We start from the raw sequence: 57,671 nt of genomic DNA on the forward strand, positions 1-57,671 counted from the left end.
CAGAGAAGGGAAAATATAGTACACAGCGTATAAGATTTAACTCCAATTCTTCTGCTTAATTTTTTGTTACATACTTATAAATTTTTCCCACGGCTTACTTATCACTTGTTCAAAATCTACAATGTCTGAGCGACCTGAGACTTGCCAAAGACCTGTAATACCAGGTAAAACTTCATGTCGAATAAAATGATGTTCAGAAAACTTGTCTACATCTCTAGTAGGTAACGGACGGGGGCCTACTATACTCATTTCTCCAAAGATAACGTTAAAAAGTTGAGGTAATTCGTCTAAACTATAGCGCCGAAGAAATTTTCCAACGCGAGTAATACGAGGGTCATCTTTAATTTTAAAGATAATCCCATCTTTCGTTTCATTTAAAGCTTCTAATTCTTTCTGTAATTTTTCTGCATCAGACCTCATAGTTCTGAATTTCCATACTTTGAATTGTTGCCCATGTAGACCTATACGCGTTTGCCTGTAAAATACTGTTCCAGGAGAGTCCAGTTTTATAGCTACAGCTATAGCTACATAAATCGGAAATGATAACATTACAAGTAAAGTTGCAAAACAGAAATCACAAGTACGTTTTATCCAAAAATCCTTACCTGTAATTATCGGACAATCCAAACTCAGACAAGGCATTCCCCCTATTTTATTAAATTCTATGTTTTTATAGATTGGTTTTAATTCCATCGGCAAAATATGTACTTGAATACCAGATGCTTGAAATAACCAGCATAAAAACATTCTATTTTTTAGAGCATCCCAAGATATAAAAACCTCTGTTACACCTAATTCATTAAGTTGATTTAATGTTTTTTGACGCTGATATCTGTCTAATGAATTAGCATGAGCAGTTCCAGACACAATATAGTGCTTTTCTTTTTTAATAAAGCTAGCAATCTGCTCATGGTCTTGAGGATCACAAATAATGAAGACAGAAGAACGAACTATTTTTTTCTGCTTACGGAGATATTCCAAGGTAATATTTACACCGTATCTCCCAGTACAAATAAATAATATACTTAGAAGCCAAGATAACAATATTAATTTTGGGCGTGTAATATCAACAACTGGTTGATACAAAAAACAAGCAAATATTATTAGTCCATGAGCAAAAGTTAACGATTTAATAATGTTCAAATAGTCATAGCGTTTTTGACCTTCTCTATAAATACCTTCTATAGCTAGCGATCCTATTTGAATACCAATAGTTATTAAAATCGGTAAGTAATGACTAGGTAGATCCCAAGAAAAACTACCATAAAAAGATTTGTATCCAGCAAAAACCCAAGCTAAGGATAAAAGTGTATAGTCTACCAGAAACAATGTTATTAATCTCAACCACCATGAACCTTTGCGTACCCTTACAGATGAAGATGCACGTAAATCCAAAGGTGCTTCACTGAATTTATTTGTTGTAATGCTTTGATTACTCATACTGAGGAACACTTGGTATATTTAAAATTTGATTGAATTTGATCAAAACTTAATATTTAAGACAAGTGAGATATCCCACATTTTTATTTCAAAGAAACCCCTTCTTTGTAGCCTAAATATTATTAACTATTTTGTTCGGAGTAACTTGAATTTATCTATCAAAAGCATATTCCAGGATAGGTTTGAGAAAATTTACTACCCAGATATTTAGCTTTTGTTGCAGGTCAAGATTCAGTTGAGTCTGGATATTTTGAGCTTTGAGCGCAAGAAAATGATTTTTTGGTAAGTTAACTTCTTATAGTTTAATAAAATTCCTGACATGACATTAATAATTAAATAGGTCAGGTAAAAGTATTAGGCTTTTGAAAGGGCGTAACAGTTGAACTGAGTGATTACAGTTCTATTGCAGAGTTTTACTTCTATGAGACAATTATGTTCCTTCGGGAACTACTGTAGCATATTTAGCTAGATGAATTTAGCTTTCCTTAGAAGTTCTCTGTTTTTTACGCATAATTACTTAATTAATAAGACTTACACACATAACATATAACGAAACGCATCAAAAGTTTGAATAATGTTACAAAAATTTACAAAAATTATTTCGTGCTTGAACTTGTGTTAAGTCTCATGGTTATTTTGAGAGAATTTTGTAACAGACTAACAACAATAAATTCTAATAAATGAACAAAATCTATCTGTGAGTCTTGTTATATCTGCATTTATAGATAGTTTCACCTTCTAAGCCTTTTTTCCTACATTATCTTTATGCCAATGATATGTTTTTATGGAGGCCTGATTTAAGAATGGTAGCATCAAGTAAAAAATATTACGCCGCTTTGTATGAAGGAAATCGCCAAAATAGCTTAAAACACGTACTTTTAATCTCCTTATGTTCTTAGATTTCAACTCGGATTGCTATAGTCCTGAGTCGCCAGTTCCTCTCTCATGTGTTTTTAGTATATGCAACTCATGACCCCTACTTAATTATTTAAACAAATCATAATCATGGCTTCACACTATTTTTACATATAAATAAACACAATGAAGATTCGGTAATAATTATTTTTTACTCTAACAAATTCATATAAAAAAAGATAAAGTCTTATCAGTATTATTTCCCGTAAGTTTATATCTTGTAAAAAAAGTTTAATTTGTTAACTAAAATGAAAGTAAAAAGTGCTGAACTGTTGCTATACCTAAAAAAATGAATAATGATACTTTTACTTTAATTGGTATTTAAAAGTTACCGCTTTAAATTAAATATTTGTTAAAAATGGCGATTGTTATGTTAAATATAAATCGATTATCTACAGATTTAAATACAAATTATATTTGAAAATTTATATGATTTGCCTGTGTACGAGAACCTAGAAACTGTTCGCCCAGCGTCTCACATCTGAAGCCAAGCTAGGTTGTGTTTATACAACTTCGGGCTTCTATGCTGAGATACTTAATGTATAGCCTCGCATAGGATTTGATATAAACGCATATACAATAAAGAATAAATAAATTAAAATAATGGCATCTCCTTATGGAGTTGGTACATAGAAAATGCAGATAAATAGGCAAATTTCAGAATATAAGCAAAATATTCCCTTAAACAGCTTAACTAATATCCTCGATACTCAAGTTATACAGGAATGGAATGATACTGAACTAGATCATCATCAGGATTTGTGCATCCATCAAATGTTTGAGATGCAAGTTGAGCGATCGCCCCAGTCCATTGCTGTAATATTTGAAAATACGCAACTTACTTATTGGCAGCTAAATCAGCAGGCTAATCAACTAGCACATCACCTACGTGCTTTAGGCGTTGGTCCTGAAGTACTTGTAGGCATTTGCCTAGAGCGCTCCTTGGAGATGATAGTAGGACTACTGGGAATTCTCAAAGCTGGAGGTGCTTACGTGCCTTTAGATCCGGCATATCCCTCAGAGCGTTTAGCCTTCATATTGGAAGACACTCAGACACCAGTATTGTTAACCCAAGAAAAATTGCTCAAGAACTTGCCACCGCATCAAGCACAGGTAGTTTGTCTCGATTCAAATTGGCAAGGCAATATTCAAAACAGTCAAGAAAATCCTGTAAATGAAACGACAGATGATAATCTTATCTACGTAATTTACACATCTGGCTCTACAGGACAGCCCAAGGGTGTTATGATCCCTCATCGTGGTATCCGCAACCAACTCTACTGGCGGCAAACCACCTTTAGATTAACTCAGGCAGATAAGGTTTTACTGACTATTTCTTTTAGCTTCGATCCCTCAGTGTGGCAGATATTCTGGCCATTGTGCTTCGGGGGGCAATTGATCGTGGCTCGCCCTGGTGGACATCAAGACACTGCATACCTTGTGAAGGTTATTACTGAGCAGAAAATCACTGTTTTGGCCTTAGTACCTTCCATACTGCGTGTCTTACTAGAAGAAAAGGGAATTGAGAATTGCTCATTTCTGAGGCATATTACCTGTGGTGGTGAAGCTTTACCTGGCGAACTCATAGAACGCTTTTTTGCCAAACTGGATTTGGACAATGTTCTCCATAATTGCTATGGCCCGACAGAAGCCTCTATTGATACCACTTTCTGGACTTGTCAGCGCGGCACTAATTCTACCATTGCTCCTATAGGTCGCCCCGTGGCCAATGCAGAGATTCACATCCTTGATGAAAATTTGCAGCCTGTGCCTGTTGGTGAATCAGGTGAACTGCACATTGGTGGTATTGGTTTGGCGCGGGGCTATCTTAACCGTCCAGAATTGACCATAGATAAGTTTATTTTCAATCCTTTTAGCTCTGAACCTGGGGCACGTCTTTACAAAACTGGGGATTTGGCACGTTACTTAAGCGATGGAAATATCGAGTTTACTGGTCGCATTGACTACCAAGTAAAGATTCGTGGCTACCGAATTGAATTGGGAGAAATTGAAGCCATATTAGACCAACATCCTTCACTGACACAGACTCTAGTCATCGCTAGAGAGGATATTAATGGCGACAAACAACTCGTGGCTTATGTTGTTGCTAATGCAGAGCAAATTCCTAGTCGAGTTGAATTACGTCGCTTTTTGCAAAGTCAGCTACCTGAATATATGGTGCCTGCTTACTTTGTATTTTTGGACACCCTACCATTAAACCCTAATGGTAAAATAGACCGCCAAGCTTTACCTGCACCCGATTTATCAAGACAAGCATCGGAAGTTACCTTTGTTGCTCCTCGTAATGAAGTGGAGCGCGAGATAACACAGATTTGGGAACAGATTTTAGGTGTCCAACCTATTGGCGTAAAGGATAACTTCTTTGAGGTAGGAGGAAACTCCATCTTAGCAGTAAAACTATTTTGGCAAATTGAGAAGATATTTAGTAAAAATCTTCCTCTTGCTATTCTCTTTCAGTCTGGGACTGTAGAGGCTTTAGCCAAAATAATCTCTCAAGAAGAAGATTTAGCAATAAACTTGGCTTCAGTAAATACCTTAGACAAATCAAAATCTAGCTGGTCATCCCTGGTAGAAATCCAACCCAATGGTTCCAAGCCACCTTTTTTCTGTATTCACGGACTTGGCGGAGAAGTCTTGTGTTTCCGTGAATTAGTATTGCATTTGGGGTTAGACCAACCATTCTATGGACTACAGCCACAAGGACTAGATGGAAAACAGCCCTTGTATACGCGGGTAGAAGACATGGCAACTCATTACATTCAAGAAATCCAGACCATTCAACCCAATGGGCCTTATTTTCTGGGAGGTTATTCTTTTGGGGGTGTAGTTGCTTTTGAGATGGCTCGGCAACTCCAGCAGCAAGGTCAAGAAGTTGGTATTTTAGTTATGCTTGATAGTTGCCGTCCAGGTTATAGTTGGCGGGCACCATTTCTGAAGCGAGTTTTTTTGCATTTAAATAATATAGCTCAACAAGGGCCTGTCTACTTTTGGCAAAGACTTGTGAAATGGATTTATTGGGGTACGCAGCGTCTCCAAAAAACATATCAGCGTTACTTGCAAGGGATAATTGATTTCCCTGCAAATGACAAGCACTTAAAGATAATGGATGCTAACACTCAAGCCATCAGTGAATATATCTTTTCACCTTACCTTGGTCGAGCTGTTCTCTTGCGAGCAGACGATCAGAGTCGGGACGAAGCTATAGGGACACAATATGATCCTCAATTCGGCTGGGGCGACTTAGTTGCTGGAGGATTAGATATCCATTACATTTCTGGATCTCACCATAACCTATTTAATGAACCGCATGTACAGGTGTTAGCCGAAACATTGAGAAATTGCTTAATCCAAGCGCAGTCTCCAAATAATTAATTTGACAACCTACTACCCTTGCAAGAGAAGTCTAGTAATTTTGGATTTTGAATCGGGATCAAATAAAGCATTATAAAATCAAAGAAACAAGTGCCAAAATCGGCTTAACTCTTCGACTTATACAGCAAATTTCACGTTTGTGAGAGACCAAAATACTCCACTGCCGTGATTCGCTCACCTTCACGCCACTTGCTTCTTGGCAATTGAGAACCGCTATATCTAGATTGTGGGAGTCTCAACCCACTACTGCTGGGTAATTTTGTCATTTCTTAGTCTAAACACAAATTGGGAGAATAACGGAAAAATCACTTGCTAGTGGTAATTAGGATGAGATAATTATTCTGTGGAACGGGAATACTGGTCGCAGTCCAATAACCAAAAGACCTGACCAATTTAATATGCGATGAATCTTGCTAGTGCCACTGATTGAACAGAGGTATTTATTGTGGCACTGTAGGCTTGGATGACTGTCGTTTTTTATTTATGTTGGTAAACAATCCACAATCTACTGATGCTATATAGACGATTTGGACGCACAGAATTACAGATGCCAGTGTTTTCCTGCGGTGGCATGAGATATCAGTTTAAGTGGCAGGATGTACCCGATAATGAAATTCCTGCTGATAGCCAGGCGAATCTGGAAGCGACGATTAGAAGGGCAGTCGAGGTTGGGATTAATCATATTGAAACTGCTCGTGGTTATGGCACTTCCGAAATGCAATTGGGAAGAGTTCTACCCCAGCTTCCCCGTGAAAAGTTGATTGTTCAAACCAAAATCAGTCCAAAGGAAGATGCGAAAGAATTCCGCAATACATTTGAACAATCATTGAAAAATCTCCAGCTAGATTATGTCGATCTACTGGGATTGCACGGTATCAATCATACTGAGTCATTAGACTATAGCATCCGTCCCGGTGGTTGCTTGGAAGTAGCACAGCAGTTGCAAGCAGAAGGAAAAGTTAGATTTATTGGTTTTTCCACACACGGATCAACAGATACAATTGTGCAGACAATTAATACCAATCTATTTGATTACGTAAATCTGCACTGGTACTACATTAATCAATGGAATTGGGCGGCAATTGAAGCAGCTAAACGCCACGATATGGGGGTGTTTATCATTAGTCCATCTAATAAAGGAGGTTTGTTGTATGAACCTCCAGAAAAATTAGTAAATCTTTGCGCCCCCTTGAGTCCAATGGTGTTTAATGATTTGTTTTGTTTGAGTCATCAAGAGGTACATACTCTGAGTGTGGGAGCAGCAAAACCACAAGATTTTGATGAACACCTGAAGACTTTGGAATTAGTAGATCGGGCATCAGAAATTTTGCCGCCCATCTTAGCAAGATTGGAAAAAGAAGCGATCGCTACTTTGGGGGAAGATTGGGTAAAATCCTGGGAAACAAATCTACCAACTTACGATCAAACCCCTGGTGAGGTCAATATTCAGGTGATTTTGTGGCTGCGGAATTTAGCGATCGCCTACGACCTCGTAGATTATGGCAAAATGCGCTACAACCTACTTGGTGATGGCGGTCACTGGTTTCCTGGTAATAAAGCGGATCGGCTAGAGGAATTAAACTTGCAGCAATGTCTTGCCCGCAATCCCCATGCCGATAAAATCCCCCAATTTCTGGAGCAAGCGCATCAGATGTTGGCGGGTGAAGCGGTCAAACGTCTATCTAAGACTTGATAAATTGGGAATTGGGCGAGAAATAACTCCTAACTCCTGTACAGACGCGATTAATCGCGTCTCCTAACTCCTCAACGATCGCTGTCAGATTTTTTCGTATCTGCTGATTTAGTTGCCTTCGGTACTACTAGCACTTTGTCAACGCGGTTCCCATCCATATCCATCACTTCAATTCGCATACTTTGCCATTCAAAATGATCTGCTGCGGCAGGAATACGACCTAAATGGGTGATGACAAAACCGCCCAAGGTTTGATAACTGCCGCGTTCCTCGGATTCCCACTCTTCCATACCAAAAAGTTCTAAAAACTCCTCTACAGGTAACATCCCATCCAAAAGCCAGGAACCATCTTCGCGTTGCACAGCTTGGGGTTGATCCTGCCCATCTGTTGAAGGAACATCACCAACGATTTCGCTCATGATGTCGTTGAGAGTAACTAATCCTTGTATTACGCCGTATTCATCCACTACTAGTGCCATATGAGTAATAGTTTGCTTGAACAATTCTAAAACTTTCAATCCACGGGTACTTTCTGGCACAAATACGGGCTGCCGCAATCCCACTGTTAAATCTAGTGGTTCTCCTCGGAAACTCCTGGCTAATAAGTCGGTGACAGGGATAACACCCAGCACGTTGTCAAGTCCCGCCTGACAAACTGGATACCGAGAATAGGCACTATCAACCATTTTTTGGCGATTTTCTTCGGGAGTGTCTTCTAAATCTAACCAGACGATATCGGGGCGGGGTGTCATTAAGTAGCTGACGGGGCGATCGCCTAAACGAAAAACTCGCTCTACCATATCCTGTTCGGCTTCCTCAAAAGTTCCCGCCTCAGTGCCTTGCTCAATTAAGATTTTTATTTCTTCTTCGGTGACTTGCGGCTCGGTAGAAGCTGTTATTCCCAGCACTCGCAGGATTAAATCTGTAGAAGCACTTAATAGAAAAACTACTGGAGAAGCGATCGCAGCCAAGGCTTGCATCGGAATCGCTACAATCGAGGCAATCCTTTCTGGATTATTTAATGCCAGACGCTTTGGTACCAATTCGCCAACAATCAGCGACAAATAGGTAATGATCAAAACGACTATTCCAAAAGATATGGGTTCGCTATAAGGTGCTAACAAAGGCACAAGTTTTACATAGACTGCCAGTCGATTGGCAATTGTTGCTCCTCCAAAAGCACCAGTCAGGATACCGATTAGGGAAATACCTACTTGAACGGTTGACAGGAAATGATTTGGAGATTCAGCAAGTGTCAATGCTACCCTAGCCTTGGCATCTCCTTGATTGGCAAGCTGTTGTAGCCTGACTTTCCGGGCTGAGACAATCGCCATCTCAGACATAGAAAACACGCCATTGGCAATAATTAGCACCAAAATGATTAAAATTTCAAAAGTGATGGGGGACATGTTTAAAATTGCCGCTTATCAGAGCGAATGTAGCTCAATACCTAGTATCTAGTATTAAAGGTGCTTCTATAAATGCTTTTACTGTACACAAAGTAATAGTTATAGTTCTTAAGTCTATTAGTTGCTGTGCATTATTCTTCCACCGAAAGAATAAGAAGTCTGTCAACACTTTTAAAATAGTTGACATAAACTGCCTCAAGATTTTCTGACTCACAAAGACTCCCACCGCTAGTTGTACTTATGTCATTTTCTTCTATTGTGCGTGCCTTAGCGCGATCGCCGCTCACCACTGAATTTATTTCTAAGCTAAACCGACAACAAGAATTGCGGTTAAATGGCATTTCTCGATTGCCCAAGGGTTTGGTTGCTTCGGCATTGGCGCAGTCTCAGGGTAAGAATTTGTTCGTAGTTTGCGCCACTCTGGAAGAAGCTGGACGCGTTTATGCACAACTGGAGGCAATGGGATGGCAAACAGTACATTTTTATCCCACCTCCGAGGCTTCTCCCTACGAACCTTTTGACCCGGAAACTGAGATGAGTTGGGGACAAATGCAGGTATTGGCAGATTTGGTAATGGGGAATGGGGAATGGGGAATGGGGAATGGGGAAGAAAACCAGATCCCATCCAATTCTCAATTACCCAAGATGGCAATTGTGGCTACTCAAGGGGCGCTGCAACCACATTTGCCTCCACCAGAAGCTTTTGGGCAATTTTGTCTTACCTTGAAGCGGGGGATGGAATTAGACTTAAATGCCTTCAGTGAGAAAATCACGATTCTGGGGTATGAACGAGTACCTCTGGTGGAAACGGAAGGACAATGGAGCCGAAGGGGTGATATTGTTGATGTTTTCCCAGTTTCATCTGAGTTTCCAGTCAGGTTGGAATGGTTTGGTGATGAAATTGAGCAAATGCGGGAATTTGACCCAGCAACCCAACGTTCTGCACTCGATAAAGTTGACCAGTTAATTCTTACCCCCACTAGCTTTGCTCCCATCGTCATGGCGGCACTGAAGAGTGCTGAGTTACGAGTGCTGAGTCCTGAGTTAAATCCTGACTCAGAACTTAGCACTGAAAACTCATCATTGTTGGAGGGTAGTCGTCGCTTTTTGGGGTTGGCTTTTGAGCAACCAGCATCTCTGCTAAATTACCTATCAGAAAATACATTGATTGCTATTGATGAGCCAGAACAGTGCCATGCTCATAGCGATCGCTGGGTCGAAAATGCTGAGGAACAATGGAGGATGGGGAATGGGGAATGGGGAACTTGTACTGAGCGCAGTCGAAGTATGGGGAATGGGGAAGAGTCTAAGCAGGTACCGAGAATTCATCGGTCATTTGATGACTGTTTGGCTGATATTGCAAAATTTAAAACACTATATTTATCGGAACTGTCAGAGGAAAATAGTGGGATCAATCTTTCTAGTCGATCGCTTCCAGTTACGCCACACCAGTTTGCTAAACTAGCTGAAACCATCCGTCAAGAACGCGATCGCAATTTCTCAATCTGGCTACTTTCTGCTCAACCTTCGCGTTCTGTCTCGCTATTGCAAGAACATGATTGTCCAGCCCAGTTTATCCCCAATCCCCGCGACTACCAAGCGATAGATAAGCTGCAAATTAACCATACTCCCATAGCCTTAAAATATTCCGGTCTTGCGGAACTCGAAGGTTTTATTCTGCCGACATACCGAATAGTAATCGTTACAGACCGGGAATTTTTTGGACAGCATTCCTTAGCGACTCCCGGCTATATCCGCAAGCGCCACAAAGCTACTTCTAAACAAGTTGATCCCAATAAATTGCGTCCAGGTGATTATGTAGTTCACAGAAATCATGGTGTTGGCAAATTTGTCAAGCTGGAAAGTTTGACGATTAATAATGAAACCCGTGATTATTTAGTGGTGCAGTATGCTGACGGGTTATTAAGAGTTGCCGCCGATCAAGTGGGTGCTTTATCCCGGTTTCGCGCCGGAGGTGATAAAGCACCGGAACTCAACAGGATGACTGGTAAAGCTTGGGAAAATACCAAGAATAAAGTCCGCAAAGCCATCAGAAAATTGGCGGTGGACTTGTTGAAACTGTATGCTGCGCGATCGCAACAACAAGGTTTTAGCTTTCCCAGTGATATGCCTTGGCAGGAAGAATTGGAAGATTCTTTCCCCTACCAACCCACAACGGATCAACTCAAAGCTGTACAAGATGTGAAACGCGACATGGAAAGCGATCGCCCAATGGATCGCTTAGTTTGTGGCGATGTCGGTTTTGGGAAGACGGAAGTGGCGATTCGTGCTGTTTTTAAAGCAGTCACCGCCGGTAAACAAGTGGCACTCCTTGCGCCAACGACAATTTTAACACAGCAGCATTACCATACACTCAAAGAACGTTTTGCACCTTACCCGGTGAATGTCGGCTTGCTCAACCGTTTTCGGTCTGCTGAAGAACGCCGCGATATTCAAAAGCGATTGGCAACTGGTGAATTAGATGTAGTTGTTGGTACACAGCAACTTTTGGGTAAAGGCGTGATGTTCCGGGATTTAGGACTGTTGGTGGTGGATGAAGAACAGAGGTTTGGGGTAAACCAGAAAGAAAAAATTAAAAGCCTGAAAACTCAAGTGGACGTGCTTACACTCTCCGCCACACCCATTCCCCGTACTTTATATATGTCCTTGTCGGGAATTCGGGAAATGAGTTTAATTACTACACCACCCCCAACTAGACGAGCGATTAAAACCCATCTGTCACCGATAAATTCTGAAAGTATCCGCAGTGCAATTCGTCAAGAATTAGATAGAGGTGGACAGGTTTTTTATGTAGTTCCGCGAGTGGACGGGATTGAAGAAACCACAGCCAATTTACGAGAAGTGATACCGGGAGCTAGATTTGCGATCGCTCACGGTCAGATGGATGAAAGCGAGTTAGAATCAACCATGCTCACTTTCAGTAATGGCGACGCAGACATCCTTGTTTGTACAACAATTATTGAATCTGGCTTAGATATTCCGCGAGTCAACACCATTTTAATTGAAGATGCTCACCGCTTTGGATTGGCACAACTTTATCAATTACGTGGTCGTGTGGGACGTGCAGGTATCCAAGCTCATGCTTGGTTATTTTATCCCAAGCAACGGCAATTATCTGATGCAGCACGGCAAAGATTACGAGCAATTCAAGAATTTACTCAGTTAGGTTCTGGGTATCAGCTAGCGATGCGCGACATGGAAATCAGAGGTGTGGGTAACTTGCTAGGTGCTGAACAATCCGGTCAAATGGATGCCATCGGCTTTGATTTATACATGGAAATGCTGGAAGAAGCAATTCGGGAAATCCGAGGACAAGAAATTCCGAAAGTGGAGGATACCCAGATTGACCTTAACCTGACGGCATTTATCCCAGCAGATTATATTACCGATTTGGATCAAAAAATGAGTGCTTATCGGGCGGTGGCCACAGCTAAATCTAAATCAGAATTAAATCAGATTGCAGCCGAGTGGAGCGATCGCTATGGTAGTTTACCTGTCCCTGCAAATCAACTTTTGCGAGTCATGGAACTTAAACAGCTAGCGAAAAAACTCGGATTTAGCCGGATTAAACCAGAACAAAAGCAGCATGTTGTTTTAGAAACGCCGATGGAGGAACCAGCTTGGAATTTGTTGGCGGCGAATTTACCAGACAATCTCAAGACGCGCTTTGTGTATTCGCCTGGTAAAGTGACGGTGCGCGGTTTAGGAGTTTTTAAAGCAGATCAACAATTGCAGAATTTGATTGATGCTTTCGGGAGAATGCAAGGTGCGATTCCAGAGGCGGCTGTTGTTTGATTGCTAGTTTAACCTTATACCTATTGTAAAATTATTTACTGCTGTATGTATTACGTTCTTACTACAGTCGAAGGTTTACACCTAACGTGCGATTTTGTTGTTTACTCGGCTGCTTTATATGGCTGTCAGCCAGATTACACACCTAGCCCGACAGGACTACATGAAGTATATCGTCAGCCATATGAATATCTTGGCGTGATTCAATTCAAAGATTACGCTTTATTTGGCCCTATTTCAGCAATGGATAATTTGACTCTAGAGGCTATGGACAGTCTGGAAACTAAGAGACTTAAGGATTTCACTTACATTGCTTTTGAAGCAAATTTTAATGATCAAGATTTAGCTTCAATCGGAAGTCTAAACAACAACGAAAAATTTTTACAGCAATTACTGGAGCAGGGGGAAAGAATTATCGATGTAATTAGATTATTCCTCTTCAAACCTGGAAATAACACAAGTATCGGGCGTGTCGGGGCTGTTGGAAATGGAGTTTCTGGTGTGTGGATTGGTGATGATGGTCAACACGCAAAATTTATTGCTAGACAAGTTTCCCCTTATCAATTTGTTCAAAAACCAATGCGGGTAACGCTTACAGATGTGCGAAAAATATATAACGACCCTGTATTCAAAGAGCTTTGTTCTGCTGCCTGTAATACTCTTGACAACATTGATCCTCTGCTTAAACGAATTTTTCAAGGATTATTTGCATTTCGAGAAAGTCGAGAAATTCAAAATCAAGAGGCAAGATTTTTGAGGTTGGCTTCTCTGGCAGAGCATCTAGCAAAAAAAGATGCGACTGAGCATCTCCAGGGACTCGAATTACGAAATCGTATTGCTCAGATAGCACAATCAGGTTGGGACGAAAAAAGTGATGTATTGAATGTAGTGAAGGATTTGTGGAAGCACGTCAGAAATCCACTTACTCATTCAGTTGAGACCTTCACTTCGATTGCTCGTGATCCAAAACAAGACATACCAAACATGGAGAGGATTGTAATAGATATGCTGCAAGCAGTTGTTATTGCATGGCGTGATGAGCAATTTGGCACTGACGCATACACATCACTGCTATCAGAGTAAAGTATGCTTCGATAACAAGCTAAGTAAACTGAAGCAGAACAATGCATTGGCTGATAATTGCAGGTTGCATTGACACCAACAAGCTCAACACTTAGCTTTTATTCAAATCCTACCACTTCTGCTATTGTGAGCGATCGCAGAAGCGCCTGTTGTTTGAACCCTAGCAACATCAATTTGAGTAGCCACAGTTGAGACCAAACAGATATCGTTATTAGCATATTCTCACAAACTAGCTCAACAAGTAAGTTTATGAAAATCAGAGCAATCATTCATCCAGCAGAAGAAGGCGGCTATTGGGCAGAGGTTCCCGCGCTTCCCGGTTGTATTACCGAAGGAGACACCATAGAAGAGGTAATGGCTAATTTAAAAGATGCTATTGAAGGTTGGCTTGAAGTTGCCAACAGTCGTAATGCAATTGAGTCAACAGATCAAGTTGTCGAAATTGCTGTATGAAATCGATTTCTGGCAAGCAACTTTGTAAGATTGTGGAGCAAAAAGGTTGGGTTTTGCAAAGAATTACTGGCAGTCATCATATTTATGAAAACCTTGAAGTAGAAAAAATCCTGTCAATTCCTGTTCACCGCAATCAAGATTTGAAAGTTGGAACCTTGAAAGCCTTGATGAAAATAGCCCAGCTATCTGAAGAAGATTTACTTTAATTTCAAATTACTGCTCTGATTCATCTAGTAACTTGCTTGGTTCACCGGGGTAGAAATCATAGTCCACAATCTCTACCAAACTGTAAGGACATTCTACTGGAAAAGTCCGCTTGGGCAAATCTGTTTCTCCAACAGCCAATTCGACACCTTTAAGGTAGGCTTTGCGAAGCGCTTCTTCAAGATAGGGCTTTAGGCTAGGATTGTCTTCGAGTAGTTCAGCAATATCTAAGCGTTAAATACGAAGTGTTGCTAACCAACTACGACTACGGCGTTGGGGCTGGTACTGCCATTTTAGTAAATGTCCAATCAACACACTCAGACGGTTCCGTAATTCTTGACGTTGCTGTTTACCCAAAGATTGAATCTCCTCAATCAGATTTTGCAGATCAATCTGACTCCACTGCTCATTGCGAAGTAAAGTTGCTTGTTCCTGTGTCCAAGCGTAAAAATCAGTTTCGTATAAGCTTGGTGAAAGCATTGGTATCTTTGGGTTTGTTTCAGGTACACCCATTAGGTTAGTTCAACCTCAACGTCTTTAGCTTGTATTGTAGAACTGTCTCAAACTCTTTTAGTGCTATTGAGAGAGATTGTTTGCTCGTACTCAAACCCTACTACTTCGGCTATGGAGCGATCGCACCCTAACAACCCCAACAGAGTGCAAGCAGAGATAATTTATAGTATGACTTTTGTAACGATTAACAGCTATGACAGAGCTACTTGAACAAGCGATCGCCAAACTAAAAAATTTACCTGCTAATGAACAAGATGCGATCGCGGCGATGATTTTGGCAGAACTAGAAGATGAACGCCGTTGGGATGAAGCTTTTGCCCGTTCTCCAGATATGCTTGCCAAACTTGCAGCCGAGGCAATGGCTGAATACCGTGCAGGTAAAACCCAAGAGTTAGATCCAGATACATTGTGAAGTCACGTATAACCTCTCAGTTTCGTCAAGGGTTTGCTGATCTACCTGAGCAAGTTCAAGAGCAAACCCGTGAGGCATACCGCCTTTTCAAACAAGATCCGAGCCATCCAAGCTTGCGCTTCAAAAAAGTACATCCAGAACTACCAATTTATTCAGCACGGATTGGCAAAAATTATCGAGCGGTTGGACAGTTAGATGGAGATACTGTTATTTGGTTTTGGCTTGGTTCACACGCAGAGTATAACAAGTTGCTCTCTCAGTTGTAGCGACGCAGTGCGATCGCATACCCCATTTTGATTCAAAGATGAGCGCTTACTGTGCGGGAACGGTAGCGAAATCTGAAGCAGAATTAACCTAGATTGGAGTTAATTGGTGCGATCACCCTTTTTTTTAATACAACAAGCGATCGCTTTTTTATATCTCAAAATTTTGATACTATATATAGTATCATCTCTCAATAAGCAAATTAAGAAAATTAGTAGATCAGTTCCTAAAACGACCTCCAGAAGTGCGGTTTCAGGAAGTTTACTATCTATTGGAAGCTTTTGGCTTTGAAGAGAAAAGGTCTAAAGGTAGCCATCATAGCTTCCGAGACTCCCAAGGTAAAACCATCACTGTACCCAAAACAGGAGGACAAAAAGTTAAAGGAGTCTATGTACAGCAAATAGTTGAACTTTTAAATTTAGAAGAGTGGATTGATGAAGACACTGAACCAGAAGAACCAGCAGATTGAGAAGCCGTCCTTAGAATATTATTTAAATCTTCAGTACCCTGTAACACTTTACCCCGATCAAGAGGGGGGATATATAGCTCAAATAAAAGATTTACCTGGATGTCTTACCCAAGGTGAAACCCTTGAAGAGACAGTGGCAAATCTCAATGAAGCGCGAGAATTATGGATTGAAACAGCTTATGAAGCTGGCGATGATATTCCCTTACCAAGTAGTAATGATAGCTATAGCGGTAAACTACTACTGCGGATGCCGAAATCTTTACATCGACGTTTAGCTGAGACTTCTGAACGGGAAGGCGTTAGTCTCAACCAGTATATTGTGTCTTTGTTGAGTGCGATTTCCCGATGATTTATAAATATTCAAAAAATACTTCAGGTACTAATCGTAATTCACCAGATTCAAAGCGAGAGATATCTATCCATAACGCTCTATGTTTATGATGTTGTGATTCTGAAAAAATTAGACTTTCCAGTTGATAAAATTTTGAATCAACAAAGTCACATTGATAAAGCTGAATGATTTCATGACCTTGCCTACCATTAAATGTAAACAGGTTCTCTATACAACCTAGATATTTAATATTCCTTAAGTCTGCCTGAATTTCCTCTTGAAACTCTCGTTCTAAGGCGGCGTGGCTGGTTTCGCCAAAATCAACACCACCGCCTAAAGCTCGATAAAATGTTTCTTGCTTTACGGGATCATAGCCTTCAGAAACAAATATGCGTTCGCCATCTCGAATTAGCCCCAAGGCTATTACCCGAATTTCGCCTGCTTTATTCATTTTTATAACTAATTATCATAAATAGACTGAGGACGACTTTCGCTATCCTCAATAGGCCAATCTGGATTTTCGCCACCGATGTACAATTCTTCAATGGTGACGTATTCCTGACTTAGCTGGGTGAGGGCGTTGATTAAAATATCTAATGCGATCGCATCACTGGTTCCTAAGTCAAACCAACAACGCCCCCACTGTCCCTCATATTCAAACTCACCGATGTTGTGCATCAGTGCTAGCAAGCTTTTGTCATACCCTTGCTCATCATAATTCATGTAGCTGATATCGAGTCCAGTGTCCTGCACCTGAAGATTCTCTGCATTAAATGCGCCCAATTTACCCAGATAAAACCAGGAATTGAAAACTTCTTCTACATACTGTTTTTCACGTGCAGAAGGATTTGTACTGAATTTCAGCCAAATCCACATATCAAAAGGATTAATTTCGCGGAACTGAATCTCCATTTTGGTCTAATATCTCAATTACTGTTCTGCAAATAAGCATATCAAAGTAGGGAGTGGGGAATGGGGAATTGGGAATTGGGAATTGGGGCTAAGGATTGTTAAGGCTAGCAGCATTTTTGCTTTCACGCTCAATTTGTTTGACTAAATCGCTTGGGAGTTGGGATTTTTTAGTTAATGCTTTGTCAAAATTAGCGATCGCTTCCCGAATCATCTGCTGGCTTTTTTCTTTTTGCCCCAGTTCTTTCAGGATTTGGGCTTTGAGATAATAAATTTCTGGATTATCGAATGTGGTTTTGATCGCTCGATTGACATACTCTAGTGCTTGTGGATACCTTTTTAAATCCCGGTAAGCAAGAGCAATACCCCGATCAACGAGATACCTAGGAGCAGCATTTTTTTCTAAACGTCCAATTGATTGATCGGGACTAGCAAAAGGCAAATTAACCGCCAACAATAAATCCATATAACCCTTAATTAAATTCAGTTCTGGATCGTTTGCAGAAATTGCTTCGGCTTTATCTAAATATTCATAAACTTGCCGCAGCCTACTAAAAGCCTGCGGCACACCGTTGACTGTACCCTCACGGGTGATAATTACTGCTCCTTCTAAAAAATGACCAACAGCAGTGTATAAATTACCACGCAATGGATCGTTGGGAATCAGTTTTTGTCCGGTTTCTAGAGTTTTTTTACTGTAGGTGTTTAGTTTAGCCCAATCCTTATTTCCGTATGCCAAAGATGCCTTCATCGCATAAGCTAGAGGTTCATTTGGTTCTTTAGATATTGCTTGTTCCAGATAACGCTCTGCTACTGGATAGTTACCCTGTTGGAATATCGCTTTAAAAGCTGCTTCTGTTTGGTCGCCAATTTGATGAGGTTCGCTATTGCGAAACGGATCTCCAGCCAGGGAGGGATTTACCCACAGATTAAGTGCGATCGCCCAAGGGGCAACGCCAAAGGCAAACGCAGCACCAAAAGCAGTCTGAGCAAGGGTAGTGAGTCTGGTAGGCACTACTAATCGAGGCGAAGAAAACCTTTTAGTCATTTTAACCCTCAGAATAATTGCGGTTGAAATAGTTGTATGTGTTACTTAGAATACAAAAAATGATTAATTTTAACTTGCCTCTGCCTCAACCAAAATTTTCTTATATAAAGATTGACTTTGGTAATTTTTCCATGTTTCCAGGCTCGTCATAGCCATTGTTCCAGGGTGAGTCTGCCACAATGGAGAAAAATTGGATGATTCTTGCTGCTAGATTAAGCTGTTAATCCAGGTAATGCATTATAAATTTTTCCAGAATTTTCCAGATCCTCTCAGTGTAGCTAATCAGTAATTTGCTGACTTTTTGGTAATCTTAACAAATGCTCTATCTCCGAAATGTAAATTATCACCCCACAGCGTGTCCAACAGCGATTCTTAAATCGATCAACTTGGAATTAGCACCCCAGCAGCTAGGTCTGATTATCGGCCCCAGTGGTTCGGGAAAAAGTACTTTACTAGAAATTTTGTCAGGACTAGCCGAACCCACTACTGGCGCACTCTTCTGGCGGGAACAAGAACTTGTAGCCGAACAGCTACAACAATTAGCTGGGTTGGTATTTCAGTTTCCAGAACGGCACTTTTGTGGTGGTTCGATTTTAGAAGAATTGCGTTTAGGACATCCTGAGTTAGGGTCAGAACGAGTTAGACAGGCCCTAACTGAGGTGGGATTAGAGCATTTATCGCTTTCTGCTGCTCCCCATGCTTTGAGTGGTGGTCAACAGAGGCGTTTAGCTTTAGCAGTGCAATTGATTCGCCAGCCAAATTTACTCTTATTGGATGAACCCACTGCTGGGTTAGATTGGTCAATGCGTCGGCAACTGGTAAATTTATTAGCGAAGCTGAAACAAGATTGGACGCTATTGGTAGTAACACACGATGCTGGGGATCTGTTAGCGATCGCAGATCGTTGCTGGACACTTAACCACGGCGAACTACAATCAGTAGACCCAAAGACACTAGAATCCAAAGTCAAAGAACCTCTACCATCGGTATGAAAGGGGACTGGGGACTGGGGACTGGGGACTGGGGACTGGAGAAAAAAGAATACCCAATGCCCTATCCCAAATGACAAATGACAAATGACAAATGACAAATGACAAACTTATTGCCTGAGATGGCAGAAATCTGGCAGCAAACTCTGAATTGGCAACCAACTGTCCAACAGCAAGGGCAATTCCAAAGGCTTTATGAGTTAATCCTAGAAGGTAATCGTCAACTAAATTTAACTCGCATTACTGACCCCCAAGAGTTTTGGGAAAAACATCTTTGGGATTCTCTACGAGGAATTCTACCCCTATTATCAGGAAATTTACCCCCGGCTTCCCCTACTATTATTGATATTGGTACAGGTGCAGGTTTTCCAGGTGTTCCAGTGGCAATGACAGTACCTAATTGCACAATTACTCTTCTCGATTCCACTCAGAAAAAAATTACTTTTCTCGACAATCTATTATCTGAACTTGCCCTTACTAATGCTAAAACTCTTGTTGGTAGGGCTGAAGAAATTGGTCAGCATCATCAGCATCGAATGGCTTATGATATTGCACTGATCCGTGCTGTAGGGGCAGTTTCTGTTTGTGCAGAATATACCCTACCACTACTCAAACAGGGAGGTTTAGCCATAATTTATCGCGGTAATTGGACAAAGGATGAAACAAAAGCTTTGCAGAATGCTGTGAAGCTATTGGGTGGCGTTATTGAATCAATTGAACAATTTACAACACCTTTGAGTCACAGCATTCGGCACTGTGTGTATTTGCGTAAGGTAGCTACCACACCAGTTCAGTTTCCCCGTCCTATTGGTGTACCTACTCAAAAGCCTCTTTGACTAATTCGTAATTCGTAATGGGCTACGCTCCGCTACGCTAACGTAATTCGTAATTAGAAAGAGTGCAAGTTTCCACTGGTTGGAATTATGAATTACTTTGATAGGAGCGGAATATCAATATCCCAATGTTTAAGCAAGTTTACTGGCTGCTGCAAAACGCTTGTTAATCTCATCCCAATTAACCACGTTCCACCAAGCATCTAAATAATCGGCGCGGCGATTTTGGTAATTGAGATAATATGCGTGTTCCCATACGTCATTACCTAAAATGGGATATTTACCTGCACTTAAGGGACTATCTTGGTTAGCTGTAGTTGTCACTTCTAACTTGCCACCTTTATTACGCACTAGCCAAACCCAACCACTACCAAAACGACTAGCACCAGCTTCGTTAAATTGTTTTTTGAAAGCTGCAAAACTGCCAAAAGTTTGATTAATTGCGGAGGCTATATTTCCTGTTGGCTCCCCCCCGCCTTTTGGCTTCATAATTTCCCAGAACATTGAGTGGTTCACATGTCCACCACCATTATTGCGTACTGTTCTGCGAATATCTTGTGGTACACTGTCAAGTTTTTGCAACAGTTCTTCAATAGTTTTGCCTTTGAGTTCTGGGTGTTTATCTAACGCTGCATTCAAGTTTTTTACATAAGTTGCGTGGTGTTTATCATGGTGAAACTGCATCGTTTTAGCATCGATGTGTGGTTCAAGTGCTTCGTAAGCGTAAGCTAAACGCGGTAGTTGGATAGCACCTGGTTTATCTGATGTTTTATTTAGTGGTGTATTTGGTGTTGTTTCAGGAGTTGCAGTATTTCCATTTGGAGATTTCTCTGCCGATGCACAAGCATCTAATGCAAAAGCACCCGCGCCTGCTGTAAGTAAAAACAAGAAATTGCGTCGATTAATAGCCATATAACTTTTTGCAGCTAATCAATTAAGTCTCTATTGCAGTTTTTATTTTCTTAGATTTTGGCTACAAAAAATTGGGAATTGTGATTATTTATGGCAGTTTAAGAAAGTATTTATAAAATTCTGTCGCCAGTTTTGGGATCAAATACAAACAAGTGATTTAAATCAAGTTGTAGAGAAAGGCGATCGCCTGGACGCAGACGCACATCCCCACCCACCTGAATATTCAACACCACCGCCGAACCTGGTAAACCAGCACGAATCAAAGTTTCTCTTCCCAAAGGTTCCACCACCTTAACTTCTACAATCAGCTGACCCTCATTTCCTTCTTCGCGTCCTTCTCTTCGAGAGGCTGCGCCAAGGCGACTTGGCGGTTCGTTAATAAAAATATGCTCTGGACGAATCCCCAAATCATAACTGTGTTCCTGACGCAACTGTAATTTTTCTTTTACAACTGCTGGAATCGTTAATAACTGTCCACTGACATCAAAACCGTTATTGTGATAGATTGCAGGCAAAATATTCATTGGCGGACTGCCTAAAAAACTTGCAACCATCTGATTAGCAGGACTTGCATAAATAGTTTGGGGATCGCCGATTTGTTGAATTCGCCCGCGATTTAGCACGACTATTTTATCAGCCAAAGTCATTGCTTCAACTTGATCGTGGGTGACGTAAATTGTGGTAATTCCTAATTCTTGATGTAACTGTTTTAATTCTGCCCTTGTATCGTCGCGTAATTGGGCATCTAAATTAGACAAAGGTTCATCAAGTAAAAAAACTTGGGGTTCACGAGCGATCGCTCTCCCTAATGCTACCCTCTGTTGCTGTCCCCCAGAAAGTTGTTTGGGCTTACGATCTAGCAGGTGATCCAGAGAAAGCGATCGCGCCACGTTCATCACCCGTTCTTGAATGATTTTTCGATCAACCTTCCGCATCTGCAAGCCAAAGCCGATATTTTCCGCCACGCTCATGTGAGGATAAAGAGCGTAGTTTTGGAATACCATCGCCACATCCCGTTGTCTGGCTGGGATATTATTCACCAAGCGATCGCCAATAAAGAGTTTGCCAGATGTGGCGGTTTCTAAACCAGCGATCGTTCGCAAAATTGTAGACTTACCACAACCCGATGGCCCAACTAAAACCCAAAACTCGCCATCAGGAATTTCAAAGGTAATATCCTCGATCGCGGTGACATTATTAAATCTACGTTTAATATCTTCTAGACGAACATTTGCCATTATCTGATTTGATATTTTCAGTTTAGGATCATGCGGCACTTCCAACTAAGCACTAGGAGATTTTATCCGCACCCTTAGAGAAACGGGGAAGCTGCTTTGTAAATGCAGAAACTTGCTTATCCTGCACAACTCTAATCAGAAATCTTAGAGCCTCATTCACTGCATCGGCATTGGGAAAAACCTATGAAGAATAAGGTTCTAAACAAATTTCTGTCTTACCAAAGCTCTTTCGTTTGGGGTCTAACTTTCTGATCGTTAGACTCTTTAAGTCATACTCTGATCGCAGACGACAGCATGATATTTTTGACTTTTCACACATCCTCTAAACAAAGTTCAATTACTTCTTTCATGTTAGCCATCAACTCATCAATTGTTTCTCCTTGACTGTAACAGGCTTGTAACTGAGGTACTTCTCCGACATAGTAGCTATCTTCATCCCGTTCAATGATGACGTAGAATTCTCAGTTGGTGGGATTGATCATAATCTATTTGTACGTAGATTTAAAATCATTTTTATAGATTCTTCGACCAAGCAGGGTGAGAGAGTAAAGAAGCAAAGACTCTTACCCCCCGCAGCTGATTAGAAAGGGGTAAGTGACCTCTAGGCGCACTCAAATCCCAGGTAAAGCTATTAGGGTATCGCGTCCAATTATTACCTTCTTTCCAGCCAATTTTCGGCCAGAAATTCTCCCAATTTTTACCCAAACTCAACCAGATTTCTCGCTGCACTGAAAAGCCAAATTTACCTTCGGAGTGGACTAACCAGAGGTTGTTAATGGTTTGTAAGTCAACAGCTGGGGTATTTTCTACCTCAGTAAAGTACAACCATTTTCGTTGTACAGCCGTTGGCCCTGATAGTTCACACATTTTTTCGATGGTGACGCGATCAGCTGCTTGAAAGTCTTGAGCAGCAAGTAGCTGTTGCAAAGAATTGTAGTTAATCCCGCACTCTGATTTTAGAGGTACAATTCCTTCAGGAAAACAGGAGCGCAAAAATTCTTTGGCTTGAGGTGCATCGGAGTTATAAAGGACTTGGTAAGCTTTACCATCAATCCAAGTCGCTGGGTTCTCACGTCGTTTCAGTAAAAATTCCATCAACACGTCTAATCCCTCATTACCCAACTCAGCTAACTGTGGGATTATCTGTTGTTGGACTTTTTCAGACCCGGCGATTAACGGTCGTCGGAGGGAGTCGATGTCATTTGCAGGGCCTGATAAAATCATTGGGTCTGTCATGCCATTCTAGTTTTAGCGGTCAGTGAAAGAGTGGTAAGCTATCGGTTTTCTCCAAAGTGGAGCATTGATAGCGAAAAGTAGTTTACTATTTTTGATCGTACAAAATTGCGATCGCTTCACTGAAATCTCACACTTAATCCCCAAATAATGTACAAGGGGAATAGGGGGAAAATCTTTGCCTTATGGCTTGGTAAACAAAAGACATAGCAAAATATACAAGCCTGCCACATAAGGATTTTTTGACTAGCAGCGTATCGATTAGGAGTGTGTGAACGATGTACGAAAAGATTACCCCCCCCGCAGCCGGAGCAAAGATCACCTTCAAAAATGGTGAACCAATCGTACCGGACAATCCAATTATCCCCTTTATTCGTGGCGACGGCACAGGTATCGACATCTGGCCTGCTACCCAAAAAGTTCTCGATGCTGCGGTAGCCAAAGCATATAAGGGTCAGCGTCAAATCAGCTGGTTCAAGGTTTACGCTGGTGACGAAGCTTGCGATTTATACGGTACTTATCAGTATTTACCTCAGGACACTCTCACAGCAATTGAAGAGTATGGTGTAGCTATTAAAGGGCCTTTGACTACTCCCATTGGGGGAGGAATTCGTTCTTTAAATGTGGCACTAAGGCAAATTTTTGACTTGTATGCCTGCGTGCGTCCTTGCCGTTACTATGCAGGTACGCCCTCTCCCCACAAAAACCCCGAAAAGCTGGATGTAATTGTTTATCGGGAAAATACAGAAGATATTTATTTAGGCATTGAGTGGCGACAAGGTAGCGAAATCGGCGATCGCTTAATTAAGATTCTTAACGAAGAACTAATCCCCGCCACCCCAGAACATGGGAAAAAACGCATTCCTCTTGATTCTGGTATTGGCATCAAACCCATCAGCAAAACTGGTTCTCAGCGCCTAGTCAGACGTGCCATCAAACACGCTTTGCTATTGCCCAAAAATAAGCAACAGGTGACTTTGGTGCATAAGGGTAACATCATGAAGTACACCGAAGGCGCTTTCCGCGACTGGGGTTATGAATTAGCAACCAGTGAATTTCGCCAAGAAACTGTCACTGAACAAGAATCTTGGATTTTGAGTAACAAGGAAAAAAATCCGAATATTTCCTTAGAAGAAAACGCTCGCCAGATTGAGCCTGGGTTTGATAATCTCACCCCAGACAAGAAAGCGCAAGTTGTCAAGGAAGTTGAAACTGTTCTTAACACAATTTGGGCAACCCACGGCGATGGCAAATGGAAAGAGAAAGTTTTGGTGAATGACCGGATTGCAGACAGTATTTTTCAACAAATCCAAACCAGACCGGATGAATATTCGATTTTGGCGACGATGAACTTGAACGGCGATTACTTGTCTGATGCCGCCGCAGCCATTGTTGGGGGATTAGGAATGGGGCCAGGGGCGAATATTGGTGATTCTAGTGCCATATTTGAAGCTACTCACGGTACTGCACCCAAACACGCCGGCTTAGATCGGATTAATCCGGGTTCAGTGATTTTGTCTGGCGTGATGATGCTGGAATTTATGGGTTGGCAAGAAGCCGCAGACCTAATTAAGAAAGGTTTAAGCGATGCGATCGCCAATAGTCAAGTCACCTACGATTTAGCGAGGTTGCTGGAACCGCCAGTTGAACCCTTAAAATGTTCTGAATTTGCCGACGCAATTATTCGACATTTTGGTTAATTTTATTAGGGTTAATTAGTTACAAGTCGAATTACCCTACCCTAACCCTCCCCTTGTAAAGGGGAGGGAACTGGATTTCTTGTTTCCCCCCTTTACAAGGGGGGATTAAGGGGGGTAATTTGACTTTGGCATTTTATTTGTAAAAAACACCAAAATAAGAAAGCAAACTGAGATTTGAGTAAGTCAAAGCTTCTTTTGAGAAAGCAAAAGCTTCTTTTACTTACAGAAAACATCAAAATGAGAAAGCAAACTGAGGTTTGAGAAAGCAAAAGCTTCTTTTACTTGCGGAAAACACCAAAATGAGAAAGCAAACTGGGGTTTGAGAAAGTAAAAGCTTCGTTTACTTGCGGAAAACACCAAAATGAGAAAGCAAACTGGAGTTTGAGAAAGTCAAAGCTTCTTTTGAGAAAGTAATTGCGGATTTTGCTTATTGAATTTAGTCCGAATATGAAGTTTAGATAAAATTATTGAAAAAATTGCTGATAAATTTTGAGCCGTCACATTTCAATACGGTTCGGATGAGGTTTTTTGATGACACGCCCTAGATCGCAAAGATGCGATAAATCGCCGCCTTTACAAGAATCAGTCCTTTGTAGAGACGGCGATTTATCGCGTCTCTTGCCTTAACCGAACCGTATTGCGTCAGATTTTAAAGTAGTCAAAAAACAAAGTCCCCGGCTTTTCTAAAAAGTCGGAGATTTTTTTGGGGCATTGCCCTATAAAGTTTCCGTTATTCGGATTTAGAGTTATCGAGAACTAACTCGGCGCAAATTCTTGATTAATTCAGATTTAAGCCAATCGGTAATTTCTTTAGCTGTAATTTCACCAATTCCCCAGGTGCGATCGCTCCATTCTCTGTAATGATGGCTGTAATCAACTCAGCCGGAGTCACATCAAAAGCTGGGTTGTAAAAATCTACACCTTCAGGTGTGAGAATAGTATCCCCGACTTGATAAATTTCTGTTGGTTCGCGTTCTTCAATTGGAATTTTGCTGCCATCAGCTAATTCAAAATCAACGGTGGAAAGGGGTGCAGCCACAAAGAAGGGGATATTATGTGCCTTAGCTGCGATCGCAACACTATAAGTACCAATTTTATTGGCAGTGTCGCCATTAGCAGCAATGCGATCGGCACCCACAACTACAGCATGAATCAAACCTTGTTTCATACAATGGGCTGCCATATTATCAGTAATTAATGTCACTGGAATACCTTCTTGCACACATTCCCAAGCGGTGAGTTTTGCACCTTGTAAGCGGGGACGGGTTTCGTCGGCAAATAAACGTTCTAAACGTCCTTCCCTCCAAGCGGAACGCACAACACCTAAAGCAGTGCCATAACCAGCCGTAGCTAGCGCCCCAGCGTTGCAGTGAGTAAGTAACGTCAGCCTTTCGGGGCTAGTGGGCAAAACTGCCAAACCATTGTCACCGATCGCTTGACAGGTTTGCAAATCTTCAGCGTTGATTGCTTGGGCTGTTTGGAAAAGGGTTTGCTTAATATCTTCTACCGTTCCCAGAGTTTCATAAGCGGCTTTCGTCATCCGGCTAATTGCCCAAAATAAATTTACCGCCGTCGGACGAGTAGAACGCAATAACTGAGCAACTTTATCTAAGTGTTGCAAAAATTCGGTGCGATCGCTAGTTTCAATTTCCCTTGCGCCAAGATACATTCCATAAGCCGCAGCCACACCAATTGCAGGCGCACCTCGGACAATCATAGTCTTAATCGCCCGCGCCATATCTTCACTGCGGTGGATTTCCACAAATGTATATTCGTTGGGTAAGCGCGTTTGGTCAATTAGTGACACCGATTCATTGTGCCAAATAACGGGATAAACGTGGTTTGTAGAAAGTGTCATAGAAAAACGTAGTTAGTGGATAAGTAAGTCGGCGCTAATATTTCAAGCTATGTTAAGAAATTTAACTGTAGGGTGTGTTGTCGCGCAGCGCAATGCATCGTCAAGAATTTAAGATGGCATAACACGACGCTAGTTTGCTCAAGCCGGGAGAACCCGCCCACGCAAATGTCTCCCCTACAGACAATTTATATTTATTCATATACGTTGAATTTTATCGCCGACTTAACTTAAGCAATATTTTTTACTTTAATGCACCTTGATGATTTCATTTTAAAAACTAAAATTCAATTAAATATTTTTAGTTTTTTTATGATTTTGCTGCACAGATCATTACTTAATATTTATTTAATTAATTTTCTCCTTAACTGTCTTAACTGTCCTTGCATTCTCATTATAAAAGTGAGAGGATATCTCGCTAAAGCATTTAGAAAACTAAACATATAGTTAATATCAAAAATGCTTTTGCCCTAACTTTATGCAAAAGTCACATCTTAATAAAAAGTTGATCTAATTCCTCAAAGGATTTGAAATAAAACTATGAAACGTCTTGTTATTTGCTGTGATGGAACCTGGCAACAATTAACAAGTGCTTACCCTAGCAATGTGGTTAAGTTAGCTCAATCGGTAAAACCGATGGCTAGTGACGGGGTTGCACAAATCGTATTTTATGACGAGGGGGTTGGAGCCGAGGGTCAAAAGGTTTTAGGGGGAGCTACCGGACTAGGAATCGATAGAAATATAGAAGATGGCTACCGATTTCTGAGCCTCAACTATGTTTCTGGTGACGAAATCTATCTGTTCGGTTTCAGTCGTGGTGCTTACACAGTTAGAAGTTTAGCGGGGATGATCTATTGCTCCGGTCTTCTAGACCGTCCCCATGTCACCAAAGCCCATGAAGCTTATGAGCTTTACCGTAAACGAGGTGTTAAACCAAAAGATCAGGAAGCTGTGGAATACCGTCAAGCTTATGGCGATCGCGTCCCTATCACCTTGCTGGGTTGTTTTGACACCGTTGGGGCCCTTGGTATTCCTGGGATACCCGCCTTCAGCAAGTTGAGCGAGCAGCTGAATAAGCGTTACAGATTCCATGACACTACTTTAAACAAATGTGTTCAGAATGCCTTGCACGCGGTGGCGATCGACGAAATTCGTGAAGTCTTTGATGTCACTCCTATGACAAAGCATCCTGATGCTGAAAACCAACGAGTGATTCAAAAGTGGTTCCCTGGTGGACACGGCTGCGTTGGTGGTGGAACTGAAGAACATAGTGGGTTATCAGATGCTGCCTTACAGTGGATGATTGATTCCATTGGTGAGATGCAATTGGGGCTTGACTTCGATACAAGTGTGATTCCTACAGGTATTAACCCTAATTATGAATGTAACTTTAAAAACGATGCTGGATTCTTTAAATTAGCAGGAATCAAGTTTCGTGAGGTCAGCGATGTCATTGAAGACCTTCATGAAAGCACAATTAACCGTTTAAAAAATCGCAAAGACTATCGACCTAAAAATCTACAAAAGATTATTTCCAAACTGAAATAAGTTGAATTAATTTGAGTAATCAAAGTAGATAAATTTAGACTGCATCGAATACAGAATTGCAAAACAGAAGGAAGAAATAATTATGGCTGGAAAAAGAGATACATCCAAAGACGGGTTAGAGAACAAAATTCAAACATACGTTTTAACTCACTTTAAACCGATTTGGAAACTTCTCCAAAGTAACAAATCTATTGCACGTAAAGTTAATAAAACTCTGCTTAACAGTCTCATCTATAAAATTCCAACTCGTCCTAATCCCTACAGCATGATGACTCTGGATGAGCATATTCCTGATACTAACATTCCTAAGAAAACTGATACTTATACTTCCTGGGAATCGCTCAACGATCGCACTTATACAGGAAGGCATCTACCACCCGATCCCAAGTTAAACGCTGAGGGTAATCTACCCAAAGTTGAAGACCTAGCTATTTTATTCCGTAAAAGAGACGGTAAAACTATTTATTCTGGCAAATCAACCATGCTGTTTCCCTATTGGGTGCAGTGGTTTACAGATAGCTTTCTTCGCCTTAATCACTACAATAAACTAAAAAATACTTCCAACCATGAAATTGATTTGTGTAATGTTTATGGTTTAACCAGAAAACAAACACATCTGTTAAGAAGTTTTCAAGGAGGTAAATTAAAAACTCAGAAACTCAAACGCCAAGATGGTGTAGAAGAAGAATATCCTTTATTCTTTTATGCAGATCCAGCACAAGATAAGATTAAACCTGAATTTGAAGGTCTTTATGAACCTTTGAATGATGAAAAAAGACAGTCTGTAGATAAAAAGCAATATATGTTTGCAATGGGAGTAGAACGAGCAAACGTACAAATTGGCTATGTAATGCTCAACACTCTATGTCTCCGCGAACATAATCGTCTTTGTGATGAATTAGCAAGCAATTATCCAGATTGGGATGATGAACGCCTCTTCCAAACATCGAGAAATATTCTCATGGCGATTATTCTAAAAATCATCATGGAAGAGTACATTAACCACATAACTCCTTATCACTTTAAGTTGTTTGCCGATCCAGAAGCTTTTACAAAGGAAAGTTGGCATCGTCCCAACTATATGGCAATTGAGTTTGACTTTGTTTATCGCTGGCATAGTGCAATTCCAGAAACATTTAACTATAACGGTAAACCAACTCATATTGCTACATCCCTCTGGAATAATAAGATGTTTATTGACCAAGGTTTGGGGGCATTAATGGAGGAAACTTGCTCTCAACCAGGTACAAAAATTGGTTTATTTAACACCCCTGATATATTGGTGGAGTTAACTGAGTTAGCCTCAATCAGACTGGGACGGCAGCTGCAATTGGCAAGCTATAACGATTATCGAGAATTGTGCGGTTTTCCCAGAGTGACGAGATTTGAGCAAGTTACTGGCAATGAATTTGCTCAACAAAAACTCAAAGAATTATATGGTCATGTTGATAATATTGAGTTCTTTGTGGGGCTTTACGCCGAAGATGGGCGCGAGAATTCAACTATCCCTGCTTTAGTAGCACGCTTAATTGGGATTGATGCCTTTTCTCAGGCGCTAACCAATCCTTTACTATCACCCAATATTTTCAATAAAGAAACTTTTTCTCCTGTGGGTTGGGAAATTCTTCAGAATACCAACACAGTCTCAGATTTAGTTAATCGTAATGTTCCTCCATCAGGTAAGAAGTACAAAGTTACTTTTGACCTTTAAGAGATTGTAAGATTCTACATCAGCTTTGAGTGCGATCGCTTTCGCAAACCAGCGATCGCCAAATTATTAAATCTACCTGTAAAAAAAATGAAACTTTTTACCGAATATCCAGAAAAAGACGAACTCAAATATTGCGATCTCATGAGTGAGTTAGTCAAAAAGAACATGGAAAATCTTTATGGAGGTAAGAAGAAAAAAACTGCAAAAAGAGATACCCATTCTAAAACCCACGCTGCTGTTCAAGGAACTCTAGAAATTTTTGACTTTGATGAAGCCGCAATTAAGCAGGAATTGAGCAAACGCACCTCATTATCTGAAGCTGAACTTTCTGCCATTTCCCTCAAACAAGGTTTATTTGCCACACCGAAACAATATCCAGTTTGGCTACGATTTGCCAATGGTGCGTTTTCAATAAAGAATGACTATGAAGGTGATACGCGCTCCATGTCCGTAAAAGTGATCGGCGTAGAAGGAGAACGACTATCGCAAAGTCACGAGTTAAAAACTCAAGATATTATTACCCACAATACCGAATTCTTTTTTGTTAGAACCATCAAAGACTTCCACAGCTTTTTTTTGACGGTTTATCGAGCAGGGCTGTTTCCGCTTTTTAAGCTGTTGGTGCTTTTTTGGTTAAAGTTGCATCCCTACGAATCCACTCTTTTACAAACTAGTTTCAAACGTTTTCCCAAGAGTTTACTTAAAGAACGCTATTGGAGTGCTTCAGCGTTTTCTGTAGGACTCAAATCTGGTTTTGATCCATCCCAACCAGGTCGAGTTCCTGTGGAATATCCAGCTGTGATTAAATATGGATTTACTCCGGTTTCGAGCCAAATACCTCATCAACAACTTCCTGTTGAGTCGAGGCCAGAAAGTGAGCTAAGAAAAGCCAAAGCATCAGGTTTAGAGGACAACTACTACCGAGAGGATATCATTCAAGCTTTAGCAAAGCCTGATGCTGAGTACTATTGGGACTTTCAAATTCAATTTCAAACCAGCCCAGAAATGTCTATTGATGATACAACCATTGTTTGGAATGAAGAAGAATCACCCTTTTTTACAGTTGGTCGCCTAACAGTTAAGCATCAAAAGGTTAATTCTCCCCAAGAAAATGACTTTGGAGAAAATCTCAGTTTTTCTCCTGGGAATGGTTTAGCAGTGCATCGTCCTGTCGGTGCGATCAATCGGTTACGCAGCATTGTTTATCCTATTGTTGCTAATGACCGTCATCAAAAACGAGGGGTTAAATACCAGGAACCAACTGTCTGAGCTACATACTTTATGTTTTGCCATTTCCTAAATTTGATCTAGCGATCGCCCACACCTGAGTCACAAGTGTGGGCGATTCATTCTACAAAAAATTAACTAAACAACAGCAGATACTTGCTGCTTAAAGAAAGCTTGCAAAACTCTTTCTGCTATTTGATGACTAGTTAAACCTAGTTCTGTTTTAGATTCATTGGGTTCAGCATGATCTACTAACACATCTGGTACACCGAATCGCTTGACGGGAACTAGAATATCTGCATCCATTAAAGCTTCAGCGATCGCAGAACCAAAGCCACCCATCACACACCCTTCTTCTAAGGTGATGACGCGGCCGATTTTCTTAGCTAAAGGCAAAATCAACTCGGTATCCAAAGGCTTAACGAAACGGGCATTGATCACAGTTGCCTCAATCCCATGTTCGCTGAGAAGTTCGGCAGCTTGCATCCCTGGATAGACCATTGTGCCATAAGCAACGATTAACACGTCATCGCCGGTGCGGAGAATTTCGCCTTTGCCGATTTCCAAAGGTTCCCAACCTTCCTCCATCAGAGGAACGCCGTAGCCATTGCCACGAGGGTAGCGCATAGCGATCGGGCCACTGGTATGGTCAACACCAGTTACTACCATGCGTTGCAGTTCTGCTTCATCTTTGGGTGCCATGATGACGATGTTGGGGATGCAACGCAGATAAGCGATGTCATACATACCTTGGTGGGTGGGGCCATCAGATCCAACAATTCCTGCCCTATCTAAGCAGAAGAATACTGGCAGATTTTGGATGCAGACATCGTGAATTATCTGGTCATAAGCGCGTTGCAGGAAGGTAGAGTAAATGGCAGCTACGGGGCGCATTCCTTGAGTTGCAAGTCCTGCTGCTAAGGTGATTGCATGTTGTTCAGCAATGCCGACATCAACATATTGATTGGGCAGTTTGGCTTGAAGTTTATCTAAGCCTGTTCCCGTTGCCATAGCGGCAGTAATCCCAACGATTTTGGGGTTTTGTTCGGCAAGTTTTACTAGAGTATGAGAAAAGACTTTGGCATAAGCTGGGGGTTTGGGTTTGTTAGAAGGAATAGCTTTGCCAGTTGCAACGTTAAAGGGGCTTTGGGCGTGGTAGCCAACTTGATCTAGTTCAGCAATTTCATAGCCTTTGCCTTTGACTGTTGCCACATGTACTAAAACAGGGCCTTGTATCTGATGTGCCTGTTGGAAGGTGGCAATCAATTCTTCGAGATTATGCCCATCTACTGGCCCAATGTAGGTAAAGCCGAGTTCTTCAAATACTGCCCCTACCTTAGGAACAGCCAAACGTTTCATACCCTCTTTGATGCGTCCGAGTTCGGGAGACAGAGATTCACCCACGAAGGGAATTTGCTTAAATTGTTCCTCAAGATTATCTTTGATAAATTGCACCGGCTGGCTGAGGCGCATTTTGTTCAGATAGCGGGGAATCGCGCCGACGTTGCGAGATATAGACATGTCGTTGTCGTTGAGAACAACCAACAGGTTAGTTTTCGGCAAGTGTCCGGCATGGTTGATGGCTTCTAATGCCATACCTCCAGTCAGCGCCCCATCCCCAATAACAGCGACGGCTTTAAATTTTTCGCCTTTCAAGTCTCGCGCTAAAGCCATGCCTAATGCTGCTGAAATACTTGTAGAAGCATGTCCAGCCCCAAAGTGATCAAATTTATTTTCACAGAGTTTGAGATAACCTGCAACTCCGTCCTTTTGTCTGAGGGTGTGGAAGCGATCGTAACGTCCTGTAAGAAGTTTGTGGGGATAAGCTTGGTGTCCTACATCCCAAATTACTTTATCCCGATCTAAATCCAGTGTCTGGTAAAGTCCTAGTGTTAATTCTACAACACCCAACCCTGGCCCCAAGTGTCCACCATTAACTGCTACGGTTTGGAGATGCTTATCTCGAATCTGACGGGCAATCTGTTGAAGTTGGCGAACAGATAAACCGTGCAACTGATTAGGATGGGTGATTTCGCTCAAGTGCATATTATAGTGTTTTCCTCTCTAATTTCACTTTTTCAGTATTTTGATTTTCCCACGGTCGGGTTGTCCACATAATCACACTCTTACATTGTTACTAAGTTGTAGCGGAAAGTATAACTTCGTAATTAATAATGGTGGAAAATTTGTTAACCATTAACAAATTGTCAAAATTAGGTTGCAATTACATAAAGCTACAGCACATTTGTCAATAAGTAATGCCACTTAAATAGATTATAGGATTTGTATAGAAAGTCAAGCCTTCAGAAGCATCTTGCGGAAATTCCTTAAATCGTTCGCTTGCTTTTGTCTTTTTAAGGGATTAAAAAAGAAAGTTAAATATCTTGTTTTCCAGATATACGATCAGTCTAATTGCTAGCAAACATTTAACAATTATTTTTTTCTTGTTCAGTAATATAGGAATCTGTTGGTATAGCCATACTTACTTGCGTGGTGCGCGAAGCGCAGCGCGATAGGCAGGCAAGAGACAATAGGTAAAAAAGGCTTTTTAAGTTATACGGAGTTTTTTCAAAAATCAAATATGAGTTCTATAGCAGCTAGTTTTATCTGCGATCGCTAGTTAATCTAGGTGAAATAATCTTTGTAAACAAAAAGATCCCCGACTTCTCAAAGAAGTCGGGGATCTAAGCCTTTCTCAAATAGGATTACTATTTACCAAAAGCATCCTTGATATTATCAACAGTGCGCTCAACAACATTCTTTGTGTTGTCTACTGCTTCTTTAGTCCGAGATGCATCTTCGTTTGCTCTTTTCTGAATTGTAGCCGCATCTCTTTTTGCTTTGCGTTCAGCAAAACTACCACCATCTGTTGCTTGGTCAACTTTATTGGCATTGCTCTTGGCAGCTTGCTTAACTTTATCTGCCGTATCGTCGATGAAATTTTTAGCTCGTCCAGCATCTTTACTGGTTTTTTCTTGAACTTTATCGCCTGCGTCTTTTGATGCGATCAAGGTTCCAGCAGGATCAGCCATTGCTGAGGTGTTCGAGAAAAATGCACCTTGCCAAACGAAAGCGATCGCTAACATACAAAACAGTGTGGTAGCCATCCAGCGTTTTACGGTGGAAAGCTGTTTTGTAAAATAATTCGATTTCATACAATACAATCTCATGTGATTTAGTATACTAAATCTACTTTATTTAACTGATTCACCATATCGATCCCTAGATAGAAGTTCTTACATCATTAGTTATGAAAAGAATTCACTATTTTGATAGATTGAATTTTGAATAAAGATTTTTTTGCTGCTAATCAAAGACAGATTTTAGAGATGAGCGATCGCGCTTGGGCAAAAGTTTGCGATCGCAATTACAGTCTAAGGAGTGTTTAAAAAAGCATCATGCTGACATCAATTGCTGGAGGCGCTGTGGTTCTTCTCCTAGCCAATCTGGATTTTGGGCAGTGCTATCAAAGATTGATGAAGTTTTGAAAGGCTCAAATTCGCCACGCGCTCCTGCTTCTGCTGTTTTTGCTAAAAGCGATCGCACTTGCTCGTCGTTCATTGGCTGGAAAGTCCGCACTGCTTCAAAGGCTTGCTCTAGAATCTCCATACTGTCAATTCCGGTAATCACAACTGATGTGGGCAGATTCAAAGCATAGTGTAAACACTCAATTGGCGTTACAGTATTTGACCGTAAAAGAATACCGTTTGCCATGCTTTTCATTCCCAGAACGCCGATGTTTTGTTTAACCAGTTCTGGCACAACCAGTTTTGCAAAGCTCCGGTAGTGGGCATCCATTACATTGAGCGGCATTTGCACTGTATCAAATTTAAACCCGTAAGTGGCTGCGACTTCCAGCGTATGCAGATGAACATAGGGATCTTTGTGTCCAGTGAAACCAATGTATCGAAGTTTGCCAGCTGCTTTTGCCTCAATCAAAGCAGCATTTGCCCCTTCTTCGTCAAAAACTCGATGCGGGTCTTCGTACCGAATAATTTCGTGGTGCTGAACAAGATCGATGCAATCTACTTGTAAGCGTTGAAGTGATTCGTCTAGCTGCTGTGCTGCTGCTTTTTTTGAGCGTCCATCGATTTTCGTCATCAGGAAAACTTTATCGCGGTAGCGATCACGCAGTGCTTTTCCCATGCGAATCTCGCTGACTCCACCGTTGTAATCCCAACTGTTATCCATAAAGGTGATGCCGCGATCAATCGCTGTTCTCACTATTCGAATACCCAGTTGCTCATCAACGTTTTTTAAGCCGATGTGCCAACCACCCAATCCAATCGCAGAAACTTTCTCTCCTGTACTGCCGAGAACTCGATATAACATTTCTGAATTTGGCGTAGTTCCTGACATGTGTTCTCCAAGTGTTTCAGCTGTTACTTAAGTACATATAACTGTGTGCCAATTCAAACGCAAGGGAAAGTTGACAATATCTTGCTGAAGATACACTTTTTGACGATATTAGGAAAATATTGAAGAAGCCAAAATATCGATGGCAATTTGGGATGTGTGAGGTATAGATAGGGCTTACGCCAAACTACACGCAGTATAGGCAATTTATATATAAATTGCCCATACCGGAAAATCAAGGTTTGGGTTATCCCGTGAAAACTCAAAATTGTAGTTTTGGGCTTTTATATTTGCATTTAGCAACAATTAGAAACTGCTTGGCGTTAAGGAGACGGAACCGCTACTCGATTACCGGGAACAATCTGTGGCTGATACGAAAACACTTCTCGGCTACGGGGATTTACGGTCACTTTGACCCAATTTACATCGTTGGTGCCGTTCGCCGCATTGTCGCCAAATGTCTCGACGCGAGTGAAGTTCTCAATGCGTCTGCCTTGAGCATCTAAAAATGGCTTGTCAACACGGTAGTAGTGCGAGTCACCATCCACGTAGGCAATCGGTTTGCGGAAAGCGATCGCCTCATCGCGGAACGCTAATAAAAAGTCCTTGAAACCATCAGGCTGTCCATCGGTTTGCACGAGCGTCTTCGGATCGCGCAAAGGCGCTCTGGTTCCGTCGGTCAGATCCCACCCTGGATTGCCTTGGGAGATAAACATAACCGCAGCTGAATTGCGTGTTTTTGCCACTTGAAAAGTTTCTCTCATCCATGCAATATTAGCTGTGTTTCGCGCTGCGTACTCTTGCGGATCAGGCGCAGTGTCACACAGGTTGTTGCACGAACCCTGGATATTGAGTGTTGCATAAGTAACCCTACCAACCGTCCAGCGCCGATTCTCCACACAGGGTACTGCACCGATTGCACCAAGACACAGTGGAGTTGTCTGCACCTCTTGGACTAGCCGACGCTGCCCTAGGGAAAACTTTGTGCTGAAGAATACCTGACGCTGGTAGTCGAGGCGTTCGCGTGAGTTGAATCCACCGTTTGAGGGGCGATCGCAATCAGTCCAATCATTGTCACCTGGGGTAAAGGCTGCTGGTGCCTTCAGGGAGTTGAAATAGCCGAGCGCCTGAGTGTAGAGTTCATTACTGCACGTGGTCGGCGTGACCGAGCCGGGCGTAGAGTTGCCCGCCTTCAGGTCGCCGTCGTGGACAGTGAAGGCCAGGTTTTGCGCGTTCATATCAGCAATGAGGTTCGGGACTCCCGTTGTCGCCTGGAGATCCGAGTAGGGCATATCGCCCCAAAGTCCGATAGCGTATGTCTCGTTCTCACCTTCGTACTCGTAATCCTTCTCGTTGGCAGTTGCCAAACCGATTGCAGAACTAGCTAAGAATGGCACAGTCAGCGCCAGTAAGCATATTTTACGCAGCAAACGCGCAGTGTTGACGCGTTGAAACACTGAGTAACCAACCTTTGCCATCATCTATATCCTCAATTATTCTTGGAAATCGTGAGCGCATTTTGGAGAATTAGCTCCTTGCCCACGCCATTTCAGTGAGAAATTTAGATTACCGGATTGTCGATGACAGATAGGTTATGGATGGGTTAATAGTTCGTTTATTTACAGTAATTTCACGGCTACTTTACTTGTTTGTGTAGCCGCGAATTATATGCGCCTTGACTGTGCTGCGCTGCTATATTTATTTGCCGCTATAAAAAAAGGCAATTTCTTTTTCTTTTAGGGGTGCGAAACCAGCATCTACAAGTAATTGGTCAAGTTCTGCTTGGGGAATGTGTTTTGCACCAATTCGCACAATCCGCGATCGCATAGTATTAGATACGCCACTGCGCTGTCTATTGCCTTCTAGCGCCATGACTTTACCATAAAGTTCTAATTTGGCAGGCGGAATGGGAGAACCATCAAAATCAATTCCCTGTGCGATCGCTTCATCAATAGCATCAGCACCCGTGGTAGTTTGATTCCCTGGGTTAGTTTCTGTAGGCATAGTGATTTGATTTACTCTTCTTTGCTATGGGTAGATTTTACCAGCCTTGCTGACACCTTTCTCCTGCTGAGGGTTAATTGCAATTGTCTGAATCAAAAACCTCTCCCTAGTTCAATACTTTTCGCTTAAGGGGGAAAGGGGAAGGGGAAAAGGGTTTGAATTTACCTTTACCGAACCCCAGTAACCTTTTCCCAGATCAAAGGAGAGATTGTTGAGTTTATCTAAAAAGTATTGCTCCCTGGTTTTACTACACAAAACCTTCCCTCTCCGATTCGGAGAGCTACCGTGTACACACAAGTCGAATTTCTTCTTAAATCCCAAACATTACCTACTTAATCGCACTGATGGGTGGGGTAAAACTAAAGTTAAAACCTTAGTAAATCAGGTTTCAGGTAAGGTTTTGAGAATTTATGCAATAAATATATTGAATTTGGGTGGTCATTTATTGAATTCGGGTGGTCATTTATTGAATTCGAGTGGTTGTTTATTGAATTCGGGTGGTTGTTTATTAAATTCGGGTGGTCGTTTATTAAATTCGGGTGTTTGTTTATTGAATTCGGGTGGTCATTTATTGAATTGGAGATATCGTTCATTGAATTCAAGCAGTGGTTAAGGTGGGGTAAAACCCAGATTCTTGAACAACTTCAGACTTGTGTATACACCGTAGCTCCGATTCGGAGAGGGAAAGACTTGAACTTTAGTTCAAGGCAAGGAGAGGTTCGTCTAACTCACGTTTAACAGATTAATCACGAGCTTGTCGCGTCACTAAACCTCCAACAAACGCCCCTAAAATAGTTCCTGTCCATAGCCCTGTTGTGCTACCTTGCCATATTGCTCCTGGTGTCATCCAAGCGTTGCACATCACCTGGAAACCCCAAGATTGGTTTTGACATTTTTGGCTATGCAGCATTACGGTGATTTGCCCACTAGTGTAAGCACCAAAAAAACCTGATAATAGCGCCAAAAAAGTGCAAATGAAAATTCTATTTTTGATCATTGGCATTAGGAATTGAGAATTAGGGAGAATGAAAAATTTTACACCTTTACACCTTTGCTCTCTACTTTTCTGCTTCCCCATTCCCCATTTCCCATTTCCCATTTCCCATTTCCCATTTCCCATTTCCCATTCCCAATCAACCTGTATTTCTCATCCCAGCTGCAATTCCATTAATAGTTAACAATGCACCTCGCAGTAACTCGCCTTTGCTGTAACGAGAATGGATGACTCCAGAAGTGGCATTAGTATTCATAGACTGGCGTAGGCGCTTGAGCAGGGAAACTTGGATAAATCCCAAGGGGACAATTGTGCCATTGCGTAACTGCACAGATCGTTGCAAGACAGGATCGCCATCTAACAGTTGATTGTGATCGGTGATTTTTAACACCAAATCTCTTGTGAGATAGAACTCGCTGGCAATTTGGTCAAAAACCTTGGCAAAACGAAGTTGATCTTCTGATTGTGACAATTCCTGAACGTAGTGATGTGCCATTTGCATATCTACTTTTGCCAAAGTCATCTCAGCCTTAGAAATTACCATCTTGAAAAAGGGCCACTTAACGTAAAAGTAGCGCATTAATTTCAAGTGTTCTTCTGGTTCTGCATTCAAGAATTCTTGTAACGCTGTGCCAACCCCATACCAGGAAGGAAGCAAAAAGCGGGTTTGCGTCCAACTAAATACCCAAGGAATAGCTCGCAGACTGCTTAAATCTTTCTTACCAGATGGGCGACGGGCTGGACGAGAACTAATTTGTAGCTGGCTAATTTCTTCAATGGGGGTTACTTGGTGGAAGAAGTCAACAAAATCAGGCTGTTCATAGATTAAAGCCCGATAATGTTGCCGCGATCGCGCTGCTAATTCTTCCATAATCTCATTCCAGGGTTCAATATCATCAAACCCTGTCCGCAGCAGACTCGCTTGAATCACAGCAGTGGTAATGGTTTCCATGTGGTACAAAGCCAAGTCCAACAAGGAGTATTTAGAAGCCAAAACTTCTCCTTGTTCGGTAATCTTGATTCGCCCATTGATACTATGACCCGGTTGAGCCAAAATTGCCTCGTAAGCAGGGCCACCTCCCCGCCCTACAGAACCGCCGCGTCCGTGGAAAATCCGCAAATTTATATCGTATTCTTCTGCTATTTGTTGCAGTGATTTTTGGGCTTTATGAATCTCCCAGTTGCTGCTTAAAAAACCAGAGTCTTTGTTGCTGTCAGAATACCCCAGCATCACTTCTTGCAAGTTAGGGGTGAGGGGGGAGGGAGAGGTAGCAAGGGCAGGGGAGACAGGGGAGGATGAATTTTCATCGGTATCTTCTGCTTTTGCCTGTTCGTAGCCGCCGGCTAGCAAAGCGCGATATAACGGGAGTTCAAACAGTTTCCGCATGACGCTTCTGGAGCGTTGTAAGTCTTCTACTGTTTCAAATAGGGGGACAACTTGAATGGTTCCCACGGCTATGGCGGGGTCAAAAAGTCTGGCTTCTTTGGCTAACAGTAGTACTTCTAGCACGTCGCTCACGTCGCGGCACATGCTGATAATGTAAGTTTGGCAGATATTTAGACCAAATTCTTGTTGGAGCGATCGCACGACGCGAAAAGTTTCAATTACATCGTTGGTTTTTTCAGAAAATGGCAATTCTGCTGGAATTAACGGCCGGCGGGTTTGCAGTTCTCCTGTGAGCCAAGCTACTCTTTGCTCCTCAGATAGGTCGTTGTAAGGTTGAGGTAATATTTGCAGGTATTGTAGAATCTCATTCAGCGCATCAGCGTGGCGGGATGATTCTTGACGGATATCTAGCTGTGTCAAGTTAAAACCAAAAATTTCTACCTGACAGATGAGATTTTCTAAATCTCGACAGCTTAAACCTGTTTCTGTCAAGTTACGCTGAATCATCCGCAGTTCAGCTAAAAAATCGTCTCCCGAACGATACAGGGGACTATCTTGATTTTTTGGCGTTTCCCGATTGTACAAAGCTAGATTGCGATCGCGAGTATTTTCTAGCCGTTTTAGTACATAAGCGAGTTTCAGCCGATAGGGTTCTTGCCGATAACGCAGCGCCAGGGCATCATATACCTCACTCAACTGGGACTGATCTAACTCTAGAGATTCCAGCAAATCTGGTAAGACATCGCTCCAGTGCATCGACACACTCAACAATTCAATCAGATTTTTCACTGACTGAATATATCTCCCCAGCACCATTTTGCGCTGATAGCAAGCTGTTTGCCAGGTGACTTCTGGTGTAACTGATGGGTTCCCATCCCTGTCTGAGCCTACCCAAGAGCCAAAAGAACAAAAGTTTTTACTTGGTGGTTCTAGCCACGGAAAGGTATTGGATAGTGTATGTTTGAAACGTTTATAAAGTTGGGGAATGCCATCAAATAAAACTTCTTGGAAGTAGTGTAGGGCATAATCTACTTCATCTAGCACAGTAGGTTTGAACTGGTGAAGTTCGTCGGTGCGCCACCAGAGGCGAATTTCTTCGAGCAATTGTTCGCGGACATCTGCTGCTTCCCAAGCATATCCGCCACCTGTACCACCAGCATGGTTTTCTAAGGAATCCAGTTTTTGCAGGAGTTGTACCACTTGTCGCTGCTTATCCCGGATAGTATGACGAACAATTTCCGTCGGGTGCGCTGTAAAAACTAAGCGCACATCCAGATGAGCGATGAGACGTTGAATTTGTTGGGGTGGTACATTCTGTTTGAACAAATAGGGAAACAAAGCAGCGAAAGTCCCTTTTGGTTTGACTTGCGCTTTTTCGAGATAATTCTTTGCCAGCAATTCTGCTGCTATTCCCTTGCTAACAGGCGCATCATCTTCTCTTTGATTGGACGAGTAATTGACATTAGATGCTCTTTCTGCATCTGTAGGCTCTATTTCTGCCTCATAGCGGCTCAATTGCTGCCTTTGCTCGTATTCCTGCTCTATGATGTTAATCAACTGAAAATACAGAGCGAAGGCACGAGCTGCGCGGATTGCTTCGTTGATATTTAGTTGTTCAATTAATTTGACGGCTGAGGATGCTTGGTCATTTGTTGCCTGTCCTTCTGGCGAACATAAATCGCGCAATTGCCGCAACAAGTCTACCATGTTTTGACCGCATTCTTGCCGGAGAACAGACTCCCACAATTCTTCCACTACCTGGAGACGATGACGCAAAAATAATTCCGACACCGGGTATATATCCGCAGTTTGAGACGAAGAGTATAAAAGGGAACCCATATTCTCTATCTTGTAAAGCTAATTACTGTTGACGCTTCTAGGTTTTCTACTGAATGCTCATCGGGTTATTCCTGAGCAAATAATTATTTGGTGTATATTTTCTAAGTTTGATTAGTTTCGCGCTCCTCTGGGAAGTCGAGAATGGGTAGGCGATCGCCTCGAAACAATTCTTCACTGGCTTCCCCTATGCTTTCTAGTGCCCTTACGGTGGTTTTTCCAGTAATGAGCAGCAGTAATATAGACGCTGTACCTATTTGTAAAAGGAACGATTGAGGAATGGTAAATAAATCGATATGGGATGACGGGTTAGTTGAGGGTTCTTGGTTGGCAGGAGGCATTGCTAATTTTTGGTTATGGGAATATGAGTAGAGACGTAGAGACGCGATTAATCACGTCTGTACAGGAGTTAAGAGTTAGGAATTAGGATAACTCCAACAATCGTGGAATGGAGTTGAAATGAGATAAGCTTGTTGGTTATTTCACCTATTAGGGGCGTTAGCGCAATGAAACGCAAGTCTAGCTTTAAAGGACAAGTCATCAGCCAGTCATATAGAATTATTCTGACTCCTGGCTCCTGTACGCGATTAATCGCGTCTCTCCTAACTCCTAACTTCTGATTTATGACTCCCTATTAGTAAAATAAACGCAAAACTCAATATTAGTCAGACTTACAACCTGTACAAGACTATCTTGGCCGATTTTGTAAGCTACGAAGGTAACAAAATTGTTAAAAAAAAACGTCAGAGTGTGATAGACCTATGGTTCTAGTTTACAAGTGCAGGCACTATCCCCCAACCATCGCTTCCTGTAAAGTTAACTTCCCATGAAAACAGTATTACCAGATCGCCAGCAATCCTTAGTGCAATGGGTAAGCCAAGCCACAGGGATTAACACTTTCGGGGTGAAAGTCCGGTTACGGGGAAATGACCTTCATATTCTTTGTGAAGGTACAGAATGTCCGCAGCGTTGGCGTACTTTGTCTGATTTGCTGCAAGCATTACAGCAAACAAACTTAGATATTCTCACAAGCAGCGAACAAACCTCAATATATCAAGTATTTGTCTATGGCCGAAGAAAAGGGGAACAGCGCCCCAAATGGTGCCATCGGGTTTACTTGAATCAAATAGATAAGCATCTGGAGCAAGTGGAGCAAGCCTTGCTAGCAGATTCGGAAAAATCAAAACAGTCGGGTGGGGCGCTAATTGTCTCTAACGAAAGTTTGGCACGCCAAGGAAACCCAGAGGCGATCGCTAGATATCTCAGCGAAACTCTGAGTACGTTAGGTGTATCGGTACAGGCAAAGATTAAACCATATCAGCCAAAGAACTCTCAGCCGGAAGAAAACCGCCTGTGGATATTTTGCCAGTCGAGCTATAGCCCTGATGCCTCATTGCTTGCAGAACCAATCGCAGAAAAGTTGCGTTATCTCAAGCTTTCTGGATACCAAGATGCCGTAATTGTTTCCCAGGTAAGCGGCGAAACTGCCCCTGATTGGTTGCTGCGTGTCGATTTGACACCAGCAGAGGTAATGCTGAAAGAATGGGCGCGTTGGGGTGATATCCAAGCGATCGCTCGGTTATTAACTGAGGTATTGTCAGGATTAAAAGTTGCTGTCCAAGCTTCTCTGAAAGAATCAACTCTACATATCTTTTGTACGCCAGCTTTTGATCCTTTAGGAACTGCGCCAATCCCAGACAAAACAACGTGTTTAGAGGCGATTGTACCCCAGTTAGAAGCGATCGCACCTCAAGGCATTCTCGCTGCCACCATCTACGGGCAAAAAGCAGGCGACAAGCAACCCACTTGGATTGATTGGCTAGCTTTACCCGCCACAACCTATCCCGCCTTTGCCACATCACCACTAGATTTAGCTAATACTGGCGATGAACCAGCCATCACATTTTTACTGGAGCGTTTACTCAATCCTGACCTAGATTGGCGTTTATTAACAGGTGGAATTCGCGTCCTCTTACTGAACAAAAATGATTTACTGCACATCATGTGTGATGCGCCTGTTTGTCCAGGTCGTCAACAAGTAGCAAGTAAAATTACGCAGTTTATCCGCCATTTGAAAATTCCCGGTATTATGGGAATACGTATATACGGTCGCCGGGCTGGGAATAAAGAACCTTTTTGGCACTATGGCGTTGATCTTGAACATCGCCAACGTTTAGTACCAGAAGCAACACCAGAATTCGCTGCTACTTCTAAATACGTGGATGATTTGATCCCCTCTGAGACTAGTGAACCAATTTTGCGCCCAGACTTAACAACAGAAGAAGTTCAAAGTTTTGTAACAGAAGTAGCGCGAGATTGGATAGCAACGGCGAGTGCAACCGCGAAAAAGTTCCTGTTAAAAAGCCAGCTATTTACCGAAAGCCACAAGTTAGCAGAAGAAAATCCTGACGATCAAGGACTTAAGATTGCTTTAGTTTGGGGGACACTGGGATTATTACTCACTCTCCAAACTGATTGGGTATTGGGTCGAATTACTGCACAGACTAAACCGAGTTTGCCAAAAGTAGCCAGTGTCTTACCTTCATCATCTGGACAAAAGGCATCTTTAACATCTGAAAAAACTCAAAGTGAGAAACCGATATTTTTTAGCAGCACTTCTAAAACAAAATCTCCTGCAAATCAGAGTTCTGTATTTAATGCTTCTGAGTTTACTCAAAGTGATGATACTTCGACAAAGAATTTGGCAGCCGCACCACTGAAAGAAAAAGCAACCGCAACAGCTATTCTTTTAGCAGCGCGATCGCAGATGCCAAGTTTCAATGTCAGGCAGTTAGATGAGCAGCTAGCACTGTATAAACAGCGTTTAGCGAGAACTGGTACACCGCCAGATGTATTAATTATTGGCTCCTCCCGCGCCCTCAGAGGAGTAGATCCAGCAGAACTTTCTAAAGCTTTAGCGACTCAGGGCTATCCCAATATTGACGTGTTTAACTTTGGGATCAACGGTGCTACTGCACAAGTTGTAGACTTTGTGCTTCGTCACGTACTGGAACCATCAGAACTGCCTAAAATAATTCTCTGGGCGGATGGGGCCCGTGCTTTCAATGGTGGACGCGAGGACATTACCTTTAAATCCATCGCTGCATCAGCTGGTTATAAGCAAGCATTACAAAAGAACCCAAAAATCGCAAATAGCAGCGAATCGCCCGAAAATCAGGAAAGTTCGCCAGAAGAGAAGGTAAAAGAAGAAAAACAGGAGATTAGCACATATCAAGCTGTCAATGATTCGTTAAATCAGGGTCTAGCATCTCTTTCTGCTAGCTATCAAAACCGCGACCAAATTAAAGGCTTATTGCAAAAACAGTTGCTTATATTTGGTAGTAATCAGACAGTTGCATCACAAAAACAGCTAACAGATGGAACTTCAGATGAGAGTATTTCCCAGCAAGCAGTTGATTTTGATGGCTTTCTACCTTTGTCTATTCGCTTCAATCCTGCTAGATACTATCAAAAACATTCTAGAGTTACTGGAAATTACGACAACGACTATAAATCTTTCCAAGTAGAAGGACAGCAAGATGCTGCTCTTCAAGAAGTGCTTCAGTTTACCCAGTCTCAGAAAATTTCCTTAGTGTTTGTCAATATGCCTCTCACGGCAGATTATTTAGATCCAGTGCGTAGACAATATGAGCAACAATTTCAGCAATATATGTTGCGTCTAGCTACTAATCCCAACTTTATTTATCGGGATCTGAGCCAAAAGTGGCCCAAAGCACATGACTACTTCTCTGATCCCAGCCACCTCAACCGCTTTGGAGCATACGAAGTCTCCAAAAAGTTGGCTAATGACCCGATGATTCCCTGGCCAGTGAAGTAGGCAAGGGGGACAAGGGGACAAGGGAAGGGGACGAAGAGAATAATTAATGCCCAATGCTCAATGCCCCATGCCCCATGCCCCATGCCCAATGACAAATGACAAATGACAAATGACAAATGACAAATAATAAATGACTAAAAAATGAACTTTATATCAATTTTCTATGGTCTTTTCTTGTTGAGTGCTTTAGGAATTTACTGGTCTTTAGCACAACAGAAATTACGATTATGGACGCTGCTAATTGCTAGTTTGGTTTTCTACGCATCTTTGCATATCCAATACATACCATTGCTATTAGCATTGACGTTTATCAATTTTCGTTTAGGGCTAGAGATTGGGAAAAATACATCACCAGGAAAACATTCTCTGGACTGGCAAATTTCTAATGAAGAGTGGCAATTTGCCCAAGGTGACTGGAATCGCCGTCGTCTAAAAGTTTTGTGGCTGGGTATAGCTCTAAATGTCTTACTATTATTAGCTTTTAAGTATCTAACCCCTCTATTTAAGTTTGTTTTCAATATTCAAGCAAACTCACCAGATAACTCTTTTAAATTGATTGCACCTTTGGGAATTTCATTTTTCACCTTTGAGTGTATTGCCTATTTAATAGATGTCTATCGTGGTGCGCCTGCTACCGATCAGTTTCTTAAATTTGCCACCTATAAATTATTCTTCGCCAAACTGATTTCCGGCCCGATTACGCGCTACCACAACTTAGCAAATCAATTCAATACGCTAGACTTTCCCAGTGCCGATAGAGTAGCAGAGGCGCTGTGGTTAATTGCTAGAGGTGCAGTCAAAAAAGGTATTTTTGCAGACCACCTGGGAATTTTTGTCGATTTATGCTTTGGTAACTTACAACGGGCCGGTAGTACCGATCTCTGGTTAGCAACATTCGCCTACGGTTTGCAGTTATATCTAGATTTCAACGGTTACGTAGATATTGCCCGTGGGAGTGCCTTACTTTTCGGCTTGGTTCTACCTGAAAATTTTGACTTTCCCTACTTCAGCACCAGTATTGGAGAATTTTGGCGGCGCTGGCATATCACTCTCGGAGATTGGCTACGTAACTATGTTTACTTTCCTTTGGGTGGTTCGCGTCGGGGTTTAGTCCGCACCTGCTGGAATTTATTTACTGTGATGCTAATCGCTGGTATCTGGCACGGTGCTGCTTTGGGTTATGTAGTTTGGGGCATATTGCACGGGTTAGCTTTGGTGGTTCATCGACTTACAGATGCGATGAGCGATCGCTTTGAAAATCTGGAGCAATTCTGGCAAAATCCTCTAGGTATCTTCGTCGCTTGGTTTTTGACCCAACTGATGGTTTTTACCTCTTGGATTTGGTTCCGTCTACCGAATATCGCAGACTCTTCTTTAGTAATCCGACACCTTTGGCGTTATCCTGCTGATGCCCAGTTTGCTCAAAAGGTCTATGTGGATGCTTTAAATATTAGCCAATACCAACTCACTTGGGTGCTGCTAACTTTAGCTGCTGTGATGGCTGTAGTCTATGCCTTTAACCGGATGCTGAAGTTAGAGTTTAACTGGCCCATTAAGCTTGTCTTTGTCCCTCTATGTTTCTACGCTGTTTGGTTATTAGCTCCTGAAGGCAGCTTGCCCTATATCTACTTTGATTTTTAAGTTTCTACAAACAATCAACTGCAACATAAGACAATGTACAACTTATTATTTCGTTACAAATGATCCGGACTATTTGTAACGGAATGTAAAGATAATAAACTAGGTGATCGGTTTAATTTTGCAATAGCTTAGAAAGCTTTAATCGCTTACTTTTATCACTATTATTTATAGTAGAAAAACTTTACATTTCGACGATCTTGTTAAAGAATTCTATTACAGAATATTAAGCCAAAGATCGCGTCCAAGTAATTTCATGTAGACTGTAATTCAACAGGCAAAACAAAATCTGCTTGTTCCATTTTTAACAAAAAATAGCACTTATAAAAAAATGACCACAACCTTACAACGGCGCTCTGGCGCTAACGTTTGGGATCGCTTTTGCGAGTGGATTACCAGCACTGACAACCGTATATATGTTGGTTGGTTTGGTGTACTGATGATCCCAACCCTACTAGCAGCTACTGCTTGCTTTGTAATTGCCTTCATCGCAGCACCTCCAGTAGACATTGATGGTATCCGTGAACCAGTTGCAGGTTCTTTGATCTACGGAAACAACATCATCTCTGGTGCAGTTGTTCCTTCCTCCAACGCTATCGGCTTGCACTTCTACCCAATCTGGGAAGCAGCTTCCTTAGATGAGTGGTTGTACAACGGCGGCCCTTACCAATTGGTAGTTTTCCACTTCTTGATCGGTTGCGCTTGCTACCTAGGTCGTCAGTGGGAACTTTCTTACCGCTTAGGTATGCGTCCTTGGATTTGCGTAGCTTACAGCGCACCTTTGGCTTCTGCTACCGCAGTATTCTTGATCTACCCAATCGGTCAAGGTTCTTTCTCAGACGGTATGCCTTTGGGTATCTCTGGAACCTTCAACTTCATGATTGTGTTCCAAGCAGAACACAACATCTTGATGCACCCCTTCCACATGTTAGGTGTGGCTGGTGTATTCGGCGGTTCCTTGTTCTCTGCAATGCACGGTTCTCTAGTAACTTCTTCCTTGGTGCGTGAAACCACCGAAACCGAGTCACAAAACTACGGTTACAAATTCGGTCAAGAAGAAGAAACCTATAACATCGTTGCAGCCCACGGTTACTTCGGTCGTTTGATCTTCCAATACGCTTCCTTCAACAACAGCCGTTCACTGCACTTCTTCTTAGCAGCTTGGCCTGTCGTCGGTATCTGGTTCACCGCTTTGGGTATCAGCACGATGGCGTTCAACCTGAACGGTTTCAACTTCAACCAATCAATCATTGACTCTCAAGGTCGCGTTATCAGCACCTGGGCAGACGTAATCAACCGCGCTAACTTGGGTATGGAAGTAATGCACGAGCGTAACGCTCACAACTTCCCCCTAGACTTAGCTGCTGGTGAAATTACTCCTGTAGCAATGACTGCTCCTGCTATCAACGGTTAATTCTGAAGATTAGCTAAATAGAAAGCGTCCTCCAGTGATGGAGGGCGCTTTTTTGTTGGAGCCATATTTAATTGGTTTAATCAAAGCAGATGGGTAGCAAATTTTTCAGCCAAGCATCATCAGTAGAGCGATAATAGATATAGAGATCAAAATACTTTATATGTCCTTTTCCCCCTCCGCCTGTTGTGTTGTCGTCCTCAACCAACAACAGGAGCAAAATATCTCGCACCAGAACCAGTGTCAGGATGTACCAGTTAACCACAGCAAAAGTATGGTTAAAAATTGCACTGTAGTTGAAAATGGTCGAGTCGTTGTTAAAGCCTTACAATCATCAGACAATCAGACTTCCGAGTAAGTTTCAGACATTTAAAGGATTTCATCCAAAGGTGAAACATCGTGAAAGCGGTTGTAATCAATGTAGCGATGTCCATCAGGTGCGTGGTAGAAGATATCGGTAAATTGATTATTCCACAAAATTTCATTAGCAGCATAAGTATGGCGGGCATGGACTACCTGTGCAACCGTTTCATCAATGCCACTCAAAGAGACAATTAAAATAGTATTTGTCTGCATTAAGGATTCTGGTGTCATGCCATATAGAGGACTAAACTCATCAATGACATGCATCACTGACCAGCTTAAGGTGAAGCTAGGTGTTTGGTTCCTTAACAGTTTGAGATCGTAGAACCGACGCATAAATTGCCCTTCTAGAGTTATTTCGTCGCGCATTAAGTAGACTCGCATTTGCGCCTCTAGAATCATATTGCGACGCTGATTAGCGGTGCGAAATATGAGAGTTGGCATTGCATCATGAGGTGTAATTACAGCAACACGACTAAAAAGCACCCTAGCTGTAGGTCGGGAAAATCGAGCAAAGGCTAGCCCCGTCATTACAGCAATTCCCACCAAACCAATCATTGCTTCAATGGTGACAATAATGTTGGCGTAAGTTGTTTTAGGATACATTGCCCCATAGCCGATGGATGCTAGGGTTTGTACGCTAAAGAAAAAAACATCTAAAAAAGAGCCTGGACGGGCGTTGGCAATACAATCTCCTCCTATCAAGTAAGCTAGGGCAAATAGAGCATTGATAGTTATATAGAAAGTACAAATCAGCAGTAGAAAGCCAGCCCAGGGAATAGTTAACAGCAAATGGTAGGGATCGCGCCAGTAAGAATGCCATACACCCATACCCGTAATCTCAAATTTTCCGTCTCGAACTTGAATCTGAATAGGTAAAATCAGACGCTGTTGTTTCTTTCGTGAAAGTCTCTTCAGTCGAAATTTCATTGCAAGTAGCCAAAAGAACGGCAACTGCTTAGTATTTTGACACTCTCTGAGCTGAAGTGATTAAATCAGCAAAAAAATAGGATGAGCATTGCCCATCCTACTAATTTATCTGCTAGAAACTTATTTTTACGGCTTGGGTGATTGATCTTTCGAACAGCGATCAAACCACTCCTGGTATTTATTCTTGTGTGACTCATCTTCAACAGCAATGGTAACACGCACTCGATTGCAGCCGTGATTTTGTTCTAGTGCGATCGCATTCAACAATAAACTAGCAGTTTTCGGCGAGTTAAATTCGCCGCTTATTGTTAAACCGCTTTCAAAACATGTACCTTCGAGTCTTTCTATTCCGGTCAATTCAACATTAGCAATTTCTTCTTGACCTAAATCAATTTCTGCAAGTTGTTTGTGTTCTGGACTAATTTGTTCTACAATTAGCTTTTCACGCCGGACAGGAACTTGGATCATCTGAGTTTCGATGACTTTGCGAACAATCACCTCACCAACTTTTCGCTTACTGCTTTCGACAACTAGTCGTTCTTCTAGTAGACGAATAATTTGTTCTTCGCTGACCTCTTCTAAATCCACTGGCTCAACTGCGCTATTTTGAGTTTGATTATTAACCAATTGCTCAGTTGAGTTGCCTAGGTGTAGGCTCTCGTAGACATCGCCGGATTTTTCTGCTTCTGAATATTCAGGCATATACTCGATTTCTGATTTGTTGAAGTCTATGAAAACAGATTTAGTCGGCTTGTCGATTTTTTTGATTCTCTGGCTCTGCAATCGAAATAAAGAAGGATGTTTATCGGCTAACTGCTCGCCATATTCTAGAGTTTGTTGATTGACCTGGTTTGATATAACTAGGTTTAACCGCCTATTAGCATCCACAATTAAATCATGAACGACTCCTACTAGCTGACCTTGGTTATCGAACACAGCAAAATTCTTCACCTTCTTTTTCAAATCTGCTATTGAGGTGATTGAGGTGTTAGTGCCAGAATTACCGTTTGCCTGTCCAATGTTTTTTGTCATCGGTTGGCTATTCATAATATGCAAAGTTTATGAACTGCTTTTTACTTAGCTAAATTAAATGTATTGCTCATCCAAAGCTATTGGAAGCACAGGTAAAGCTGTTGAATTAGCTTTACCTGTACTTTGTCGAATTAATTATTAATTAGTCATTAGTTATTAACTAATGACTATGTTTGGTTAGCGTTCTTCGATGGGAAAATTACCAGAATTCACATCAAGCTCTTCACGACGCACAGTTTCTTGCGTTTCAACTGTGTCTTGATCTACCACTTTTCTAACTCTGACTTCTTCACGCAAAAATGCTTCTTTACGAACATCAGGAGTTTCTTCGTGGATTTCTAGACGAGCAACTTCGCCTTCACGGAAATCTGCTTCGCGTCCAGAAACGGCAGTACCTGCATCTGCTGGAGTTACACGTTCAATCACAACTCGCTCTCTTTCTACTGGCACTGTAACCCGTGCAGTATCAGTTTCAACACGCTTGCCAATGGATACTTCTCCAGTTTTTTGGCGATGTTTACTGGCAATCAGCCGTTCTTCATACAATTTCAGAGTTTGATGATCTTGCTCATTTAACCCAAATAAAGAAGGCTCATGTTCGTAATTGTAGCTATCACGATTATAAATTGGCGTAGTCGTCGTTGGTTGATAGGTTGTATCTACAGGTATTGATGCTTCTACAGGTGCTGATGCATCTAAAGTATTGGTGGAATTTACTGGTTGACGATATACGCCACGCACCCGTTCTTCGTAATCGTAATCAAGCGCTTGACGCTCATTAAACTCAGGTAAATCTTCTGCTTGCTCTCTAGTCAAGCCAATTGTGTAGACGCGATCAACGTTATAGTCGATACGGGCACGACCAATTGGTAGTAATACTTTTTTACCAAAAATCCAGAAGCCTAAGTCAACAACTAGATAGCGAAAATGACCTTCTTCGTCAACTAAAACATCGCTAACAGTGCCAATTTTTTCATCAGTTCCTTGTGTATAAACCCCAAGTCCGCTAATATCGTGGCCTTCAAATGCATCACGATAGTTAGGCTCAAAATCTTCTAATTTGTAAAGTACCATTATTATTTAACCTCAATATTTTTCTTTTCAATTCATAGTAATTATGATAAAAATTTCTTTACTTCTTTACATCCTTCTGTCGAATGAATTATTTTAATAGTTAAATAACCAAAGGTTATAGTTATTTTTCTTGATGGCAAATAAAAGCAGTCCTAAATGAATGATAATTTAAAATTTATATCCCCAACTTTTTTAAAAATCGGGGATATAAACACCGCAAATTTTCAGCTAACAGATTTAAGGAGTTAGGAATTTTGGTTGTAATGAAAATACTGTAGAGAATACAAATTGACCTGGGTTTATCTACGAGATGCTAGCATAAATGCTCCGTTACGCTAACATACCCCGTCTCTACAACTTTTAAAAAATCCAATCTCCTTAAATAGCTTCATGTGTAGTACTGCCATGTTCATTCACATGTAAATTACCCGCAGTATCAACATCTAACTCTTCTCGACGAATGGTGTCTTGTGCTTCCACTGTATCCCTTTCTACAACTTTCTTGACTCGGACTTCTTCACGCACAAAGGCTTCTTTACGTATATCAGGCGTTTCTTCGTACACTTCTATGCGCGCAACTTCACCTTCTTGAAACTTAAGTTCATTGATATCTACTACGTTTCCTGCCTCTGTTGGCACAACTCGCTCAATTACAACTCGTTCTTTTTGAATAGGTACTGTAACACTTGCAGTATCTGTTTCAATGTGTTTACCAACCGTTACTTCTCCAGTTTTGATGCGCTGTTTATTTGCAATCAACCGTTCTTCATAGAGTTTGAAAGTTTGATGAGATTGCTCATTCAGTCCGTATAAAGCTGGTTCTGTCTGGTAATTGTATGTGTTGCGATCGTAAGTTACACCACTAGTTGGAGAACGAAATCCACTACGTACCTTTTCCTCGTAATCGTGATCAAAGATTGTGTCTTCTTTGTACTCAACTAAACCTTCTACTTGTTGTTTACTCAACCCATCAACATAGACACGTTTTGCAGGATAATCAATCCGGGAAAGACCAATTGGTAGTAAGATTTTTTTACCAGAAAAATCACCGCTTGTATCAATAACTAAATATCGGAAATGACCATCATCATCAACTAAAACATCAGCGACTGAGCCAACTCTGTCTCCTCCCTCAGTATAAAGAATCAGTGATTTAACGTCGTCTCCACCAAAAGTTTCTCGATAGTTTGGATCAAAATGTTCAAGTTTATGAAGAGGCATACTATGTTGTTTCCAGGTTGTTTATTAACTTTAGTGTAAAAAATATTGTGCTGAGTCTCATCCTGCTGGCGACTGAATTCAGTTGAGATATTTTATAGTTTCTAATTCATCCTTTATGAGCAAAATACTCAATTTGAACACTTAGGTCAATCAATAGGAATACAACTAAAGTCATAAAAAGCTCGAATTTATACTGGTATCAAAAGTTGCTTGAGATGCTTTATCTCGAAGGCTAGCCAGTACAGAGGCACTTATCTAACATCCAAAGACTAGAACGGTAAACAAACAAAGAGATGGGAGGCGCAAAATCTAACCTGCAAGTATTTTCTTAAACCGTTCATCTGCTCGAATTAAATCAAAGTCAGAATTATTTTTTGCTAACTCTCGATGTTGATCGCCTCTTAATTTAATTGCCTGTGTCAAACTTTCAATAGCTAAATCACGATCGTTTTTTAATGCATGACAACGGGCTTTATGGCACCAAGCCCAATGAAATTCAGGCTGAAGTTCTAAGGCTCTCTCATAAGAAGCGATCGCTTCATCATGTCGTTGTAGTTTTCTAAGCGAATTACCGCACCCAAACCAAGCTATATAGTTATCTGATTGGATAGCAATTGCTTTTTGATAGGATAATAATGCTTTTGGATAGCGCCCTAATCTTCTCAGTGCCCAGCCGTGATTGATCCAAGCAAGAAAAGAATTAGGTTCTCTCTGAATAACTTGTTCATAGCAGGCTAATGAATCTTCATATCGACCTTCAAAAAATAAAGCATCTCCTTGTTTAAGATAATCATTAGCAGTAAAAAATAAATGAGTATTTCCAGCCTTGAGTATTTCTAGCTGTGTTGTTAATTCTTGGATTTTTTGCTGAATTTCTGGGTGAACATAATCTTGTGTTAATGATGGGGAAGGCGTTAATCCAGAAAGTTGCTGAAGAATTAGCTCTTTTTGGTTTTGAGCATCTAAAAATAGATTATTTAATTGGGATAATTGCCCTAAAAAGTCGGACTTTAATATTTCTAGCTCTTGCTTAAAATCTTCTGTTTGTTTTTTTACCTCTGCCGCGACTTCTTTTTCTAGTTGTGTTTTGACTTCTGTCTCTAATTGTTGCTTTGTTTCAGTTACTAATTCACTAACTACACTACGACGTAGCAACCAAACACCAGCCGCCGCTAAGATTGGCAAAAAAGTTAATACGATTAGCAAAATGTTGAGTAGGGTTGTGCTATGACCAAAAGCCCGATCTACTTCAGATTGAACGCGATCGCGTATTTCTTTCTCTTGTTGTAGTTTTTCTAGTTGGTCTTGCTGCTGAGTTGAAATTGTCGGATTGGGTAAGTCAGTTGACTTTGCTTGGGCGGTAGTAATACTGGCAGATAGTAAGACGAGTGAGAACGCTAACCCTACCCGATTCTTGATTTTCATGAAACTCTATTAAGTGTTAATACAGGAACCATAGTTATATACACAACTAAATTCCTGAATTCCATGTTTACACTACTTGAAAACTAAAGCTAAGACTTGCCCAATTATTCACATCCCAGATATATGAGTCGGCTGCTGTGCTGTTCATCTCAGTTTTGAGTGCGCTGGCGTTATGCAAGTCTTGGAGCAAGGCTTGTGCAACGTCTAAGGGATTCAACAATGGGCCAATCGTCCGTTGTTCGACTGTGGAATACTTAGCAGTACTCAAGGCGGCTAGAGTTTCCCTAAAGGGGACAGGACTAAAAATAAGTTGTTGTTCGCACTCAGAAGCTGGCCCTGAAATCACCCATTGGGAAGCAGCATTAGTTTGGGGTAGGGTGAGGCTTTCACCAGGGGCGATGACGACTTCTTGAAGGATTGGCTTGATGTCGGTAGTATTTGGTTCTTGGGGAGTTTCCCAAGAGTAGAAGGCAACTGCTGTATGATTATTGTTTAATCCCAGTAAGATTAAATATAGTGGGCGCTCGCTCTGGTTTTCCACTCGATATTGCATTCGACTACCAATAGGCACAATGGGAGTGGGGAGAGACTTGATTAATCGCGTCTGTACTGATTTTTGAATCGAAGTTTCAGTTTTGAAGGTTCGCACTGTTTCGCGCTGCATGATGACGCGAGGCGATATATTATTAATTATTTCTAAGGTTGCCTTGAGAGCCAAGCGAGAAGAACCTCTATTTTCTGTGAGTCGCCATAATTTGGCTGCTAGCAAGGTTGATAATTTTGGCGCTAACCTTTGCACTGTTAATTTTATTGCTTCTCCTACTTCCCCCGTGGTATTGGGAATTGGCTCGCCCCCAAGAGAAAATAGACCATAACGACTGGGAGTTTCTTGTAGCTTGGCAAATACATAATCAGCTGGTTTCTCACCTACAACTACGGTAGATACATGGGAAAATCCAGCAAAGGCACTTGTAGCGTCTACCCGCTCAATTCTTTCCAATGCACTATCGAAAGCTATTGTTAAATTAATATTTCGAGGTAAAACTCGGACTGCTTCTTGGACAAGTTGCCCGATTTGTAGGGGATTTGCACCTGCAATTTTGGAAATTTGGGCTTTTGCTGTTAACCCAGTGCGCGATCGCAATACTAATTGCTGTTTTGTCTGTAGTGTAAATCTAGAATTCACTCCGTAGTATAGCAGCACTTGTGGGGGTAATCCTCCTAACCACAGATGTACGGTTTTACCGTCTTCTTCAATATCACTCACTGCACCTTCTGCACCAATGATACCGTCTGGCAGTAGAGACGTTATATCTGGATTTTTCTGAATACTCAATAACGCTGGTTGCTGTTTACTACCTGATTTATATAGAGAATTTTCCACGTGGGAAAGGGCGACTTGAATTTTGGTGGCTGGCGTGAATTCCCACAAATACTGCGTCAAGGCGTAGGTGAATAACCCAGCACTAAAACCAGAAAAAAGACCTTCCCTTGCTGGCTGCTTTGGTTCTGAGGTAGCTGCTAAAACAATCGGAGTATTGGATAACTTCTGAGTTTTAAGTTGTTTGAGAAAGTCGAGTTCTTCAGTTGCTAGCTTTGCTCCCGACTCCTGAAGGGCACGAATTTTTAATCCTATTACTGTGTTAGGAGCATCATAGCTAGTATCCAATACTGCTGTTACTTTGTCTGTAGGGAGCGATCGCAATAATAGCAGTAGAGTTTCTTCTAATATATGATTGACTATTTTGTCATCTTGTAAGTCAAGAGCTACATTAGCTGTCACCAGAGCATTTTGCATTGTATCTGGCGATGTTTCCAATTTGACACGAGTGCCATAACCGCTAAAGTGGAAAAAAGTTATATCACCAGGTTTAGCTTGTTTGCCCAGATGATCCGAAAAAGCTGCCTCAATGAATTCCCTGCTGGCTTGTTCCTCAGTTAAGGTTAGAATATCTGACCCTTGAAAACCAAAGCGGTTAATCAAAAGTTCTCTTTGCAGTTCCACATCCGTGAGACAACCACTGAGGTTTGGTATTTTGGAGTATTGGTTAATACCTATTAACAATGCCAACTTGCGCGAGTTGGGTTGTGCCAAAGCCTGATAATAGCGATTTCCTAAAGTCAACCACTCAGCTTCCGTTACTCCCAATACCGCGAGTATTGAGCCAATTTTATGTAAAAACGTGCGGCGTTTCATAATTAGCTATCAGCCCTAAGCCCATTAGCTAGCAGCTTACAGGGCTGAACTCTGTATTGTAAAGTTACAAAAGGAGGGGCAGGGGGCAGGGGGCAGGGGGCAAGGGGCAGGGAGAGAATTCGTAACTCCTAACTCTTCACGGGCTAAACCTTAGCTATCCGCTAACAGCACTCCTCACTCAGCACGGGCTAAACCTTAGCTATCTGCTAACGGAACTGTTGTGCCCAATCCCCAATATCCTAAACAGGCACTTCTATTCGCATTGCCCGCGCTAACTCTGCTGCTACCTCTGGACGAGAAAATTCTGGTGGAGGTAACTCGCCGCGCCGCAGCATTTCCCTAACTTTTGTCCCGGATAGGTGAATACGTT

Annotated in this window: 45 protein-coding genes and 1 pseudogene (1 of these 46 running past the window's edge); 19 read left to right on the plus strand and 27 right to left on the minus strand. The window is 41.7% G+C overall.

What is annotated here, in order from left to right; all coding sequences use genetic code 11:
* Positions 1–66 precede the first annotated feature (66 nt).
* On the minus strand, positions 67–1,440 hold the full coding sequence (locus tag H6G86_RS23285; RefSeq protein WP_242064928.1) for a sugar transferase: 1,374 nt from the start codon (positions 1,438–1,440) through the stop codon (positions 67–69).
* A 1,689-nt stretch (positions 1,441–3,129) separates the two neighbouring features.
* Between H6G86_RS23285 and H6G86_RS23290 the strand changes: the two genes are divergently transcribed.
* A complete protein-coding gene (locus H6G86_RS23290) occupies positions 3,130–5,748 on the plus strand; it encodes a thioesterase domain-containing protein (RefSeq protein WP_190936367.1) in 2,619 nt (872 codons plus the stop codon).
* 511 nt (positions 5,749–6,259) lie between these two features.
* Positions 6,260–7,441, plus strand: a complete 1,182-nt coding sequence (locus tag H6G86_RS23295; RefSeq protein ID WP_190936307.1) for an aldo/keto reductase — start codon at positions 6,260–6,262, stop codon at positions 7,439–7,441.
* Between the two features lie 71 nt (positions 7,442–7,512).
* On the opposite strand, the gene H6G86_RS23300 is transcribed toward H6G86_RS23295, so the two are convergent.
* Positions 7,513–8,850: a hemolysin family protein gene (locus tag H6G86_RS23300; protein ID WP_190936308.1), complete on the minus strand. Its 1,338-nt coding sequence runs from the start codon at positions 8,848–8,850 to the stop codon at positions 7,513–7,515.
* 240 nt (positions 8,851–9,090) lie between these two features.
* Between H6G86_RS23300 and mfd the strand changes: the two genes are divergently transcribed.
* The 4 genes from mfd to H6G86_RS23320 all read left to right on the plus strand — a co-directional run bounded on the left by mfd (position 9,091) and on the right by H6G86_RS23320 (position 14,405).
* Positions 9,091–12,666: a transcription-repair coupling factor gene (gene mfd / locus H6G86_RS23305; protein ID WP_190936309.1), complete on the plus strand. Its 3,576-nt coding sequence runs from the start codon at positions 9,091–9,093 to the stop codon at positions 12,664–12,666.
* A gap of 195 nt (positions 12,667–12,861) precedes the next feature.
* Complete coding sequence (locus H6G86_RS23310; RefSeq protein WP_190936310.1) at positions 12,862–13,746, plus strand: hypothetical protein; 885 nt, start codon at positions 12,862–12,864, stop codon at positions 13,744–13,746.
* A gap of 249 nt (positions 13,747–13,995) precedes the next feature.
* Positions 13,996–14,199 carry a type II toxin-antitoxin system HicB family antitoxin gene (locus H6G86_RS23315; protein WP_104908349.1) on the plus strand — a complete coding sequence of 68 codons (204 nt, stop codon included), beginning with the start codon at positions 13,996–13,998 and terminating at the stop codon, positions 14,197–14,199.
* Positions 14,196–14,405 (plus strand): type II toxin-antitoxin system HicA family toxin, encoded by a 210-nt coding sequence (locus H6G86_RS23320; protein ID WP_190936311.1) that lies wholly within the window; start codon positions 14,196–14,198, stop codon positions 14,403–14,405. Before H6G86_RS23315 ends, H6G86_RS23320 begins: the two co-directional genes overlap by 4 nt.
* 7 nt (positions 14,406–14,412) lie before the next feature.
* Here H6G86_RS23320 and H6G86_RS23325 read toward each other — a convergent pair.
* A pseudogene (locus tag H6G86_RS23325) lies at positions 14,413–14,916 on the minus strand (DUF29 family protein).
* 193 nt (positions 14,917–15,109) lie between these two features.
* Between H6G86_RS23325 and H6G86_RS23330 the strand changes: the two are divergent.
* From H6G86_RS23330 to H6G86_RS23345, 4 genes are all read left to right on the plus strand, one after another.
* Positions 15,110–15,328, plus strand: a complete 219-nt coding sequence (locus H6G86_RS23330; protein ID WP_190936312.1) for a hypothetical protein — start codon at positions 15,110–15,112, stop codon at positions 15,326–15,328.
* Positions 15,325–15,594 (plus strand): ParE family toxin-like protein, encoded by a 270-nt coding sequence (locus H6G86_RS23335; protein ID WP_190936313.1) that lies wholly within the window; start codon positions 15,325–15,327, stop codon positions 15,592–15,594. The genes H6G86_RS23330 and H6G86_RS23335 overlap by 4 nt, the downstream gene beginning before the upstream one ends.
* A gap of 242 nt (positions 15,595–15,836) precedes the next feature.
* Positions 15,837–16,061, plus strand: a complete 225-nt coding sequence (locus H6G86_RS23340) for a type II toxin-antitoxin system HicA family toxin (protein ID WP_099100942.1) — start codon at positions 15,837–15,839, stop codon at positions 16,059–16,061.
* On the plus strand, positions 16,027–16,410 hold the full coding sequence (locus H6G86_RS23345) for a type II toxin-antitoxin system HicB family antitoxin (protein ID WP_190936314.1): 384 nt from the start codon (positions 16,027–16,029) through the stop codon (positions 16,408–16,410). Before H6G86_RS23340 ends, H6G86_RS23345 begins: the two co-directional genes overlap by 35 nt.
* A 1-nt stretch (position 16,411) precedes the next feature.
* Here H6G86_RS23345 and H6G86_RS23350 read toward each other — a convergent pair whose 3' ends face one another.
* The 3 genes from H6G86_RS23350 to H6G86_RS23360 form a co-directional block, all read right to left on the minus strand.
* Positions 16,412–16,843, minus strand: a complete 432-nt coding sequence (locus H6G86_RS23350) for an NUDIX hydrolase (RefSeq protein ID WP_190936315.1) — start codon at positions 16,841–16,843, stop codon at positions 16,412–16,414.
* Between the two features lie 8 nt (positions 16,844–16,851).
* Entirely contained in the window at positions 16,852–17,304 is a 453-nt protein-coding gene (locus H6G86_RS23355) for a DUF3531 family protein (protein WP_069070833.1), read from the minus strand.
* A gap of 88 nt (positions 17,305–17,392) precedes the next feature.
* Entirely contained in the window at positions 17,393–18,349 is a 957-nt protein-coding gene (locus H6G86_RS23360) for a Sll0314/Alr1548 family TPR repeat-containing protein (RefSeq protein ID WP_190936316.1), read from the minus strand.
* A 317-nt stretch (positions 18,350–18,666) separates the two neighbouring features.
* On the opposite strand from H6G86_RS23360, the gene H6G86_RS23365 reads away from it, so the two are divergent.
* Both H6G86_RS23365 and rsmG read left to right on the plus strand, forming a co-directional pair.
* Positions 18,667–19,341: an ABC transporter ATP-binding protein gene (locus H6G86_RS23365; protein WP_114080442.1), complete on the plus strand. Its 675-nt coding sequence runs from the start codon at positions 18,667–18,669 to the stop codon at positions 19,339–19,341.
* 98 nt (positions 19,342–19,439) lie between these two features.
* On the plus strand, positions 19,440–20,174 hold the full coding sequence (gene rsmG, locus H6G86_RS23370) for a 16S rRNA (guanine(527)-N(7))-methyltransferase RsmG (RefSeq protein ID WP_190936317.1): 735 nt from the start codon (positions 19,440–19,442) through the stop codon (positions 20,172–20,174).
* A gap of 129 nt (positions 20,175–20,303) precedes the next feature.
* Here the strand turns inward: rsmG and H6G86_RS23375 are convergent, their stop codons facing one another.
* The 4 genes from H6G86_RS23375 to H6G86_RS23390 form a co-directional block, all read right to left on the minus strand.
* On the minus strand, positions 20,304–21,083 hold the full coding sequence (locus H6G86_RS23375) for a superoxide dismutase (RefSeq protein WP_199338405.1): 780 nt from the start codon (positions 21,081–21,083) through the stop codon (positions 20,304–20,306).
* A gap of 110 nt (positions 21,084–21,193) precedes the next feature.
* Positions 21,194–22,321 (minus strand): ABC transporter ATP-binding protein, encoded by a 1,128-nt coding sequence (locus H6G86_RS23380; protein ID WP_190936318.1) that lies wholly within the window; start codon positions 22,319–22,321, stop codon positions 21,194–21,196.
* 311 nt (positions 22,322–22,632) lie between these two features.
* The gene (locus H6G86_RS23385; protein WP_190936369.1) at positions 22,633–22,770 is read right to left on the minus strand and encodes a type II toxin-antitoxin system HicB family antitoxin; all 138 of its coding nucleotides are present in this window, start codon (positions 22,768–22,770) and stop codon (positions 22,633–22,635) included.
* Positions 22,771–22,834: 64 nt separating this feature from the next.
* Complete coding sequence (locus H6G86_RS23390; protein WP_190936319.1) at positions 22,835–23,557, minus strand: GUN4 domain-containing protein; 723 nt, start codon at positions 23,555–23,557, stop codon at positions 22,835–22,837.
* A 275-nt stretch (positions 23,558–23,832) separates the two neighbouring features.
* Here H6G86_RS23390 and H6G86_RS23395 point away from each other — a divergent pair, with 275 nt between their 5' ends.
* Positions 23,833–25,254: an NADP-dependent isocitrate dehydrogenase gene (locus H6G86_RS23395; RefSeq protein WP_190936320.1), complete on the plus strand. Its 1,422-nt coding sequence runs from the start codon at positions 23,833–23,835 to the stop codon at positions 25,252–25,254.
* Positions 25,255–26,032: 778 nt separating this feature from the next.
* On the opposite strand, the gene mtnA is transcribed toward H6G86_RS23395, so the two are convergent.
* Positions 26,033–27,112 (minus strand): S-methyl-5-thioribose-1-phosphate isomerase, encoded by a 1,080-nt coding sequence (mtnA, locus tag H6G86_RS23400; RefSeq protein ID WP_190936321.1) that lies wholly within the window; start codon positions 27,110–27,112, stop codon positions 26,033–26,035.
* 537 nt (positions 27,113–27,649) lie between these two features.
* Between mtnA and H6G86_RS23405 the strand changes: the two genes are divergently transcribed.
* The 3 genes from H6G86_RS23405 (at position 27,650) to H6G86_RS23415 (ending at position 31,637) form a co-directional block, all read left to right on the plus strand.
* Complete coding sequence (locus H6G86_RS23405) at positions 27,650–28,657, plus strand: T6SS phospholipase effector Tle1-like catalytic domain-containing protein (RefSeq protein ID WP_190936322.1); 1,008 nt, start codon at positions 27,650–27,652, stop codon at positions 28,655–28,657.
* A gap of 82 nt (positions 28,658–28,739) precedes the next feature.
* Complete coding sequence (locus H6G86_RS23410) at positions 28,740–30,368, plus strand: peroxidase family protein (RefSeq protein WP_190936323.1); 1,629 nt, start codon at positions 28,740–28,742, stop codon at positions 30,366–30,368.
* An 87-nt stretch (positions 30,369–30,455) separates the two neighbouring features.
* Positions 30,456–31,637, plus strand: a complete 1,182-nt coding sequence (locus H6G86_RS23415; protein WP_190936324.1) for a catalase family protein — start codon at positions 30,456–30,458, stop codon at positions 31,635–31,637.
* A gap of 96 nt (positions 31,638–31,733) precedes the next feature.
* On the opposite strand, the gene dxs is transcribed toward H6G86_RS23415, so the two are convergent.
* The 8 genes from dxs to H6G86_RS23455 all read right to left on the minus strand — a co-directional run bounded on the left by dxs (position 31,734) and on the right by H6G86_RS23455 (position 42,513).
* Positions 31,734–33,641, minus strand: a complete 1,908-nt coding sequence (dxs, locus tag H6G86_RS23420) for a 1-deoxy-D-xylulose-5-phosphate synthase (protein ID WP_190936325.1) — start codon at positions 33,639–33,641, stop codon at positions 31,734–31,736.
* Positions 33,642–34,303: 662 nt separating this feature from the next.
* On the minus strand, positions 34,304–34,750 hold the full coding sequence (locus H6G86_RS23425) for a hypothetical protein (protein WP_190936326.1): 447 nt from the start codon (positions 34,748–34,750) through the stop codon (positions 34,304–34,306).
* Between the two features lie 241 nt (positions 34,751–34,991).
* Positions 34,992–35,954, minus strand: a complete 963-nt coding sequence (locus H6G86_RS23430; protein WP_190936327.1) for an aldo/keto reductase — start codon at positions 35,952–35,954, stop codon at positions 34,992–34,994.
* A 320-nt stretch (positions 35,955–36,274) separates the two neighbouring features.
* On the minus strand, positions 36,275–36,898 hold the full coding sequence (locus H6G86_RS38865) for a hypothetical protein (protein ID WP_242064929.1): 624 nt from the start codon (positions 36,896–36,898) through the stop codon (positions 36,275–36,277).
* Between the two features lie 751 nt (positions 36,899–37,649).
* Positions 37,650–37,955: a small RNA NsiR4-regulated ssr1528 family protein gene (locus tag H6G86_RS23440; protein WP_100898458.1), complete on the minus strand. Its 306-nt coding sequence runs from the start codon at positions 37,953–37,955 to the stop codon at positions 37,650–37,652.
* 742 nt (positions 37,956–38,697) lie between these two features.
* The gene (locus H6G86_RS23445) at positions 38,698–38,952 is read right to left on the minus strand and encodes a hypothetical protein (protein ID WP_190936329.1); all 255 of its coding nucleotides are present in this window, start codon (positions 38,950–38,952) and stop codon (positions 38,698–38,700) included.
* A gap of 136 nt (positions 38,953–39,088) precedes the next feature.
* A complete protein-coding gene (gene ppc / locus H6G86_RS23450) occupies positions 39,089–42,175 on the minus strand; it encodes a phosphoenolpyruvate carboxylase (RefSeq protein WP_190936330.1) in 3,087 nt (1,028 codons plus the stop codon).
* Positions 42,176–42,276: 101 nt separating this feature from the next.
* A complete protein-coding gene (locus tag H6G86_RS23455; protein ID WP_190936331.1) occupies positions 42,277–42,513 on the minus strand; it encodes a hypothetical protein in 237 nt (78 codons plus the stop codon).
* A gap of 485 nt (positions 42,514–42,998) precedes the next feature.
* Here H6G86_RS23455 and H6G86_RS23460 point away from each other — a divergent pair, with 485 nt between their 5' ends.
* The 3 genes from H6G86_RS23460 to psbA all read left to right on the plus strand — a co-directional run bounded on the left by H6G86_RS23460 (position 42,999) and on the right by psbA (position 49,062).
* The gene (locus tag H6G86_RS23460) at positions 42,999–46,010 is read left to right on the plus strand and encodes a DUF1574 family protein (protein WP_190936332.1); all 3,012 of its coding nucleotides are present in this window, start codon (positions 42,999–43,001) and stop codon (positions 46,008–46,010) included.
* 141 nt (positions 46,011–46,151) lie between these two features.
* Positions 46,152–47,651 (plus strand): MBOAT family O-acyltransferase, encoded by a 1,500-nt coding sequence (locus tag H6G86_RS23465; RefSeq protein WP_190936333.1) that lies wholly within the window; start codon positions 46,152–46,154, stop codon positions 47,649–47,651.
* Positions 47,652–47,979: 328 nt separating this feature from the next.
* Entirely contained in the window at positions 47,980–49,062 is a 1,083-nt protein-coding gene (psbA, locus tag H6G86_RS23470) for a photosystem II reaction center subunit D1 (protein ID WP_190936334.1), read from the plus strand.
* A 76-nt stretch (positions 49,063–49,138) separates the two neighbouring features.
* Here the strand turns inward: psbA and H6G86_RS39885 are convergent, their stop codons facing one another.
* From H6G86_RS39885 to sat, 8 genes are all read right to left on the minus strand, one after another.
* Positions 49,139–49,324: a hypothetical protein gene (locus tag H6G86_RS39885; RefSeq protein WP_190936335.1), complete on the minus strand. Its 186-nt coding sequence runs from the start codon at positions 49,322–49,324 to the stop codon at positions 49,139–49,141.
* Positions 49,325–49,428: 104 nt separating this feature from the next.
* A complete protein-coding gene (locus H6G86_RS23480; protein ID WP_190936336.1) occupies positions 49,429–50,352 on the minus strand; it encodes an ion channel in 924 nt (307 codons plus the stop codon).
* A 126-nt stretch (positions 50,353–50,478) separates the two neighbouring features.
* Positions 50,479–51,384 (minus strand): YsnF/AvaK domain-containing protein, encoded by a 906-nt coding sequence (locus H6G86_RS23485; protein ID WP_242064930.1) that lies wholly within the window; start codon positions 51,382–51,384, stop codon positions 50,479–50,481.
* 177 nt (positions 51,385–51,561) lie between these two features.
* Positions 51,562–52,458, minus strand: coding sequence for a DUF2382 domain-containing protein (locus H6G86_RS23490; RefSeq protein WP_190936338.1), 897 nt, complete (start codon positions 52,456–52,458; stop codon positions 51,562–51,564).
* Between the two features lie 378 nt (positions 52,459–52,836).
* The gene (locus H6G86_RS23495) at positions 52,837–53,679 is read right to left on the minus strand and encodes a DUF2382 domain-containing protein (protein ID WP_190936339.1); all 843 of its coding nucleotides are present in this window, start codon (positions 53,677–53,679) and stop codon (positions 52,837–52,839) included.
* 309 nt (positions 53,680–53,988) lie between these two features.
* Positions 53,989–55,104 carry a tetratricopeptide repeat protein gene (locus tag H6G86_RS23500; protein WP_190936340.1) on the minus strand — a complete coding sequence of 372 codons (1,116 nt, stop codon included), beginning with the start codon at positions 55,102–55,104 and terminating at the stop codon, positions 53,989–53,991.
* Positions 55,105–55,171: 67 nt separating this feature from the next.
* On the minus strand, positions 55,172–57,301 hold the full coding sequence (locus H6G86_RS23505) for a caspase family protein (RefSeq protein ID WP_190936341.1): 2,130 nt from the start codon (positions 57,299–57,301) through the stop codon (positions 55,172–55,174).
* Between the two features lie 239 nt (positions 57,302–57,540).
* A protein-coding gene (sat, locus tag H6G86_RS23510) for a sulfate adenylyltransferase (RefSeq protein WP_190936342.1) crosses the window boundary here: on the minus strand, positions 57,541–57,671 show its 3' portion. Its footprint extends 1,048 nt past the window's final position; only the last 131 of its 1,179 coding nucleotides appear in the window; the start codon falls outside the window, past its right edge; the stop codon is at positions 57,541–57,543.

The sequence above is a fragment of the Nostoc sp. FACHB-133 genome (assembly GCF_014698055.1).
Lineage (GTDB): Bacteria > Cyanobacteriota > Cyanobacteriia > Cyanobacteriales > Nostocaceae > Nostoc.

What these genes read in the sequence shown, in the direction of transcription:
- rsmG (WP_190936317.1), top strand. Translation starts at nt 19,440, where the DNA reads ATGACAAACTTATTGCCTGAGATGGCAGAAATCTGGCAGCAAACTCTG.
- H6G86_RS23290 (WP_190936367.1), top strand. Translation starts at nt 3,130, where the DNA reads ATGTTTGAGATGCAAGTTGAGCGATCGCCCCAGTCCATTGCTGTAATA.
- H6G86_RS23345 (WP_190936314.1), top strand. Translation starts at nt 16,027, where the DNA reads ATGAAGACACTGAACCAGAAGAACCAGCAGATTGAGAAGCCGTCCTTA.
- H6G86_RS23445 (WP_190936329.1), bottom strand. Translation starts at nt 38,952, where the DNA reads ATGATCAAAAATAGAATTTTCATTTGCACTTTTTTGGCGCTATTATCA.
- dxs (WP_190936325.1), bottom strand. Translation starts at nt 33,641, where the DNA reads ATGCACTTGAGCGAAATCACCCATCCTAATCAGTTGCACGGTTTATCT.
- H6G86_RS23300 (WP_190936308.1), bottom strand. Translation starts at nt 8,850, where the DNA reads ATGTCCCCCATCACTTTTGAAATTTTAATCATTTTGGTGCTAATTATT.
- mtnA (WP_190936321.1), bottom strand. Translation starts at nt 27,112, where the DNA reads ATGACACTTTCTACAAACCACGTTTATCCCGTTATTTGGCACAATGAA.
- H6G86_RS23425 (WP_190936326.1), bottom strand. Translation starts at nt 34,750, where the DNA reads ATGAAATCGAATTATTTTACAAAACAGCTTTCCACCGTAAAACGCTGG.
- psbA (WP_190936334.1), top strand. Translation starts at nt 47,980, where the DNA reads ATGACCACAACCTTACAACGGCGCTCTGGCGCTAACGTTTGGGATCGC.
- H6G86_RS23320 (WP_190936311.1), top strand. Translation starts at nt 14,196, where the DNA reads ATGAAATCGATTTCTGGCAAGCAACTTTGTAAGATTGTGGAGCAAAAA.
- H6G86_RS23395 (WP_190936320.1), top strand. Translation starts at nt 23,833, where the DNA reads ATGTACGAAAAGATTACCCCCCCCGCAGCCGGAGCAAAGATCACCTTC.
- H6G86_RS23455 (WP_190936331.1), bottom strand. Translation starts at nt 42,513, where the DNA reads ATGCCTCCTGCCAACCAAGAACCCTCAACTAACCCGTCATCCCATATC.
- ppc (WP_190936330.1), bottom strand. Translation starts at nt 42,175, where the DNA reads ATGGGTTCCCTTTTATACTCTTCGTCTCAAACTGCGGATATATACCCG.
- H6G86_RS23350 (WP_190936315.1), bottom strand. Translation starts at nt 16,843, where the DNA reads ATGAATAAAGCAGGCGAAATTCGGGTAATAGCCTTGGGGCTAATTCGA.
- H6G86_RS23380 (WP_190936318.1), bottom strand. Translation starts at nt 22,321, where the DNA reads ATGGCAAATGTTCGTCTAGAAGATATTAAACGTAGATTTAATAATGTC.
- H6G86_RS23405 (WP_190936322.1), top strand. Translation starts at nt 27,650, where the DNA reads ATGAAACGTCTTGTTATTTGCTGTGATGGAACCTGGCAACAATTAACA.
- H6G86_RS23315 (WP_104908349.1), top strand. Translation starts at nt 13,996, where the DNA reads ATGAAAATCAGAGCAATCATTCATCCAGCAGAAGAAGGCGGCTATTGG.
- H6G86_RS23500 (WP_190936340.1), bottom strand. Translation starts at nt 55,104, where the DNA reads ATGAAAATCAAGAATCGGGTAGGGTTAGCGTTCTCACTCGTCTTACTA.
- H6G86_RS23415 (WP_190936324.1), top strand. Translation starts at nt 30,456, where the DNA reads ATGAAACTTTTTACCGAATATCCAGAAAAAGACGAACTCAAATATTGC.
- H6G86_RS23285 (WP_242064928.1), bottom strand. Translation starts at nt 1,440, where the DNA reads ATGAGTAATCAAAGCATTACAACAAATAAATTCAGTGAAGCACCTTTG.
- H6G86_RS23410 (WP_190936323.1), top strand. Translation starts at nt 28,740, where the DNA reads ATGGCTGGAAAAAGAGATACATCCAAAGACGGGTTAGAGAACAAAATT.
- H6G86_RS23465 (WP_190936333.1), top strand. Translation starts at nt 46,152, where the DNA reads ATGAACTTTATATCAATTTTCTATGGTCTTTTCTTGTTGAGTGCTTTA.
- H6G86_RS23365 (WP_114080442.1), top strand. Translation starts at nt 18,667, where the DNA reads ATGCTCTATCTCCGAAATGTAAATTATCACCCCACAGCGTGTCCAACA.
- H6G86_RS23375 (WP_199338405.1), bottom strand. Translation starts at nt 21,083, where the DNA reads ATGGCTATTAATCGACGCAATTTCTTGTTTTTACTTACAGCAGGCGCG.
- H6G86_RS23460 (WP_190936332.1), top strand. Translation starts at nt 42,999, where the DNA reads ATGAAAACAGTATTACCAGATCGCCAGCAATCCTTAGTGCAATGGGTA.
- H6G86_RS23430 (WP_190936327.1), bottom strand. Translation starts at nt 35,954, where the DNA reads ATGTCAGGAACTACGCCAAATTCAGAAATGTTATATCGAGTTCTCGGC.
- H6G86_RS23485 (WP_242064930.1), bottom strand. Translation starts at nt 51,384, where the DNA reads ATGACAAAAAACATTGGACAGGCAAACGGTAATTCTGGCACTAACACC.
- H6G86_RS23505 (WP_190936341.1), bottom strand. Translation starts at nt 57,301, where the DNA reads ATGAAACGCCGCACGTTTTTACATAAAATTGGCTCAATACTCGCGGTA.
- H6G86_RS23440 (WP_100898458.1), bottom strand. Translation starts at nt 37,955, where the DNA reads ATGCCTACAGAAACTAACCCAGGGAATCAAACTACCACGGGTGCTGAT.
- H6G86_RS23480 (WP_190936336.1), bottom strand. Translation starts at nt 50,352, where the DNA reads ATGAAATTTCGACTGAAGAGACTTTCACGAAAGAAACAACAGCGTCTG.
- H6G86_RS23360 (WP_190936316.1), bottom strand. Translation starts at nt 18,349, where the DNA reads ATGACTAAAAGGTTTTCTTCGCCTCGATTAGTAGTGCCTACCAGACTC.
- H6G86_RS23390 (WP_190936319.1), bottom strand. Translation starts at nt 23,557, where the DNA reads ATGACAGACCCAATGATTTTATCAGGCCCTGCAAATGACATCGACTCC.
- H6G86_RS23495 (WP_190936339.1), bottom strand. Translation starts at nt 53,679, where the DNA reads ATGCCTCTTCATAAACTTGAACATTTTGATCCAAACTATCGAGAAACT.
- H6G86_RS23490 (WP_190936338.1), bottom strand. Translation starts at nt 52,458, where the DNA reads ATGGTACTTTACAAATTAGAAGATTTTGAGCCTAACTATCGTGATGCA.
- H6G86_RS23330 (WP_190936312.1), top strand. Translation starts at nt 15,110, where the DNA reads ATGACAGAGCTACTTGAACAAGCGATCGCCAAACTAAAAAATTTACCT.
- H6G86_RS23295 (WP_190936307.1), top strand. Translation starts at nt 6,260, where the DNA reads ATGCTATATAGACGATTTGGACGCACAGAATTACAGATGCCAGTGTTT.
- mfd (WP_190936309.1), top strand. Translation starts at nt 9,091, where the DNA reads ATGTCATTTTCTTCTATTGTGCGTGCCTTAGCGCGATCGCCGCTCACC.
- H6G86_RS23355 (WP_069070833.1), bottom strand. Translation starts at nt 17,304, where the DNA reads ATGGAGATTCAGTTCCGCGAAATTAATCCTTTTGATATGTGGATTTGG.